Origin of the sequence: Bacillus sp. BB51/4 (assembly GCF_008368845.1) — a bacterium.
Lineage (GTDB): Bacteria > Bacillota > Bacilli > Bacillales > Bacillaceae_G > Bacillus_A > Bacillus_A wiedmannii.
In genome coordinates this window covers 2,992-60,662 of the sequence record NZ_QOSC01000032.1, presented here as the reverse complement: position 1 = coordinate 60,662, position 57,671 = coordinate 2,992, and the positions used below count along the sequence as shown (strand labels likewise).

Sequence of the window (57,671 nt, the reverse complement as noted above, 5' to 3'; positions counted from 1 at the left end):
CAAGAAGTTCTTTACCAACGAGAATTTCGCAAAGCAGATCGCGCAGCGGGTTATCGCTCGAAAAGTATTTAAAGTGAGAATGAATAATTAGAAGTTTTCCCCCCTAATTATTCATTCTCATTACATATTTTTTCTACGTGATAGAATAGACAAAAAGGTTCCTTATAAATAAGGAACCTTTTTTGTGTGGATAACGTTATCCACACAATTTATAGAATTGTGAATAAATTCAACAAATCCTTCACAATTTTATATGTTGTAACGCATAGTAAATGTTAGAATTGTGGATATTTTTCTAAAAATTGTGGACAATGTGGATATAGTTGTTAATATTTCGACTTTACTGTTTAATGAAAGCGTAAGCTTCATGTGGATAAGTTACTACTTTATCTTATAAAACAATAAAGAACCCTCTTTAAACATATAAAAGAGGGTTTCATATTAAGTAAATAATTGTGCAAGAGCAGGTGATTTAATAGGTATATGATTCGGTTCTACATGATTTTCTGTCAAAATTGTATCCACAATATGACCAGCTGGCTCCGGACGATAAATGCTTTTCATCGCTTCTTTCATTTGAAGAAGCTTCATATCATCTTGTAATAACGCCTCTGTCTTTGCAAAAACCTCACTATCATCACGAATGACAACTGCAGCTCCTTTTCTTTCAAAGTACATCGCATTTTCATTTTCTTGCCCTGGAACAGGTTTATATAAAATGACAGGTACTTGCAATGCTGCCGCTTCACTTAACGTAATACCGCCTGGCTTCGTAATCATACAAGAAGTAACACGGAATAATTCATCAATATTTTCAACATAACCAAATACTTTTAATGCATCAGGATTTTTTTCCTGTACTCCTAATAAATCCTGTTTTAACGCTTCATTCTTTCCACAAACGACAACTACTTGTAAATCAGGTAATGACATAAATGATTGGCATAGTTCTTTTACACTTCCTAATACCCCATGAGCACCTGCTACAATTAGTAAAATCTTTTTATTCTTACATAACTGATATTTATTATATATAATGTCTGGATTGATCTTCAGCTCAAAACTACTACGAATCGGAATTCCAGTTTCAACAATTTGCTCCGAGGGCACACCAATATCAACCATAATTTTTTTCACGTGATCCGTTGCTACAAAATAACGATCTACTTCCCGATGAATCCATATTTTGTGCACACAAAAATCCGTTAATACGTTATAAACAGGAATTGAAATACCTGTTTGCTTTTTTAACTCTGGTACAGCTATGATCGGAAAAGTATTAATAACAATATCCGGTTTCTCTGCTTGTAAAAGTAATTTCAAACGTTTTCTTCCAAAGTTCGCATACCAAGATGCTATTTTTTTATCATAAATTTTTTCTACGCCATAATAAAACAAACGGTATAATTCTTTTCCTATTGTATAACTTTTTAAATATAAATATTTTGTAATATCGGTTATAACTGGATGTGATTCTCCGAACAAATCGCATACAATTACATCTTTAATTCCTTTTTGGCGAAATGTTTGTTCTAATGTTTTCGCTACTTGCACATGACCATTACCGTAATGTGCAGTTAATATTAAAACCTTGGGGTTTTTTATCAAACAAATCCACTCCTAGCTTATTGTTTCTCCATATTGCATATACGACAATAGGAAAAACATTTTCCTTAAAAATTACATAAACAGATTCTAATACTTCTCTTTCAGCTATGTACCTGTCGTGGATATGCAAAGCATATAAGATTGACCCCTTAATCCTATCTGTGCTCATATCTTTACATTATACTTTCCTATAAGAGCTTTCGCAATAACTTACAAATGTTCTCTATTCCATGATACTCACTCTTTTACTTCTTAATTCTTTTTACTATTTTGATTTCCCTTTACAATTATGTAAATTTCTCCACTTAATCCTTACAAAAATATGGATATTCTATTTTTAGTATACTCTTTTCTATATACATACTCTAGGTTTTATTGTAAAGAAAGCAAAAAGCCTAATCCAATATTTGGATTAGACTACTTGTAAAATATGTCTTGCTTGCTCTACATTTTTTTCAGTAGGTGGTTCTACATTCGCGAGTGGATACTTATGCCCAAGTGCCTCCCATTTATATACACCAAGCTTATGATATGGTAGCACTTCAACCTTCTGAACATTAGACAGGCTTTGAATAAAGCTAGATAATTTTTGTAGATCCTCTTCATTATCCGTAACACCAGGAACTAATACGTGTCTTACCCAAATTGGTTTATTTTTATCCGATAAATAACGAGCAAATTGTAAAATATGTTCATTTGGTTTCCCTGTTAATTTACGGTGTTTCTTTGAATCAATATGTTTCAAATCCAATAAAACTAAATCTGTGTAATCCATTAAAATATCTAGCTTATTTTGGAATTCTGGTTCTTCAGAATAACAACCACCCGAAGAATCAATTGTTGTATGAATTCCAACTTCCTTACATTTCTTAAATAATTCAATTAAGAAATCTAGCTGTAATAATGGTTCACCACCACTAACTGTTATACCGCCTCCAGAAGCTTCAATAAAAGGAAGGTAACATGTCACATCCTGCATTACTTCTTCAACTGTTATTTCTTTTCCTTTACCGATCTCCCACGTATCAGCATTATGACAGTATTGACAACGCAATAAACACCCTTGTGTAAATATGACATAACGAATTCCTGGGCCATCAACAGTACCACAAGACTCTACAGAATGAATTCTTCCTTTTATCATGTTACTTCCTCCTTTATTGAAGCAGCCCCCCTCTGCTATTTATAAAAAGCAGAGGGACACTTTTTCACTTACATACTTTCATGCATTGTACGATTAATTACATCGATTTGTTGTTCACGAGTTAATTTAATAAAGTTTACAGCGTAACCAGATACGCGAATTGTTAATTGTGGATATTTCTCAGGATGTTCCATCGCATCCATTAATGTTTCACGATTAAATACGTTAATATTTAAGTGATGGCCTTCTTTTACTGCATAACCATCAAGCATTGATACTAAGTTACGTACTTGTACATCATCTTCTTTACCAAGTGCTTTTGGAATAATAGAGAATGTATTAGAAATACCATCTTGTGCATCTTCATATGGTAATTTAGCTACAGATAATAATGAAGCTAATGCACCTTTTGTATCACGACCATGCATTGGGTTCGCACCTGGTGCAAATGGTTCTCCAGTACGGCGACCATCTGGAGTGTTACCAGTTTTCTTACCGTATACAACGTTAGATGTGATTGTTAAGATCGACATTGTATGAACAGAATTTCTGTATGTTTTATGTTTACGAAGTTTATTCATAAATGTTTTTACAAGATTTACAGCAATTTCATCTACACGGTCATCATTGTTACCGTATTTAGGGAAATCTCCTTCGATTTCAAAGTCAACTGCAATTCCGTTTTCATCACGAATTGGTTTTACTTTTGCGTGTTTAATTGCACTTAAAGAGTCTGCTACTACAGATAGACCCGCGATACCTGTTGCCATTGTACGAAGAACATTTGTATCATGAAGTGCCATTTCAATACGTTCGTAGCTATATTTATCATGCATGTAATGAATAACATTTAATGTGTTTAAATATAGACCTGCTAACCATTCCATTGTCATATCAAACTTACGCATAACTTCTTCATAATCTAATACTTCAGAAGTAATCGGTGCGTACTCAGGACCAACTTGTGCTTTAGATTTTTCATCTTTACCACCGTTAATCGCATATAGTAATGCTTTTGCTAAGTTTGCACGTGCGCCGAAGAACTGCATTTGTTTACCAATTCTCATTGCAGATACACAACAAGCAATTCCGTAGTCATCGCCGTAGTCAGCACGCATAATGTCATCATTTTCATATTGAATTGCTGATGTTTTAATAGACATTTTCGCACAGTAGTTTTTAAAGTTCTGCGGTAATTGTTTAGACCAAAGAACTGTTAAGTTTGGTTCTGGAGCTGGTCCTAAATTATCTAATGTATGCAAGAAACGGAATGAGTTCTTTGTTACTAATGGACGACCATCTAATGCAATACCACCGATAGACTCAGTTACCCAAGTTGGGTCACCAGAGAATAATTCATTATAATCAGGTGTTCTTGCAAATTTCACAAGACGTAATTTCATAATGAAGTGATCCACAATTTCTTGTACTTCTTCTTCTGTTAAAGTACCATTTGCTAAATCTCTTTCAATATAAATATCTAAGAATGTAGAAGTACGTCCAAGACTCATTGCAGCTCCATTTTGCTCTTTAATCGCTGCTAGATATGCGAAGTATAACCATTGGAATGCTTCTTGTGTATTTGTTGCAGGCTTAGAAATATCAAAGCCATGAGAAGCAGCCATTTGTTTTAACTCTTGAAGTGCACGCATTTGCTCAGATAACTCTTCGCGTAAACGCATTGTATCTTCACTCATTACACCGCCAGTTAAATTCAAATCAGCTTTTTTCACTTCAATTAAATGATCAATACCATATAATGCTACGCGTCGGTAGTCACCGATAATACGTCCACGTCCGTATGCATCTGGAAGGCCAGTAATTACACCTGATTTACGAGCCGCTTTCATTTCTGGTGTGTATGCATCAAATACACCTTGATTATGCGTTTTTCTCCAGTCTCTGAAAATACGACTAAGTTCTTTATCCATTTCGTATCCATAAGATTCACAAGCTTGTTCCGCCATACGAATACCACCATATGGTTGTAAAGAACGTTTAAATGGTTTTTCAGTTTGGAAACCGACTACTTTTTCAATATCTTTATTTAAATATCCTGGTTCATGTGATGTAATAGAAGAAACAATTTTTGTATCCATATCAAGAACGCCACCGTTTTCACGTTCTTTCGTTGTTAAATCCATTACTTGATCCCAAAGTTGTTTCGTTGCTTCAGTTGCTCCTGCTAAGAAAGATTCGTCCCCTTCGAAAACGTTTACATTATTTAAAATGAAATCGCGAACATCAATCTCTGCTTTCCATTTTTCACCTTTAAAGTTTTCCCATGCGTTTTTAACATTTTCTAATACTTGAGTCATCCTAATCTCCTCCATTTTTGATTAGTACAGGACTAAGATTTTTTATATAACAGCTTACACACTTAGAATACTACTTTTTTGCTAAAGTGAACGAAATAGTTGTGACATGTTTGTGAAATGTTGAGCAAACTACTATATACATAGTGTTAACTTCACTTAAAACTCTTTATAATTAACCCTTTCCTTAATTGTATTTTTTTGGTATCCTTATATACGAGTCCTATTTTGTAATATAAGAACAATACCCATTGTAGAGCTGTAATACTCTTATCTCCTAATCTGTTATAGTTTTTATAACAGAACAAAAAAAGTGTACATATGTTGTACACTTTTTTTGTTACTACTCTAAAACATCTCTTTTTCTATTCCCATCATAGAATCCACCACGGCTACCTTCTAATACAATTAATTGCTCTAATCCTTCTATATGATCACCTATAATTCGCAAGACAGCTGGAGGATGACCTATTTTTGCAAAATGTTCACTGGGACGAATGCGGTTCATCTTATCGACCTCTACACGACTTACACACGCAATTTCGAATCCTGAAAGAATAGCTTTCACTTGCGCTACGCAAGGTGACAATAAAGACCTATACCCAATTGATTTCAAACACTTTTGGCTAAACGCATTAGGTACAGCGATAAGAGATCCTACTCCTAAATCTTTTCTATCACAAGCTAAATTTAATGCATATTTAAATGCAGTTACAAGATGAAGTGGTACTCTTAAATCTAAATAATGATTTAGATCATTTAATGCGACATCCATTCCATCTGCAATAGCTTTTGCAAATGGATATAGCTCACTAGCTGGAATAACAAAATCACCGTCTATAAATAATACAATTTCTCCTTTGGCGAAATAAGTTCCAAGTGAACGCCCCACATCGTTGCCAAGTGCTTCTTTATATACAATTGTTGTTGCTCTCTTGTCTTTTGCAATCGTTGCTGTTTTATCAGACGAACCATTTACAACAACGATAATTTCAAAAGGTTCAATTTTGCGAAGCTCTTCTATAACATTTCCAATTGTTTTCTCTTCATCTTGTACAGGAATAATGACCGATAATTGTTTTCCTTTATACAACTTAGATGTAACGCCCCATCCTTGATAAAAATCTTCGAAACTTAAAGTATGATAGACACACTCTCTTTTCCTATTTCCATCATAATACCCTCCGCGCTCATCACTGCCTACTATTCGCTCTGCTACAGCTTCTATATGATCACCTATCATCCGTTTTTCAGATTGAGAAAGACCCGTGCCATACGCAGCATGCTCGGCCGGCCGAAATTTATTCGGTGTAATAACGTCAATTGCACAATGACGACTAATTCTCCATTTGCTTTGTACTAGGCGTAAATGAGCGACAATAGGATTAACGAAACATTCATATCCAATGCTTTGAACTACTTCTTTCGTCAATGCATGCGGTACAGCTAATAAAGAATCAATCTTTAATTCTTCGCGCTCTAATATTGCATTTAATATTTGGCGCCATACTGTCACGGCGTGCGGTTTTTGTTTCTTTAAAAATAATGCGTCCAAATTATTTAAAACGATGTCGGCCTGATCATGTAAAATCGGATTAAGGAATAATTGTAATTTTGAAGTTTGAATAGCAAAATCTCCATCTATAAATAGTAATACGTCACCTATCGCGTGTTTTGCGCCAATCGCGCGGCCAACATCGTTCCCTAGTAGCTCTGTATGCTTGATTACTTTACACCCTAAACGATCAGCAACCTCTTCTGTACCATCGTTACAACCGTTTGCTACTACAATAATCTCTATTGGATTTAATCCTTTTGCCGATTGGATAACATCTAAAATCGTTTCAGCTTCATTACATACAGGTATAATGACCGATAGTGACTTAGCCATTATTTTCTTCACGGAACCACTTAATAGTTTCTTTCAATCCTTCTTCCCATGTTACTTCTGCTTGAAACTGAACAAGTTCTCTTAATTTCGCAACATCTGGTCTTCTATTTGGAATTTCTTCAAAACCATGTGGGTACACCTCTTCAAAAGGAACTTGGACAATCTTTGAAGAAGATTTCGTTAGCTTTTTAATTACTTCTGCTACTTCTTTTATACTCTTTTCATTGTCAGAACCTATATTAATAATTTCACCATTTACCTTCTCATCCATTGCTCGAATCGTTGCCTCTACCGCATCACTTACATACGTGAAGCAACGTGTCTGCTTTCCATCTCCATATACGAGAATGTCTTCTCCTTGCAAAGCTGCACGGATAAATCGTGGGATTACCCCTGCATACGGACCATCTTTCGCTCTTGGACCATAAATATTAAAATAACGAACAATCGTGACAGGTAAACCTTCTAATGCGTAGCCTAAACATAATGTTTCTTCTAATGTTTTACAAATTGCATAACTCCAACGTATTTTTGAAGTTGCCCCGTATAATCGATCCCCCTCTTCAGAGAAGGGTGGCTTTGCCTTACCATATACTTCTGAAGTAGAAGCAAAGACTACTTTCTTCTTTTCTTTTAGCGCTGCTTGTAAAATGTTTCTCGTTCCATCAAAATTCGTTTCAATAAGCTCTATACTCTTTTCCATTGTCGTTTTCACACCTAAAATTGCCGCTAAATGAAAAACTACATCATGTTGATTTACTAATTCATAAATAGAATTTTTATCTAAAACACTTATTGGAATAACCCGAATTTCTTTCATTAACTCATCATGATATTTATTTTTCCCTTTATAGAAGTTATCAACAATCGTAACCCCATAGCCTCTTTTCACCAGCTCTTCAGCTAAATGTGATCCAATAAATCCTGCTCCACCTGTAATTAAACATTTCTTACTCATACACTCACCTTCTTTATAATTCCACGCGTATCTATTACTCGCTTCATTCCTTTAAAAAGCTTCCAATCGATATTAGAGTGATCAGTTAAAATTAAAATACAACCCGCTTGTTTAACGACTTGTTCATCCAAAGAAACAGATTGGTACACCTTATCTCCAAATTTTGCAGAAGAAATATATGGATCGTGATATTCTATCTCATATCCTTCTTTTATTAACAATTCGATAATTGGCAACGCTGGTGATTCTCTTAAGTCATTTACATCTTTCTTATACGCAATTCCTACAATTAAAACTGATGCAGGCGATTGCACCATGCCTTTTACTTTCTTAACTATTTTCTCTGGCATTTCTTCATTAATCACATGTGCTGCTTCAATTAATTGACTAATTGTCCCATTCTTTTTTATCCTCCATTGGAAATATAAAGGATCTACTGGAATACAATGTCCTCCTATTCCTGGTCCTGGCCAATATGGGGTAAATCCAAACGGTTTTGTAGATGCAGCTTCAAGCGCCTCATAAAAATCAATTCCTAAACTTTCACATAGTGTGTTTAACTCATTTACTAAGGAAATATTGACTAGGCGCTGAATATTTTCAAATAACTTACACATTTCCGCTACTTTCGGAGAACTAACTGGAACAACTACATCAAATGTAGTGCTATACAACTCCTGAACTTTTTGTTTACACTTTTCTGTTTGTCCACTAATAACTTTTGGAATCGTTTGAACAGAATAGTGACTATTAGCCGGATCAATTCTCTCAGGGGAATATCCGATATAGAAATCTTCTCCTACCTTTTTACCTGTTTGAGAAATAATAGGAATGATAACTTCCTCGAGTGTACCTGGATATGTGGAGCTTTCAAAAATGAAGGTTTGTCCTTTTTGAAGATTTTGTTGTATATAATGTGAGGCTGAAATGAGGGCACTTAAGTCTGGTTCTCTTTGTTCATTAATCGGAGTCGGGACAGTAACAATAACATAATCACTATTTTGAAAATCAGCAATGCCTTGATCCGGTGTGTTCACTATTAATTTTTTTTTCACCAATAAACTTTGTAACTCTTTAGAAGAAACATCCGGAATATAGCTTTCTCCTTTTATAATTGATTCTATTTTTCTAATATCTTTATCTAACCCAAGTACTGTATGCCCTCTCTCTGCAAAATGGACTGCTAAAGGAAGGCCAACATACCCTAAGCCAATAATAGCTACTTTACTACTATTCATTTGTATTCTCTTCTTCCCTTCTCAATTGTTGAATGATATCTCTATCTCTATCTCCATCCGTAAAGCCACCGCGTTCGTCTGTACATTGTAATAAATACGCAATCGCCTCAATTTGATCACCGAAAATACGATCAAATGCTGAAATACGCCCATTTACAAATTCGTGTTGCTCTGGACGTACTCGATTTGTTTTTATAACATCTTCTAACTCTACTGCTGTAATAGAGAATCCTTCTAAAATAGCTTTCACCTGAGCTAATGGAGGAATCACAAGAGAATCATAACCAATTTTCTCTATTACCTTCTTATGAATGGCATGTGGTACTGCTGTTAGTGAGTTATTCCATAAATCTGGTCGTTTCGCTACCAAATTCAAAAAGTATTTTCCCATACTAATTGGATCTGCTGGATGAAATATATCTAATAAACACTGCAAATCATTTAATGCCACATCACTTCCACCTTCAATAGCACACAAAAATTGAACTAGTTTTTTTGCCGGAATAACAAAATCTCCATCAACGAATAAACAAATATCTGCTGTAGCATGCATGGCACCTATCGCTCGTGCTACATTGTGTCCAAGCGCCTTCGTAAATTCAACAACAATAACATTCTCTAGCTTTACTTGTTTAACAGTCTCAATATCTGCTCCATTCACAACAACAATAATTTCGTCTACCCCTGCTTTTTTTACTTCTTGTATAACAGATCTTATAGTCATTTTTTCTTCTGACACTGGTATAATCGCACTATATTTCGCTTTTTCCTTCTTTAATACAACTGGTTTATATTTCCCTATAAACTCTCTATCTCTGTTCCCCTCCGAAAAACTACCGCGTTTACCATATGTTTCGATTACGTATTGTAAAGCACGTAAATGATCGCCCATAATACGGCTAGTCGCTTTCGGATAAGGTGAACCCGGTGATGTGCCCGTATGAACAGGACGAACTTTATTTGTGTAAATGACATCAACTGAAGCCATATCAGAAATATTTACTCCTCTAGACATCGCCATTGCTTGAAATAATGCTGGATCTGCTAAATTCCACCACCCCAGTTTTTCAATCACTTCACGACTTATCGCATGTGGTATTGCAATTAAAGATCCTACAACAAACTCTTTCTTGTTCAAATAACGATTTAACATATATTTTCCAACCGTCGTATAATGCGGTCTCATCTTCAAATAAACGGACCATGTTAAATTATTTAAAACAATCTCATGTCCTTGCTGTATTCCTTTAATAAAATTGTATAATTCTTCACTTTTCATAACGATATCACCATCTAAAAATAAAACAATTTCACCTTTTGCTTCTCTAGCACCAATTGCCCGTCCCACATCATTACCAAGGGAATATCTATAATAAATCACACGGCAATTATGCTGTAATGCTATTTCTTTCGTACCATCTGTCGATCCATTATCTACTATGATAATTTCATATGGTTCCAACTTTCTCACTTCTACTAAAACTTTTGATAAAGTACTTGCTTCATTATGCACTGGAATAACAACTGACACTCTCATACTTGTATCACTCTTACCCTTCCAAGCGAACATAAGCAATAATAGGAATACGTACAACTACATCTTCTGGTGGTCCATAAGAAGGAGAAGTACGTACAATTACTGCCCCATCTGTCACAGATAAAAGAACTCCTGCAATGATTTCTACAGCTGTCACAACTTGCACTAGTTCACCAACATGGTTACGTAATTCATCAGTAAATAACATATATAACTCTCCTTTCTTACACTTCTTTAATTGATATAATACTTGTAAATGGTAATAAAACTTCTGTTCCTATTCCTTCTTGCAATGTTAAGAAATCATCACCAACTGCTACAATCACACCAGTTAACTGTCCAACTGTCACAGTAATTTCTACGTTTTTACCCAAATATTGCTCTGCAATTTCTTTAAAAGGTGATGTATTACATTCTTTTAAAATGTTACAAATAATAGATTGGAATCTACTTGATTCAATAACTTCTTCCGTAGCTTGCTTAGAGTTTCTTTGAATAAATCTCGCGAAGTTTTGTGAAAATAAAAGTCTCTCCACAGCAGGCAATAACTTATTATCTAAAAAATAATCTAATTGTCTATTAAACAATCTCGATAGCTTTTTCCAATATTTACCGAACAAACACATACACTTCTCCTCCTAGTATTTTTAAAGTATAAAAAATACATCTATACATCTTAATGTATACAAAGCAGACTTTTTTGTGATAGGTAAGACATACATTTTTCAAAGAAACAATCTTTTTTAATCACATAAAAAAGATAGATGGTATCCCATCTATCTTTATATATATTTTAATTTTTAATTGTAACAATGGCAGCTGCACTATAATAAACCGCTCGTGGTAATTCAGCCTGTTCACTTATAGAAGCTGTAACAAGTGAACCACCACTTGCCGAGAAATACTTAACAGCTTCTAAAGGAATACCATCTTCTTTTACATCAATATGCGTTCCATCTCGCCAATCTATTTTCTGCATTGTTGCTGAAAGGTCCCCAGTCACTTTACCAAATTCTTTACCATCCACCCCTAAAAAGATCCATTCCCACTTTGTTAAACTTAGTACTTGTTTCAACTTTCCAATTTTCTTTCCATCTATATTAGAAAAAGTATAGAAATTGCGTACTCCCTTCTCCTTTTGAACACGCAACAACCTTTCTCCCGAGTGATTATATAAATAAAATTGTTGCTTATGTAGTCCCTTAAAAAGAAAAGAAAGTACAGCTTGCCATACACGTTGAATAACCAAATCATACTCTTCTTTTAAAAATCCTACTGCACTGCCATCTAATCCAAAGTACGTTATTACTTGAAATACCCCTACCTCTTTGCGAACAACAAATTTTTTTTGCTCAAATAATTCAGAAGTCTCTATATGATTATTTTCCTGTTTAAGCATTTTTGACCTTCGTTTTTCCATAAAACTATATATTAATAATCCAAATGCTGGTAGTACAACACTTATTAATTTCAAATTTTCTTTCTCCGAAGTGAATAGCATCCCTTTTTTATATTCCATCACTAATACAATTGCGACGATAATCCATACAATGACAGATGCAAAAAATATGCGTTTTGCATTACGTGCGTGATGCTTATGTATACTCATATCCCTCCCCCTTTTCCATTTATCCCGCTATTCGCCGGGCAGTAAGATCCCCACTGATTAAAGTTTCACTTTATTTCATTATCCCATTGCCCCTACACTTCCTCAATAAAAAAAGACTATCCAATAGGATAGCCTCTTATACTTCAATATTTCGCAACATCGTATAAATGTCGTTATTCACTTTACCAAACGATTTAATATTATTTTGAATGTTAGATAATAAAACGACATACACACTTCCGTTTTTGCTAAATCCATTTAAACAATTCCATCCTGGCATTACACCGTGATTCGAATAACTTCCCGGGTCTACATACCAACCAAATCCGTAATCCTTTTTCACAGCCGTAAACATTTGATCATAACTCTCTTTTGAAATCAGCTTTCCAGAGAAGAGTGCTTCATTAAATAAATATAAATCATGTGCACTTGTATATATATCACCACAACCATATAGTTGTGACATACTTGGAATATTAGGTGTTGTCATATTGTTATTTACTATTTTATAACCTGTCGATGGAAACCTTGTTTGCTCTAGCCCTTTGCCGAAACCAGACTGCTTCATACCCGCAGTAGCAAAAATATGTTGTTTAATATATTCTTCTAACGGTTGTCCACTTACCTTCTCAGCGATGTAGGCGAGTATCGAATAGTTCGAATCGGAATATTTCCATTTCTCTCCTGGACCCCCAACACGCTTTTGCTTTCCTATTCTTTTTATCAATTCTTCATGAGAAATATCCTCTGTTCCCTGCTCATACTCTGGAATTCCTGAAGTATGTGTTAGTAAATGTTTTAACTGAATACCATTACCTTGAGGGAAATCAGGAATATACTTTGCAACCGTATCCTCTACGTTTAATTTATTTTGATCCTTTAATTGCATAATAGCAGTCGCTACAAATGCCTTTGAAATAGAACCAATATAAAAAGTTGTCTCTGAATTATTCGGTACTTGTTTCTCTTTGTTCGCCATACCGTATCCTTTATTCAAAAGAACTTTTCCGTTCTTCACAATAACAGCTGTCCCGCTAAATCCTGCGTTTTGTAAATATTGATCTAATTGAGCGTTTTCATTAATTTCTTGAGGTGGTCCCTCAGCAGGCTTTTCCACAGCTTGTACTTGCTTTACTTGTTCTTCCTGCTCTTTTTGTTTTTGTGCTTCTTGCTTCTTTTTTTCTTCTTCTTTCTTTTTTAGCTCTTCTTGTTTTTTCATTTCTGCTGCCGCTTTTAAAGTTTCCTCTTTCTTATTATGCGTAACAATTTTTGTATACATGAAATATACAAGCGAAAATAGTAGAACAAGAATGATTGTTCTTTTTATGTATACAATCGGCCGACGTGATTTCCCATTAACATTATTTTTTTCTTGATCCATGATTGCCCTTTTCCCCTTATTTACCGATAATTTACTTTAAATCTTTTCCCTATATTATGGATAATCTATTCTATAACATCACTACTTTATCACGCACTGCACATATTACCAACCTATATGTATAAAAAAGAAAAAGAAAATTTACAAAAGTAAGATTCCCGTTAAATTGTTAACATAAAAAGAGGATATCCTCTAAAAAAATTGATGTTATCAATCTTTTGGGATATCCTCTTATCTCATTATTTATACGTGTTTTTTCATATCATCGGCAACAGATTCAACATTTGTACCTACGATAACTTGGACACTCGTGTTACTTAATTTCATAACACCTTTTGCACCAGCACGTTTTAATGCTGCTTCGTTTACTTGACCAGCATCTTTCACTTGTAAGCGTAGACGTGTTGCACAGTTATCAATAACTGTTAAGTTTTCTTTTCCACCTAAAGCTGCTACGTAAGTTTCACCAATTGAACCTGCCACTGGAGCTTCTTCACCTTCAGCTAGTTCCTCTTCGTCTTCACGACCAGGAGTTTTTAGGTCGAACTTCTTAATTAAGAAGTAGAATACTACAAAGTAAATTGCTGCGTAAATTAAACCGATTCCTGCTAGTAACAATGGTTTTGTTGCAATACCGAAGTTTAAGAAGTAATCGATTGCTCCGGCACTAAATGAGAAACCATCGTGAATGCCGAGTGTTGTTGTAATGAATAGAGACAGACCTGTTAATACAGCATGAATTCCATATAATACTGGTGATAGGAACATGAATGAGAATTCAATTGGTTCTGTAATACCAGTTAAGAATGAAGTTAATGCTAGACCACCTAACATACCTGTAACCATTTTACGTTTTTCTGGTTTAGCAGCTGCAATCATTGCGAAACATGCTGCTGGTAAACCGAACATCATGATTGGGAAGAAACCAGTCATAAACATACCTGCTGATGGATCTTTTGCAAAGAAGCGTGCAATATCACCATGAACGATATCGCCAGCTGCATTTGTAAAGTCACCAAGTACGAACCAGAAGTATGTGTTCATTACGTGGTGTAAACCGATTGGAATTAATAAACGGTTTAATAATCCGAATAAACCAGCACCAATTGAACCTAAGTTCACGATGCCATGTGCTACTGAATCAATACCACTTTGAATCGTTGGCCAAATTTGACCGAATACTAATCCTAAAAGAAGCATTACGATTGAAGTAATGATTGGTACGAAACGTTTTCCTGCAAAGAATCCTAACCATTCTGGTAGTTTAATCTTATGGAATTTGTTGTATAGTAATCCCGCAACAACCCCTGCAATAATACCACCGAGTATGGCCATATTAATTTTCGGCGTTAACGCCGCTGCTTTTGAAACCTTTGTCATTGTATCTGCTAATTTAGTTGGATCTACTGAACCTACTAAATCTTGAACACTTTTTAATTTATCATTTAACTCTGCTGCTGAATATGTCTTACTTAGAGCATTCGTTGTATTTTGTAAAACAAGATATCCGATTGCTCCGGCAAGTCCAGCTGCTCCACTACCATCAATAGACAAACCGATTGCAACACCAATTGCAAAAATAAGTGCTAAATTATCAAAAATTGCTGCACCGGCCTGTGCCATAACAGGAATGTTAAATACGTCTTCTTGTCCTAAACGAAGCAATAATCCTGCTGCTGGTAGTACGGCGATTGGAAGCATTAATGCTTTACCAATACGTTGTAGAAACTGCAACATTTTAATTCCCCCTATCAAATTTATGAAATCGTTATCATTATAAGTACGCCTTAGAAAACGCTTTCTATTTACATAACCATAATAACATATAGTTGTATAGATGTGTAGTTTTTATTTTTGAATTTTTTATGGATAAACCTCCTATTTCCAAACTGTTATATAAAAGGAAAATTCTCCTTTTTCAATATAGAATTATCAAAATGAAAGACCCACTATAGAACATGTAACTTTCGTTTTATCATTCCACCTTTTCATGTTATTATTTATTTCCGAGCATATCGGGAAAAGTAAACGTAGTTAATTCGAAATAGGAGCGTTGGTACTATGCAGTGCATTGAAACAAACAACTTACAACAGTTGTTAGAACAAGTAAAACCATATACGAAAAAAGGAAAGCTTGCTACTTATATCCCCGAACTAGGAAATGCAAATCCAGACGATTTAGGGATTGCCATTTTCCATAAAGAAACAGAATATATCCATGCTGGCAACTCACAAACACTATTTACTCTTCAAAGTATTTCAAAAGTAATTACACTTGCACTTGCCCTTTTAGATCGTGGTGAAGAATATGTATTTTCTAAAGTTGGAATGGAACCAACTGGTGATCCATTCAACTCTATTATTAAGTTAGAAACAACAAGCCCATCCAAACCACTTAATCCAATGATTAATGCGGGGGCACTAGCTATTACAAGCATGTTAACAGGAAAAGATAATGAAAAAAAAATGGAGCGCATCCTTCATTTTGTACGTGAAATAACAGATAATCCTACCATTAATTATTCTTCTAAAGTTGCCAATTCAGAATTAGAGACAGCTTACTTAAACCGTTCACTTTGTTACTACATGAAACAAAACGGAATTATCGATTGTGACATCGAAGAACTTATGGATTTATACACTCGTCAATGTGCAGTTGAAGTAAACTGTATCGATTTAGCACGTATTGGCTTAATTTTTGCGATGGATGGCTATGATCCATATAAGAAAAAGCAAATTATCCCTAAACATATTACAAAAATCTGTAAAACATTCATGGTTACATGCGGTATGTATAACGAGTCTGGTGAATTTGCGATTCGTGTTGGTATTCCAGCCAAAAGTGGTGTAGCTGGTGGTATTTTCGGCTGCGTAAAAGGAGAAATGGGAATTGGCATTTTCGGACCGGCTTTAGATGCAAACGGAAATAGTATCGCTGGTTTTAAAATTCTTGAACTTCTTTCTGCTCAAGAAGGTTGGAGCATTTTTTAATTCAGAGTTATCCTGCTATACTAGCAGGATTTTTTCATTTCATAAAAACCTCAACTTTATCCGCTATCCATCCCCTTACAAAACAGTACTAAAAGTTTCTCTATATCATGCATATTTGCTCCCCCCTCCTGAATAATATAGTACAACCTAGCGCTATATGTGGAGGTGTGAAAGATGAAACTAATATTTCAAATGGAAAAACAGCCTGTTCTTGAAAAAACGATTCTTCTTTTTATATTGAGTATTGTAGAAAGCTTGAAGTTAAAAGTGGTTTCACTCGATGAAGCTCACCGATACATATTCAATTTAGAAGTACTTGAACTACTAATGGATCGGAACATCGATGATCAAGTACTTGAACTTATTCATTTCGGAATGGGACTTGAAGACATTCATCATGTGCTTCCTGAAGAACTTGAACATACTATCGAAGAATTAAAGTGGCTTTGCATTCAAGTGTTAAGTGAATACAGTATGCATGAAGAATCGGAACAACTAATTGAAGATATACGTTGAAAAAGCACCTATGTAGGTGCTTTTAATGTTTTTTCAAACTATTTTTATACGTTTCAATATTTACTGGTAGTTCTTCCTCTTCTAAAGTATGTTCATTTACATCTTTATGAATGAACGCACCTTTAGGCGGTTGATGGTCATGCCCTTTTTTCTTATGATCAAATGCTTTTCCGCGTCCCATACGGATCCCCCTTTCTTTAAAAGAAATCCGTATTAGTATGGGGAAAAGTACGTCGACATATGCAATCCTTTGCCGTATTTCCAAGGAAATACTCGAACATTGTTTTCTGTTCTCCTTACAACAACTGATCGATCCCAATAAGAATTAATAGCACGCCCGCAATAACAGTAGCCCATTTCCCTAAGTATTCTGCTAAAAATCGTTTTCCTACATAAGCAAAACCACTAATACAAATAAAACTAAACACCCCAGAAATAGTTGCTGTAAGCCACAGATTCAAGTTTGTTACCCCCGCGTCAAATCCACCTGCAATATTATTAATAGACAACGCAACCCCTAAAACAATTGCTTCTGAAAAACTAATTGTTTTAGAACCATCAAAATCTGCTTTTTCTGGATCACGTAAAATTCCCATAAGTACATTACCATCTTTAGAACCTACAGTATTTCTTTGCCCCAAGAAAGGCTGGCACAAAATAAACACACCGATTATACCTAAAACGATTGCTCCAATTAGGTTTGCAGTAAACTCTGAAATAAATAACGCTATCCAGTTCCCAAAAAAGCCAGCTAATAAAGTAAATAAAAAACCAAAAAATGCGATGATAAAATTGTTAAGCCACGAAATTCGAATTTTACGAATGCCATATGCAATCCCAACACCTGCATTATCTAAATTAGAAGCAATACCGATTAAAAAAATTGAAAATAGACCTGCCGTACTCATAAATAGCCACCCCTTTTTCTCACTTTTCAATGCATATTATGAAAATGTTGAGCAACTGTGCCTGTCTGTTTCATATACATGTAAGAAATGCTCAACATTTTTTCAACAATAAAAAAGGAGTGCCTTCACTATGCCTAAAGAAAACCCAAATGAGCGGCTTAGTACATTAATAAAAAAACTTTTAAAAGAACGTGCCTTATCCATGCGTCAATTAGGAATGCATACAAATATTGATCCCGCAACAATCTCAAGAATTATGAATGGTAAACAACCGCCAAAACAAAAACATCTACAAAAATTTGCAGAGTGTTTGCAAGTTCCACCCCAATTGTTATTTGATGAAATGTATCCTGATTCTCCTCACATTAATAAAGAAAAGACGGATATGTACACATCTCTTGATACAATTCAGCAAACGCTACAATCCTCTAACTTATTCGATTTCGACTATACAACAACTCGCGTAAAACAAGAACTTGAAAACTATGAACGCTATGCTCAGACAACAGAAGGTGAAAAACGTATTCATGAAAGTTTCGCGAGTAAATTAGAACAAATTGATAGCGCTGGTCCTTTTATTGAACAATTAACCGATATGTATCAACAATTTTGCAATGAAACTATCTCAAAAGAAGAGCGTGCAGTTCTTGGAGGCGCATTACTGTATTTCATTTTATCGACAGATATTATTCCCGACTATCTCTTTCCAATTGGCTATTTAGATGATGCAATTGCTGTTGAATTAGCGAAAGAAAAATTAATCGAACTAAAACGAAAAACATAGAAAAATAAAGAACTATTTCAGTTGTTTCTGTTCAACTCTGAAATAGTTCACTAAAAAGTCGTACAAGTATACATACCTGTACGATTTCAACACACTAATCTATTTTTTCGTGTGACACCATTCATATATAAATGCTGTTATTACTTTTGTAAATTCAATTAACTGTTCTACTTCAACTTTCTCATTTATTGAATGAGCTTCTTCTAATGTACCTGGTCCGTAAATAACAGCTGGAATATGAAATTCACTAAACCAACCACCATCCGTTACCGTTGCAGACATATCTAAAATTGCATTTTTAGATAGAATTGATTCGTGTACTGAGCTAAGAGTTTTTACTGCTGCATGTTCACTATCTACTTCTAAAGAAGGGAAAATTTCGCCACGATCCACAATCATTGATTCTCCGCCCCACTTAAATTGTGGTGGATTTTCACTTAACCATGGATCAGCAGCCGCTACTTTCTCAATATACTCTTCAATTTCTTTTATTATTTGTTCATGTGTTTCATTCGGATAGAAGTGCACCGTTATCCATAACCGGCACTCATCCGCAATAAACGCTGCATGCCGTCCGCCTTCAATAACAGCTGGGTTAATTGTTGTTGTTCCAGATGGATAACCTTCATATGTTTTCATAACTGCCCAATGACGCTCTAATTCTTGTAAACTTTGCACAATTTTCATCATTTTTTCAATCGCACTCGCTCCGAATAAACGTCCTCCAGCATGAATCATTTGCCTGCGTGTTGCATCATGAAACGTCTGGGGGCTTTTCACAGTAATCCATCCAGTAATTACGCCGCCCTGTCCTTGCATATGTAAATCACTTGTATCCACTACGACTGCAAAATCAGCATCATAACCTCTTTTGCAGCATTGAAGTGTACCTGCTTCTCCAACTTCTTCCCCAATTACTGATTGAAAGATTAAATCTCCAGGTAATTCAATGCCAGCTTCTTGTAAAAGTTGAATAGCAAATAGTGCTCCAGCCAGTCCTCCTTTCATATCCGCCGCACCACGTCCAACTAACCAACCATCTTTTATAAATGGCTCAAACGGATTGGTTTCCCACGCTTCATCTGCTGATACTTCAGCTACATCCACATGTCCATTAATAATAAGACTTTTATGTGTGTCACTTTCTAGCCCTTTTCTTACCCCAACAACGTTCGGGTCATTCGGATATACATCCCATTTATCAACACTAAAATTTCGTTTTCTTAGAAAACCTGCAACAAATTCTTGCGCCTCATTTGTGTTTCTCGCCGGCGGTGCTGGTGTTTCAAAACGAATTAAAGTCTTTGTAAGCTCTAGTAACTCATCTTTTCGTAAATCAATCTGTTCTAATAGCTGTGAAACTTCTTGATTCATCGCTAATTCCCCTTTGCATACATAGTATGTTTCCAGCTTTATTGTCACAAAAAAAGAGACTGTTTACAATTTTACAGTCTCTTTTTTTAGCATAAGTTTCTAATATATTTACAAACTTTCTGCCTCTGTTGTATTCGTTTTTTCAATATGTTCTACCTTACGTGCCTTATTTCTTGTCGCACGGTAAAACAGTAAACAAACAATCATAAATGGAATACCACAATATAATGCCATTCTTTGTTCTGGAATAAAAGCCATACCAACAATTACTGTTACATTTAATACTAACGCAAGCAGTGGTACGAATGGATACAGCGGTGTTTTAAATTTCAAGTCCTTTACATCCCCGCCCTGCTTAATGTATGACCTTCTAGCCAATAAGTTAGATAGAGCGATAGATGCCCAAACTAATATTGCCCCGAACCCGGCAATAGAAAGTAGCCATAAATAAACTGTATCTTCCGCATAAATACCTGATAGTAATGAAAGGCAACCTACAATTGTACTTACAATCAATGCATAAATAGGAACACCATTTTTAGATAACTTACCGAAAATTGGACTAATCATTCCTTGATTAGACATAGACCATAGCATACGAGAAGTTGCATATAATCCTGAATTCGCAACGGATAGAACCGCTGTAATAATAACGAAATTTATAATATCGGCTGCATAAGGAATACCAATTTTATCAAATACAACTACGAATGGACTTTCTATCACTCCTGCTTGCTGCCAAGGGAATAAGCCTGCAAGAATGAAAATAGATAATACAAAGAACACAAGTATACGCCAAACTGTATTATTAATTGCCTTCGGAATCGTTTTCTCTGGATTTTCACTCTCTCCAGCTGCAATACCAACTAGTTCCGTTCCTTGGAAGGAAAAATTAACTGCAATCATCGTAATTAAAATGGCTGATAATCCATTTGGAAACAACCCACCATAATCAGTAAAGCTAGAGAACATCGGTGCTGGTTCATTTCCTTTCATATCTAGAAAACCAAACATTGCTGCCCCGCCTAAAATAATAAATGCAATGATTGTAATTACTTTAATACTTGCAAACCAAAATTCAACTTCTGCAAAACTTCTTGAAGATAACGCATTGATAGCAAAGAGAAGCACCGCAAACGCTACACACCAAATCCATGACGGTACATCAGGAAACCATCGTTTCATTAAAATACTAACTGCAATCAGTTCAATACCTATCGTAGCAGACCAGTTTAGCCATGACATCCAGCCGACTACATAACCCGCTGCAGGGGAAATGTGCTTTGTAGCATAAGTTTGATAAGATCCTGCGTCAGGCATCGCAACAGCTAACTCTCCAAGACAGAGCATCGTTAAATACATAACAAATCCTCCAACAAGATACGCTACAATCGCTCCTCCAGGCCCAGCCTCATGGATTGTATACCCAGATCCTAAAAAAAGACCGGTACCAATAACTCCTCCAAGTGCAATCATAAATATGTGCCTGCTTTTCAATTCCCTTTTTAACCCTTGGTTTTGGTCCATCATATAATTCCCCCTCTTCCCTTTGGAAACCCATTTCATGTAAGCGTTTTTAAAATTGTCCATAATAAGAATAATTATTGAAAAGAGCAAAATACATAGTATTAATCACTACCTGTTATTAAAAGATCATCCCTCACTGTTATTAATAACTTTTGATCAGCGATGGCTTGTCCTTCTACTACTTCTAATGATTCGATATACCCACTGATCCCTACCTTAATTTCTACTTTCTGTTTATCTATCGTTTCAATTAACGCTAATTTCTCCCACTCGTATACGTAAGAACTTTCCGCAACAAATAACTTCTCTACTTTCCCGTAACAAGGACTATACACGCCTTCTATAACCGTCTTCACTTTATAAACTCCTCCTTCTTATTAATTGGTACCGAAACGTTGCATATCCCTCCTTTAAAGATTTCAATTATTATTTATGCAAAAAGCATACCAATCTCCAATTCCTATTTAAAATGAGGATTCCTCACGAAAAAATCTTCATAACCGCAAAATTTTTCTATCATTCAAGAAGTTTTAAAGGGAAAATAGCAAAAAAATTTTGCGATTTTATAAGAATTTTAATAAAATTATAAAAAGTCAGTCTTCATAGGGTGAAATGAGGAGAAGATAATCTATGCGTACAGAAGACATTAATTTTAAACAGATCATTGAAATGAACATGCTATATGAAACTTTACTCAATGAACTCGATATCGGGATTCATATTATTAATGAGGAAAGTAAAACGATTATCTATAACCGCAAAATGATGGAAATTGAATCAATGGAGCGCTCAGATGTGCTATATAAAAGTCCTTTAGAAGTATTCGCATTTGAAGAAAATAAAAATAGTACTCTTATAGAAGCATTAAAATTAGGAAAAACAAACAAAAATATAAAACAAACGTATTTTAACAATAAAGGGCAAGAAATTACGACGATTAACGATACTTTCCCTATAATAGAAAATGGAAAAATTAAAGGCGCTATTGAAATTTCAAAAGAGATGAATCACTTAAAGCAAACAATAAAAATGGACTCTTCTCGAAAACAAAACACTAAATTTACCTTTGATCACATAATTGGTGATTCTGAAGCCATTCAATCAACCATTGGGGAAGGAAAAAGGGTAATTCGTACATCCTCCTCCATACTTCTCGTAGGAGAAACAGGAACTGGAAAAGAACTATTTGCACAAAGTATCCATAATGAAAGTCAACGTTCAACAAAACCGTTCATTTCACAAAACTGTGCTGCTATACCTGATACGCTAATGGAAAGCTTATTATTTGGTACGAACCGAGGTGCATTTACAGGAGCTATCGATAAAGCTGGTTTATTTGAAGAAGCAAACGGAGGAACTTTGTTATTAGATGAGATCAACTCATTAAGTCCAGCACTTCAAGCGAAGTTACTGCGAGCTATACAAGAAAAAACAATACGAAGAATCGGGGGCACACAAGAAAAAGAAATTGATGTTCGTATTATAGCAACTATTAATGAAGATCCTCTTGAAGCTATTACACATAATCGATTACGGGAAGACTTATATTACCGATTAAGCGTCGTTACTTTATGTCTCCCGCCTTTACGTGAACGAAAAGAAGATATTCCTGATCTTGTGCAGCACTTTATCGAAAAGTACAACATTCAATTTGGACTTGGCGTAACGGATCTAGATGTACATGTAAGAGAATTCTTGTATGCATATGATTGGCCTGGAAACGTACGAGAATTGGAACATATCATTGAAGGTTCAATGAATTTAGTTGAAGATGAAAATATCATTACAGCGTTTCATCTTCCCACTCGCTTTCGTGAACAAATAAAAAAAGAATTCAATATGCAACCTTCCCTAACTAATAACGAGGATGATGCACCTAAAACGTTAAAGCACACAATAGAGACAATGGAGAAGAACTACATCAATCAAATTCTGACAGAGTATCACGGTAATATCTCACAGGCTGCAAAGTTTTTAGGATTAAGTAGGCAAAACTTACAATATCGAATTAAAAAATTGCATTTACACATATGAAATGAAACTTTAATCAAATGTAGGATGAAGCCGCTTCCAAGTGTAAATAAAAATTGGGAAAATATGCTACAATAAACATATAACATACTAGAAAGGAACGATATATATGAGTAATGATAACAAATTAAAGTTATTACAATACTTAGCCTTCTTCCCTACCCTTGTATGTATGATGTTACTAGTTGATATGAATGCTTATCCTTATGCAAAACTATTAGCAACAATTAGCGGCTCCTTTGCAGCTATTATGCTTGCTGCTTTTTGGAATTTGAAGATACGTATGAAGAAAGAAAAATCTTCTTAATGCCAAAACAATAAAAAATCGAGCTTACACAGCTCGATTTTTTTATTGTTTATTAAAACTCAACATTCTCCAAATACAAACCACTCGCCTCAGCAAGACAATTAATTTGATTACGTTGTTTTTCCTCTAAAATATTTGGGATTGCGTCCGCATCTAATTGTCCTAATCCAACTTCAATTAATGCTCCAACAATTTTTCGTACCATGTTATGAAGGAATCCGTTACCACTTACTCTAATTTGTACAAATCCTGCTTCTTCCATCACTTCAAGTGTATATACTTCTCGAACCATAGACTTTTTCTTTGATTTCGCATTTGAAAAAGCAGTAAAGTCATGTGAACCAACTAAATGTTTCGCAGCTTCTTTCATGCTTTTCACATTTAATTTTTTATTCACATGCATGCTGTATTTACGCATAAATGGATTTGTATGCTCTTCATTCCAAATTTTATAAAGATATGTTTTTGCTTTAGAATTGTAACGAGCATGGAAGCGTTCTTGTACTTCTTCTACATTCGTAATGCTAATATCGTTGGGTAAATATTGATTTAAATATTTTTTCACTTTATGTTCCACTAACTTCTCATCACTTTGAAAGTTAGCAACTTGATTCAAAGCATGTACACCCGCATCTGTTCTACTACAACCGATAATTTCAATTTCTTTTCCGATCATTTCAGATATGACACTCTCGATTTTTCCTTGAATTGTATTATCGTTATTACCGAGACGTTGCCATCCTTTAAAACGTGCACCATCGTACTGAATCGTTAATTTATAATTATTCATTTTACTCTCCTTCATAGAAAATATTCCCTCATATCGTGAGGGAATATGAATAAACTTTACTTTCTAACAAGCTTCACTACATTTTCTACATGGGCTGTATGTGGGAACATATCAACTGGTTGTACATATTCCACTTCATAACTCTTCATTAATGCTTGTACATCACGTGCTAATGAAGAAGGATTACACGATACGTAAACAACTTGTTTTGGTTTCACTTTTAAAATTGTTTCCAGTAATTTATCATCGCAACCTGTACGAGGTGGATCGACAACAATTACATCTGGACGCCATCCTTCTTTTACCCATTTCGGTAACCATTGTTCAGCTTTACCTGCTTCATATTTCGTATTTGTAAATCCGTGACGCTTCGCATTTTTTCTTGCATCTTCAATCGCTTCTGGAATTACATCCATACCACGTACTTCCGCTGCATCATTTGCAAGCCAAAGACCGATTGTACCAACACCACAATAAGCATCTACAATTTTCTCATCGCCTGTTAAAGCAGCTGCTTTTTTCGCTTCATCGTATAAAACAACTGTTTGTTCTGGATTTAACTGGAAGAATGCACGTGCTGATAATTCAAATGATAAATCACCTAGTGTTTCTTGAATTACTTCTTTTCCAGCTAATTTAAATGTTTTATCACCGAAAATAACAGATGTTTTACGCCAGTTTACGTTTTGCATAATTGATTTAACAGCTGGCATCTGTTTTTGTACTTCTGCGATAAATTGATCTTTATTTGGTAATTCTTCTTTTGTTGTAATAAGTGTAACTTGTACTTCCCCTGTTTGAACTGCAGTACGTGTCACAATTGTGCGTACTAAACCTTTTTGTTTTTTCTCATTGTAAATAGAAACATTTAATTTTTCTAATATACGTCTTACAACTTTTGTCGCTTCATTCGTTGCTTTATGTTGAATCATACAGTGAGCAATATCAATTAACTGATGTGAATTTTGCTTATACAGCCCTGTAATAACCTTTTCGTCTTTACGTCCCACTTGTAATTGACTCTTATTACGATAATGCCATGGGTTTTCCATACCAAGCGTTGGACGAATTTTTTCTTCCAAACTGTTGTTCATATACTTCTCGAATGCTTGTACGACGATATCACGCTTTTGATTTAATTGTTCTTTATAATCTAAATGTTGCAGCTGACAACCGCCACACTCTTCATATACCGGACATGGTGCTTTCACACGATGTGGTGAAGCTTTACGAACTTTTTTCACTTTCGCTTCAGCGAAGCCACGCTGAATTTTCGTTGTTTCAGCAACAACTTCTTCTCCTGGTAATGCCCCTGGAATGAAAACAACTTGTCTCTTAAAATAACCAACGCCTTCTCCGTTAATCCCAAGACGTTTAATTGTCACAGGAAACGTTTGACCAACTTCCAACTTACTCTCATGTTGCTTTTGTATCATTATTACACCTCTACTCTATACTTTTCCATAAATATAACGCTGCATAACTGCAGTATGGTTCACACTCTTGTTTCACTTTTTCTAAAAATGCATCATCAGGTTTATCATCTAATTGAAACACACCTTGCACTGCACGCTGAATCCCAATGTCCGCTTTCGGAAACATATTTTTCCGTCCAAGCCCGAACATTAAAAAATTTTGCACTGTCCATGTACCAATCCCCCTAATTGGTAACAATTGTGCGGAAACCTCTTCATCCGCCCTGGTTTCTATACTCGCTAAATTTAATGTACCGCTGACAATACTTCGACCTAACCCTACTATATATTCAGCCTTTCGCTGACTAAACTTCTGCTCCCTCAATTCTTCTATTGAAATATTTGCTACTATTTCTGGAGTGGGGAAAAAGAATACACCGTTCTTCTCTGTTCCATATCGTTTCACAAACTGTTCTGTTAACACAGTAGCAAATTTCAAATTTATTTGTTGATGAATGATACAGCGAAGAAGACAAGCAAAATAATCAAACTCTAAAATAATTGGAGTATAAGCATATGTTTCAAATAGTGGACGTAATGATGTGTTTAAAAAATGATTTTGTATATCTTGAAACGGTTCATTCCAATGAAAAATGGCCCTCATTCGTTTCATGACTTTCTCTTGATCTCCTGCCTGACTAGAGATCCAAAACTGTGGATTTTGAACAGTACCAATCCCTTGTAAGCGAACAACAATCTGTTCCTCGTCTATACAAAGCGGGACATAAATGACTTTCTCATCTAATTGAATGACGTTAAGAGGATCAAAAGATAAACGTTTCAATACCTCTTCAAAATGATACGGATACTCTAACGTAACATGTTCGCTCCACATACGTTTCCCCATCCTTTTTACACATCATTATAGCATGAGAAAACCGCAAGCATACATGCTTACGGTTGATTGCTTTTTACTAAGTCATCTAGACTTTTAAAATGATACCCTTTCTCGCGCAAATCATCAATGATTTTCGCAAGTGCTTCTGCATTATCTTTTGATATTGCATGAAGTAATAAAACAGATCCTGGATGAATCATCGTCATTACATTATTATGTGCATATTGCCATCCTCTTTGCTCGTCCACTTTCCAATCCAAAAATGCAAGTGACCAAAATACATTATAATAGCCCATTTCTTTCGTAAGAGCCAACGTTCTTTCACTAAATACGCCGCGCGGCGGACGTACATATTTTACTTCTTTTTGCCCAGTTACTTTTTTAATCTCTTCCGTTACACTCGTTAATTCTTCACGAAGTTTCGCATCATTTACCGTTGTAAAATCAGGATGACTCCACGAATGATTTCCAATAATATGTCCTTCATTCTTCATTCTTAATAACAAATCTTTTTGTGTTTTAATATAATGACCCGTTACAAAGAAAGTTGCCGGTACTTTTTTCTCTTTTAATACATCTAAGATTTTCCCTGTGTATCCATTCTCGTACCCATTATCGAATGTTAAATAAATATCTTTTTTCTTTGTATCCCCTAAATAAAACCCACCATTTTTTTGTAGTAAATCTGTGTATAACTTTCCTGCATCTGGTACTGTTTCATTTTTAGGACGCGGGATTCCCCAGTTATGTGGAGTATTTGTATAAGCTAATGCTGAAACTGGAACAAGTGCCATCATAATTGAAAAAATGAGACCGATATATAACCATTTATATTTCATAAATAGTCTCCTTTCCATATATAATCATACTTGTAGTTTCTGTTGCCGTGCATTCTTTCATGCTGAACATGTTTTTCTATATATACCAAAAAAATGCATCTCGAATCATTCGAGATGCATTTTTGTTTACTTAAATACTGGCTCTTTAAAGCTAGCTAATTTTTCAAGTGATGTTTTATCAACATCTGCATGTAAGCTATTACCATGAGAATCCATCGTTACAACTGCTTTAAATCCTTCGATACGTAAATGCCACATTGCCTCTGGAATACCAAATTGTAAGAAATCAACATCTTTTACTTCTTTAATACATTCGGCATAATATTGCGCTGCACCGCCAATTGCATTTAAATATACACCACCATGCTCTTCTAAAGCCGCTAATGTTTTTGCACCCATACCACCTTTTCCAATGACAGCGCGAATACCGAATTTCTTCATAATATCGCCTTGGTACGGTTCTTCACGAATACTTGTCGTTGGACCTGCCGCTTTAATTTGCCAGTTTTCATTTTCATCTTTCACGACAACTGGACCACAGTGATAAATAACTTGTCCTTTTAAATCTACTGGACAATCGTTATCCATTAAATGCTTATGGATTGCGTCACGACCTGTATACATCATGCCATTAATTGTTACAACATCACCAACGCGAAGTTCACGAATTTGCTCTTCTGTAATTGGTGCTTGTAATACAATCTCACGTTGCTCTGTTTTTTCTTGCGCTTCTTGCTGAAGTGTATCCTCACCTTCTTGATATAGCCAATCCATAATTTCACCTGTTACAGGATGGATTGTTGCGCCAAGGCGGCGATATGCCCAGCAATTATACGCAACAGATACGTAGAAACTAGCTGGCAGACGATTATACACGCCAATTTTACAACCAAGTAAAGTTGTTTCTCCGCCAAATCCCATCGTACCAATGCCAAGCTTATTCGCATTTTCTAATACGTACTCTTCAAGTTTTTGTAACTCTGGTACTGGATTGACATCATCTAATGTACGGAATAATTGATTTTTTGCTAATTCGTAACCTGATGTGCGGTCTCCCCCGATACCAACACCAATTACACCTGCACTACAGCCTTGACCTTGCGCTTGGTATACAGCATGAAGAAGGCATTTACGAATCCCTTCTAAATCACGGCCAGCGCGTCCAAGTCCTTCTAATTCACACGGTAAGCTATACTGAATATTTTTATTCTCACAGCCACCACCCTTTAGGATTAAGCGTGCATCAATATAATCTTTTTCCCATTGTTCGAACTTAATAACCGGTGTACCTGGTCCTAAATTATTTCCACTATTATCTCCAAAAAGAGAATCAACAGAATTGGGACGAAGTTTACCATCTTTTGTCGCCCGCTCAAGCGCATTATAGATAGCTTCCTTCAAATGTAATTGATTCACACCAACTGGTGTATAAATTTTAAACGTTGGCATCCCTGTATCTTGGCAAATTGGCGAGATGTTATCATCAGCCATTTTAATATTATTCGTAATTGTGCCAAGTGCCATCGCAGAACGAGTCCCTGCATTTTCTCGTTCTTTCGCTTGTTGAATCGCACGACGAACATCTTTCGGTAAGTTCGTTGACGTTTCAACAATTAGTTGATACATGCTTTCTTGAAGCTTTTCCATTGTTACTTCCCCCTCAATTGTGAACGCTACCAAAACGTTATGAGCTGAAAATTCCATCGTTATGCTCTTCAGCTTTTTATTTGTTTCACGCTATTAAAGCATAAATGAAATTTTTCACAACTTGATTATACCTTTTTTTCTACCGTCCTTCTATTATCCATACAGAAAAAGGCTGCCAATTTTGCATTGGCAGCCTTTTTAATATATTATTCGTCTTTTTTAAATTGCTCACATTTTAATTCTAATTCATCTAACATCGCAAGAAGACGATCTACATCTTCTAACTCTACTTCTTCAGGTTCAATTGTATCAATTACTTCAATGAACATATTTAAACGTTCTTTTAAATATACTAGTTGTGAATCTTTATCTTCAATTGCTTTTCCCATGAAGGCACTCTCCTTTTAATTCGAGATGCTTTTATTATACCGCAAAAATGATTGCTATGGGCATGAAATTTCATCAATTTTGTCGCAGCCATTCATTCAAATGTAAGCCCTCTCTCTTTTTTCACAAAAAAGTTTCACTTTATAAAAAGTACATATTCTTCTATTATAGAGAATGGACAAATTGTTATTTCAATAGTCAAAGGAGTATTTCATATGACGATATCACAAAAAATGAAGCCGATTACTCCTTCTTACGATCCATGGGAAGCGTATATGGACCTTGAAGAGTACGGCAAACTACTATTAACAAACGTTGAGTTTACAACGACAACGTTATGCAATATGCGTTGCGAGCATTGTGCTGTTGGTTACACATTACAGCCGAAAGATCCAAATCCGCTTCCTATGGAACTTTTATTAAAACGATTAGATGAGATTCCTCATTTACGTTCTTTAAGTATTACTGGCGGAGAACCAATGCTTTCAAAGAAATCCGTCGACAACTATGTAACACCACTCTTAAAATACGCTCATGAACGAGGCGTTCGCACTCAAATCAACTCAAACTTAACTATAGATTTAGCACGTTACGAACAAATTATTCCTTATTTAGACGTATTGCATATATCTCATAACTGGGGAACAATTGATGACTTCGTTGAAGGTGGATTTGCAATGATGGAACGTAAACCTACTTATGAACAACGTGCAAAATTATTTGAACGAATGATTACAAATAGTAAAGCTCTATCAGATGCAGGTGTACTCGTATCAGCCGAAACGATGTTAAACAAAAGGACTCTACCGCATATTGAACATATTCATCGTCAAATTGTCGAAGAGATGGGCTGTAAACGTCATGAAGTTCATCCAATGTATCCAAGTGACTTCGCGAGTAATCTAGAGATCTTAACAAAAGCTGAAATTCGAGATGCAATTGAGCATTTACTAGAAATTCGCGATGAAAATGTATGGATGTTATTTGGAACTTTACCTTTCTACGCTTGTAGCGATGACGAGCGAGACATCGCCACATTTAAGAAATTACAAGAAAGCAAAAATGTAACAGTTCGTAACGATCCAGATGGTCGTTCTCGTTTAAACGTCAACATTTTCGATGGAAATATTATTGTAACTGATTTCGGTGACGTTCCTCTTCTAGGTAACGTACAAACAAACACACTACAAGAAGCGTATGACAAATGGAGCGCTTCAAAAACAGCACAATCATTAAGCTGTCACTGTCCTGCAGTAAAATGCCTTGGACCAAATGTTCTTGTAAAAAATAGCTACTATCCGACAGAAGACTTCTTATCAAAAACAGCAAACATAACATTTTAAAGTTCAACTTTAATCAGTGGGGGTTTTGTTCATTCCCCACTGATTATTAGTTGAACCAATTGCCCACAAATAGCGGGATAAATAAAAACGTCAGCTTATAAGCTGACGTTTTTTCATATTATTGCGAGTGAGAAGAAGAAATGAATTTAAAATACAAATGATCGTGAATTGGAATAGCAGCTCCGATTCCTTGTGAGGTAATATTTTTTACTACAAGCCTCTTTTGATTTCCTTTTAACACAAGGTACACTTCTCCAAATGTTACTTTTCCTTTTTCATTTACTGCTGGTGTATAAGCGTATAAATATCCAAGTTGACTCGGACTAATATTATACACACGCTCATGTCCAGTACCATAACCAATGGTCGTTTTAAATGAAAGTGGCAATTGTACTTTTTCAAGTGCTTTGAGAAGCATCATTTTTTTCACATCCGCAGTATTTTTCATATCTGCTGTTAAATCACCTTCAACCGTCTTTTGCGTTTCTTGCTTATAGCGTAGCGGATATAAGCGATCTCCTCCGCGATTATCGTACACATTGCGATTTACTTGTTTATATCCCCAATTAATCGATGTATCAACCGATTCATAATTTAAAGCCCATTGACCTAAATAAATCTTCGCTCGGTACCCTACCGCAAGCGGCGCATTCGAAATTGTCGTTTCATTAAACATTCGAATTAAGTCCGGATTTTCAATTTTAATATTTGCTGTTTTCAATAGTTCTTGAGCAAACTTACTCGGTTGTAAGCGCGGCAAATCTTGCGCATCATTTGGAAACGTATTGTCTTTAGAAATATTTAAAACAGATGAAGGCATTTTTGTTTCTACCGTTGTCTTTGCAAAACTCATGTTAGGAAATAATAGAATAAACGAGACCATAGTTGAAAGACATATGCTGTATACTCGTTTCACCTGTCTGGCTCCTTCCTACGTAAAGGTATATATACTACTTTGTTTATTGTTTTCTCTCAATACAATTGTTATGCCTATTTTTCATAATAAATAAAAACCAATTCCCATAATGACATACGCCGCTAATAAAGTACCGCCTTCAAACCAATTTGTATCTCCATCATTTGAAATCGCAATCGTTAAGAAAACAGCTGTAATCATAGAAACAAGTTCTGGTATTGTAAATACTAAAGGCATCCTTTGTGCAAAGAACATAGAAAGCAGTACTAATACAGGAGCAACAAACATGGCAATTTGCAACGTAGAACCGACTGCAATTTCAACTGCAATATTTACTTTATTTTTATACGCCATAATAATTGCAGATGCATGTTCCGCTGCATTCCCAACAATTGCAACGATAATAACCCCTATAAATAACTCTGACCAACCAAATGACTTTGCAACTGTCTCAAATGTATGCACAAGCGCCTCTGACACATAAGCTACCGCAATTGTCGCTATTGCTAAAATGAGTAGCGCTTTACCTTTCGACCACTCTGGTTCTTCCTCATGAGCTACTTCATCCGTTTTATGTTGATATACACCACGATGCGTAACGAGCTTAAATAGCAGTGCAGCAAGGTACATAATAATCATAATGATAGAAACACCGATACTTAATTGATACGTCTTTCCAGCATCCATCTTCATTGAAAAAATCTCTGGAATAACAAAAGCTACTACTACCGCAAAGATTAATAAAGCTGAATTATGCCTTGCATCATATACATTAAAACTTTGTCTTTTGTATTTAAGCCCTCCTATAAAGAAGGATAGCCCTCCTACTAATAATAAATTCCCAAGTACAGAACCTGTTAAAGAGGCTAATACAACCTCAATTAATCCCGCCTGAAGTGCAAAAATCGAAATAATTAGTTCAACAGCATTACCAAAAGTAGCATTTAATAATCCGCCTATTCTAGGTCCAGAGACAATTGCCAAACTTTCTGTCGCTCTCCCCATAAAACCCGCTAAGGCGATAATAGTAATGCAATACACAGCGAACATAATTGTTTGAGGCCAATGAAGCATTTTTCCAAGTACAGAAAGTGGTACCCCGATTAGCGCTACTATAAGAAATATTTTATTAAACATGCTTTTCATCCTTCCATCGTATGTATTTCTCCTCGATATTATTATTATTCTTCTCCTAACTTGTCCGATTTCATCACAATTACGTTTAAAAAATCGGATTGAAGAAAACAGTATAAAAGATATTTAAATTATCTTGTTTAAACGGAGAAAACAATAAATTATGAACAGGGGTTAAAAGCATGCATTTAAAAGAAAAAATTGAAACTATTATTTGCGGTCAACGAACTGGTGTATTATCTACTGTACGTGAAAATAAACCTCATAGTACCTTTATGATGTTTTTCCACGAAGATTTTGTGTTATATGTTGCAACAGATCGGAAATCAAAAAAGATAACAGATATCGAAAACAATCCAAATGTACATGTACTACTTGGACGTGAAGGAAAAAAATTAGATGAAGATTATATTGAAGTTGAAGGCTTAGCCTCCATCGAGGAAGACTCCACATTAAAAAACAAGTTTTGGAATAATAGCTTAAAACGCTGGTTACTTGGTCCTGAAGACCCTAATTACGTATTAATAAAAATCAATCCCGACACAATTTATTACATCGATGGTGCTGGTACGACGGAGCCCGAGTTTTTACGACTATAAAATAAAACAAGCCCCCTTTAGGTGGGCTTGTTTTGTCGAAAAGTTCTTCTGAAAAAAACAATAAAATAGGTGGAACTTTCTAAAGATTCTGTTATATAATAGCAGTAACTTAAATAAACTGTATTAAAACAGATTGAGAGGAGAAATAAAATTGATGAAAAGAGAAGAACGCAAAAACATGATTGAGTTTATTGAAAAGAAAAAAGGGATTGAGCGTGATGAATTATTGTTTATGACAGACGATGAAGTAGAACATATTTATAATGTAACGTACTTTTTGTATGAGGAAATTGCAGAGTAGTATAATAATCCCCACCTTATTAGCAATATAAGGTGGGGATTATTTCGTTATTTATTTCGCTATTTGCGGGGCGGTAAAATCCCACTGATTAAAGTTTCACTTTATACATGAGAATGGTTTTCATGTATAATGATGTAAGATTGGAGGAATTTTACTATGAGTTCATGGCTCTTATTCGCACTATTATCAGCAATCGCTGCTGCCCTTGTATCTATTTTCGGAAAGATTGGTTTAGATGGAATCGATGCCAATGTTGCAACAACGGTTCGTTCTATTATTATGGCATTATTTATGGTGGGCGTTATTATTATCCAAGGTAAATTTCAAAATATCGGCGACGTACTGCTAAATAAAAAAGCACTGCTCTTTATCACATTAAGTGGGGTTGCAGGTGCTTCGTCATGGCTATTTTATTTTCTTGCCCTCAAAACAGGGAAAGTCTCACAAGTGGCTCCTGTCGATAAATTAAGCGTCGTATTTTCTATCATCCTCGCGATGATTATACTCGGTGAAAAGTTAAACTTTATGACTGGCGTTGGTGTAGTCTTTATTACAGCTGGTGTATTATTTATTGCTTTCAGCTAAAAAAACCGCTATTAGCGGTTTTTCTTTTTCTTTATATAAAACCATACAATACATGTAACAACTACTGAAATGAATAAAATCCATACTCCGTAATGATGTAGGCTATACTCAACGAAACGCCACTTCTCTCCTAACTTCCAGCCAAGTCCAATAAAAACACTTATCCAAATAAGCGCACCACCGTAAGCGTACAAACAAAAACGCCAAAGTGTTAAATTCGACATCCCAGCAAAATATGCTGTTAAATGACGTACTCCCGGGATAAAGTAACCAATTATTAAAAGAAATGGTCCATATTTTTCAAATAAAATATGTGTTTTTTCAATGTGATGTTCTTTAATTCTAATCTTCGGCCCATATTTTTTTAAAACAGGGAGCCCAAGTTTTAAACCTAATATGTAGCTTAATGTAATACCTAACATCGCACCAGCCATCCCGCTTAAAAAAGCAGCAGTTCCTGACATAACTCCTTTAGAAACGTTATAACCAACGAAGGTCAATAAAAACTCGTCTGGTATCGGTAATCCAACAATTCCACCGGCCAACGCTATAATAATTCCAAAATACCCATAATGCGCGATTAACTCGCCAATATGTTGTTCCATTCGGAAAACACATCCTATGCACGATCGTTATTCCACATTGTGCCCTTTCTATCTTTCAGACAAACATGGTATACATATTCACTATACATTGTTTTTATAATGAACTCTACTTCTATCCATTCCTTTAGCAGGAAGAAAGTGAACCATTAATCAGTGGTGATTTGTTCATCCTCACTAATTTTTAGCACACACCAATTGCGTGCACGACTCCCTCCTACTTCCCTTGTATTCACCGCTTTTTGAAGTGCTAGTCTTACTACACGCAAATAGCGGGATTAAAAAATAAAAATTCATATGCTTGTTTTTTTGTTACAATAAAGGAAAGTTACTTTTCGCAACGGTTTAACTCTCAGGAAAAATGATATATCTAGCAAAAACATAGTTTGGTCGATATAATGCAACTTCTACCTATTAAAAGAACATACACCCTTTACATACAACATCATTTTTCTAAATTATACAGGGGGAACGAACATGACCATTGAAAATCAATTTATCCAAAAGGTTTACTATAAAACATTTTTAACAGAAGAAACTTCTACTCCAGTATCAGAAGTACTCGGTGAAGCATATATAAATGAATCTACAAATGAATTCTCCAACATTTCTAATATCCGCTTTGCTCAAGGTGAATTTTATTACCAAAATAAAGACTTTGAAGCAGCGATATTTAAATGGGAGAAAGTAAATAACGAACTTGCACTTTGGGCAACCAAAAATATTGCAGATTCTTATTTTGAACTAGGATTCTTGCCAAAAGCAGAAGAGATTTATCAATCTATTCAAACGGAAGATACAACTCTTACAATGGAAGTTTCCTTACAACTTCTTTCTCTTTACATCGAACAAGAACGTTTAGGTCTAGCATTTAAGACAATTAGTGAGGCTGTTGCATTTCAACCTGACTATCCTAATATCACTGCAATTGCTCGCTCATTCTATGAAAAACAAGAAGATTGGAATAACGCCATAGAACTCGCCGTTCAAGAAGGAATTCGAACAAAATCATTACACTGGTTCGATACTTTAATCAATTATGTGAATCAAGGATTCACGAAACAAATCAAACCAGAATATTTCTATGAATCTTTAAAAGCTTTATATGCAATTGATCAAGTCCAATTTAAAGAACTTGTTATTGCGCTTTGGAACAGCTATCAAAATGAAAACTTGTATCTACCTTGGATTCAAACAATAAATCATTTATTCTTACATATTGAAACAGACAACAATGACGATTGGCATGAAATTGTTGAACGCTATCAAGATACGTACTTTGAGTTAATTACTGGTGAGCATTTCATGCATGAAATGCAGGGACTTGTACCAGATTTATTAACAAATTGGTTTAGTTTAACAAAAGCAAAAGATGCCCTATTTGTCTCTGCAGCAGTGTTAGCATGGAATGAAGTTTCACCTACAACTTTAGAGTCATTACTCGTAAAAAGTGCTGGAGCCCTACTTTCTAATTCAACAGCTGAAACAAATGTAAATATGGAAACAGTTTCTCATTTATTCGAAATAATTGCTGTATGGGCTGAAAAAAACGATGTGGATTTAAGTCATCAATTTACGTTACTCGTTCACGAACTGTGTGATTTAAATGTTACACAATTACTAATAGCGGGAACTAGTGACCAGGATAAATCATCATTCATCAATTCAATACTAGGAGAGAACATCTTAACTGAGACTGTAACAACTCCTATTCTATTTAAAGATGATAGCCAAACTGAAATAACAGAATTCACAGCGTTAGATGTACACAATATACCTAGCTTTGATGAATTCCATCAAAGAATGGCTACACCTTCCGAATCAGAACTTGAGAAAAAATGTATAGAAATTAAGTTACCAAGTAGATTTTTAAGAAAAAATAAATTTGCATTTCTTGTTACGCCACCTGTTCAAGGGCAAGTGGATAAAAACAGCTCATATTTTGAATACTTACAAGCAGCAGATAGCCTTATTTACGTATTAAATTCTGCTTCACCATTACATGGTGAAGAACTTGATACATTACTTTATTTACGTGAACAAGTGCCGAATTTACAAATTCATTTCGTATTACACACAAATAATACGACCAATAATGAAAAACTAATGAGTAAGATTAAAGTCCATTTCCCAAATGCACAGTTCTTCCCATACTCTCCTTCACAAGAGAGTAGCCAGCAACTTGGAGACGTGACAGAGTCTATTCTTTCTAATCTAGCAGAACGTAACATGGAACAAGAACGTATAGAAAAACTAATATGGTTTACTCAAAAGACAATCGCATACCTTGTAAATGAACGTGTGGAGTTAGAAAATACATTAGTGAAATCCGTACGCTGGAATAAACATATCTCAGTTAAATTAAATGGATTTATTAACAACCTTACTGCTCTTGAAAAAGATAAAATTCGTTCTATTACAGAATCTTATCTTTTAACGAAAGAAGAAATCACACGAGATATCCATTCTCAAATTCCTGAATTATTACAGAGTTGTTCTGACCTTGTTCAAGAAGATAGCGACTTCAAATTAGTTCATGAAGAATTAAATGCTGCGATGAACGAACGAGTTCAAAAACATGTACAACAAGTGCTTCTTCCTAAATTTACTGGTTCTATTCAAGAGTGGATTGAAACAGCTCATAATGAATTTATTCAAGCTCAATCTTATTTAGATGAAATGAGTGAAACGTTTAATAAATTATATAAAGAAGAACGCATGAAACTTCCTTGTGATTTCAAATTACTAGATGATTGGCATCGAGATGTTGTACGCATGACAAATAGAATTACAGTAACGAACATCAATATTTTATTACGCTTTACACCGACACAATTTTTCTTAAAAAGTGCGGGAAAACTATTTGGTAACATGCAAAAAAATCAGTCTATGCTCGCAAACAAATATAAACAATACATTGAAACGGAAGACTATACGGAAATTGCTCAAACAATCTCAAAACAATTCTTCCTTCAATTTGAAGTATTTGAAGGCGCATTAGAACGAGATATCATGATGTTCTTTAAAGATCCACTTAGCATATTGAAACAAAATGTAGAAGCAGCTCAACTTGAAATACAGGAAGACGAGCAAACATTAGCAACATTAAGAAGCAACCCAGAAACTTATCACGATCCGTTAGCATTCTTTAAACTGCAACTATTGCAACACAAATTCGTTTTAAGTACAAACAAAAACAATGAAGACGTCTATGAATTTAATGAGTCTCCTACGATTTAACATAAAAAACCAAGCAAATTTCAGTTTGCTTGGTTTTTTACTTTAATTCATTATTTTCATATGTTCAATTGGATAATAAATTGCCGCTAATTCTCCTAATACATCTTCTCTATCAATAAGTCCCAAACCATTTCTACTATCTCTGCTTATTAGGCGATTATCTCCCATAACAAAAATCTTATTTTTAGGAACTGTAATTGGTCCAAAGTCCTCTGTTAAATTCATAAGTTTTTTTTCAGCTTGTTTTTTATTACTATACAAATACGCTTCCTGTGTCACTTCATGATTCACATATAATTGATCATTTCTCACCTCGATTACATCGCCAGGCAAACCAATAACCCTTTTCACATAAAAATTATCCGTCTTCACAACAATAATATCTTCTCTCCCATAACTTTCAAACTGCTTTGCTAACTTATTAACAATCAGCTTATCCCCATCTTGTAACGTCGGCTTCATGGACGCTCCTTTTACAGTCGTAGGAAAAAACACAAAAATTTTCGCTAAAAACACTAACAAACATGCAATTGCAATTGTTCCAAAGAATTCACGCAAACGTTTTTTCTTTTGCATCATTCCACCATCTCATCATCTTTTTACTTTTATTATAAGGAATTCAACAGCTAAATTTCCACAAAATTCTGAATTGCAAAATTGTAATATTACAAAATTTTAAATAATAATATTCAAAAATGTATTATTTTGATATACTATATCTTGCATTTATTATTTTATATTTTTATTTACTTAGGAGGACTTTTTCTATGAAAGTTATGCTTAAAAATGAAAATACCGGCCAAATTAAACAAGCAAAAATTGGTTTTAGTTGGACTGTATTTTTCTTTGGTTTCTTCCCTGCTATATTCCGTGGAGATTGGAAATGGTTTTTAATTATTTTAATCGCTAGCATGTTTACGTTCGGATTCTCTAACCTAGTCTTCTGTTTTATTTACAACAAGCTTTACATCAATGATTTATTAGCTCAAGGTTATAAAGCAGCTGATGAATATAGCCTTTCTGCTCTACAACAAAAAAACATCGTAGCATAGTAACAAAAAAGATACTCTCAAAAATAGTGGATAGACTATTTTGAGAGTATCTTTTTATATTCCCACATATACAATACACATTTGAGCCGCTACATATGTAAACCAAATCCAAAGTGGTTCATACTTTAATTTGCGCCCTCCAATATCTGTCACGCCTATAATAAAATCAGAAATCACAAATAGTAAACCACCAAAAGCCGGTATCCACCATATTCCTGTATTCTCATAGTATAGGGCGAATGCAAAGCAAGCCATTCCTCCAACCCACAATCCGTAAATTAGAGCTCCTATCGTAAACAATTTATCTTGTTTATCATTTCGTATAAAAAAGAACCATCCTATAATTAGAAAGAGTCCGTATACGAGTAAACCAATCCAAAAACCATTCCATGAGATGCCTGTTTGCAAAAATGCTTTTACATAAAAACAATGAGCAAGCGCGAAAGTAATCATTCCTCCAATTAATCGATGACCAATTGGAATCAAACCTGCCATAAATAAATCTCCTACAGTTGATAACGTCATACCTAGTGCAACCCACGTACTATACGCTACTGATGGATCTTGTAACCATATCCAAATTGCACTCCCTGTTAAAGAAAAACTAAGAATAAGACGCACCGCTAAAGGTAACGGCATCTTATTTCTTGTTTTTTTTGTCTGTCCTATTGCGTACATTGCACCAATAAAAAAAAGAATGATTTGTCCAATTAACACCATGTAAAGTAGATTCATAACATGTTCTCCTCAATAAATGCTTTTTGTATCTTTTTTCGTTACACCTAGTCTATTATCCTTTTTCTATATAAAAAAAAGAAGAACAGTACTGTTCTTCCATTGTAATCGTTTTCCTATTATCTATGCTACTTGTTTTTCGTTCGCCCTTTTCTGCTTAGCTGTCGTCCGATTCACCACGATAATTCCCGCGGCTACACATGCCAAACCGAATAATACAAATGAATGAATTGCTTCTCCTAAAATCATGCTCGATAACAACACACCAAATACGGGTATAAAGAACATGTACATTGATACTTTTCCAACCTTGTTGTACTTCATAATTGTATTCCAAATGCAAAATCCTGCTGCTGATAAGAAAGATAAATAGATAAGCATAAGTATTGCATGTACACTAAATGTAAATGGCATAACTCCAACTTGCAGAGCTCCTATACATAATAGCCCGATAGAACCAAAAATCATTTGGTATGCCGTCATATAGCCAATATCTAATGTTTTACTACCTTCTTTCGCCAATATGTTTCCATATGAATACAACATTGCTGCACTAAGAAGTAATAAGCTGCCGATTCCGAAATGGAATGACAAACTACCATCACTCGGTACATTTACTAAAATGACACCACAAAAGCCGATAGAGACCCCTATTATTTTTCTCATATTGAGCGCATCATCTTTATATAAAAAGTGCGCAAGTAAAATTTGAAAGAAAGATGATGTTCCTGAAATGATAGCTCCTTCAATGCCAGAACTATAACTCATTCCAATATAAAAACATATATATTGAAGAAATGTTTGAAATAAACCAATTTGTACTAACTGTTTCCCCGTTCCTTTTTTGAAGCTCATATCTTTTCCTAACACTTTAAAGAAGAATAAGAGCATAACTCCAGATAAAAAGAAACGATAACCAGCAAATAATATTTGCTCCCCAACTTCTTGTGGCTGAATTCCAAGTTCAGCATAACTTAATTTAATAAACGGGAATGCGCTCCCCCATAAAAAAGTCGCTACTATTGCAGCAATTAGTACGCCAATCGGATGGGTAAAAAATTTCTCTGTCTTCACTTGTTGTCTTCCTTTCCGATCTTTTTATGAACAATATTCATATATACCAAAGGAAGTGTGAAAACACAAGTTTTCAGTTTATACGCAAACAAAACATATCATCTAACGAAAACATATGCTATACTATAGAATAATTACAACATAATAACTATTAAAATCAGATTCAACAGAAATGCTGCTATCCATTATGGATGGCAGCTTTCGTCGTTTTATAGGGCTTTCGATTTTGATTCTTTTTCTCAATAAGAATTTGGAAGGAGCGAGTAGTAATGAACTCAGAAGTAAAAACATTACAAGTACAAAAGTCTATTTCTCATCCCTCTTTATGGGATACATTAAAGAAACATTATGAACTTATATTTGCAATCGCATCTGGTATTTTTATTTTAGCTGGTTGGTTATTCACAAAGAACGATGCAATGAATGTAGGCATTACTTGCTATATCCTTGCTTATATAGTTGGTGGATATGCAAAAGCGAAAGAAGGTATTGAAGATACCATTGAAGAGAAAGAGCTAAATGTCGAAATGCTCATGCTCTTTGCTGCTATCGGTGCTGCAATCATTGGCTACTGGGCAGAAGGTGCAATTTTAATCTTTATCTTCGCACTAAGCGGTGCGATGGAATCTTATACATTAAGTAAAAGTCAAAAAGAAATTTCAGCGCTTCTTGAGTTACAACCTGAAGAAGCATTACGTATTTCAAATGGAACGGAAGAACGTGTTCCTGTTGGACGATTACAAATTAACGACATTATTTTAATTAAGCCAGGTGAGCGCGTTCCTGCTGACGGTACGATTCATAACGGTGAAACAAATATCGATGAAGCAGCAATTACTGGAGAACCTATTCCAAATGAAAAAAAACATGGCGATGAAGTATTTGCCGGTACTGTAAATTTACGCGGTGCTATCGAAGTTAAAATTACGAAGCCGAGCGATCAAACATTATTCCAAAAGATTATCCGTCTCGTCCAAAGTGCACAAAGTGAAAAATCACCATCACAACTATTCATCGAAAAATTTGAAGGAACATATGTAAAAGGGGTACTACTCGTTGTTGCGCTTATGATGTTCGTCCCTCATTTCTTACTTGACTGGAGCTGGAATGAAACATTTTATCGCGCTATGATCTTACTTGTAGTCGCATCTCCTTGTGCACTCGTTGCTGCTATTACACCAGCAACGTTATCTGCAATTTCTAACGGAGCAAGAAATGGAATTCTCTTTAAAGGTGGCATACATTTAGAACGCCTAGCTTCAGTAAAAGCGATCGCCTTTGATAAAACCGGAACATTAACACAAGGTAAACCTACCGTAACAGATGTATATGTTCGAGAAAATATAACAGAAAAAGAAGTACTTTCTATTACAGCAGCAATTGAAAGTCACTCTACACATCCTTTAGCTGAATCTATCGTTAAATATGCACAACATGCGTATGACATTACATTAAAAAAACCAGAAAATGTTGAAGATGTAACTGGTTTTGGGCTAAAAGGAATATTCGAAAACAAAGCTTATAAAATAGGTAAAGCTGATTTTATTGGTGAAGAAACAAAGACATTTCATAATGGTATTTCTGTCTCACTTGAAAAAGAAGGTAAAACTGTCGTTTATATTAGTGATGAGAGAGGCATTCTTGGACTTATCGCTTTAAAAGATACGCTTCGCCAAGAAACAATAGCTGCTATTCGCGAATTACAAAGCATCGGTGTCGAAGCAATTATGATTACTGGAGATAATGAAGAAACAGCAAAAGCAATTGCCTCCGAAAGTAATATAAAGGAATATTACGCATCATGCTTACCAGAAACAAAAGTTGAAACAATTAAAAAGCTAAAAGAAAAATACGGGACGGTAGCAATGGTCGGCGATGGCATAAATGATGCTCCTGCACTCGCTACTGCTAGCATTGGTGTGGCAATGGGTGAAGGAACAGACGTTGCTTTAGAAACTGCAGACGTTGTACTTATGAAGAACGAATTATCTCGACTTTCCCAAGCAATCCGTTTATCAAAACGAATGAACCGTATTGTAAAGCAAAATGTAATCTTTTCACTAGCTGTAATTGCAATGCTGATTTGTTCCAATTTCATGCAATCTTTAGCTCTTCCATTCGGTGTTATTGGACATGAAGGAAGTACGATTCTTGTCATTTTGAATGGCTTACGATTATTAAAAGGAAACAAATAAAAACGGGTCCCTCATAGAGGACCCGTTTTTTTCTAGTGGTAGCTATTATGCCCGTTCGCACTACTACTCGTTTTATGCTTTGGATGCGAACTACTCTTTTGTTTATTGTTGTTTTTATTGTTGTGATTCTTTTTATTATTACTCATGAAATATCCCCCCTGTTCCCTTTTATTATGGAACAAGAGCTCACTTTTCATTACGGGAATTATTGTCACCCGTTCTATAATGATGGAGTAAACCATTAATTTCACCGCCAAGTAAAATTACCCATCCAGTTAAGTAAAACCATAGCATTAGAATAATAATACCACCGAGACCACCATATGTATTGGCGTAATTCGCAAACTTATCTACATAATAAGCAAATGAGTACGATACCACAATCCATCCTACAGTAGCAAATATTGCTCCTGAAATGACTTCTCTTCTTTTTAACTTTCGATCTGGTGCAAATGTATATAAAAAACTAAACAATGCAAATAGGACGAAGAAACTCGCTACTAAACGCGTAATACTCCACACGTAAGAAAAACTATCTGATAAACCAATTGCTTTAAATACCGCTGCCCCAATGACTTGTCCAAACACTGGAACAATTAGCGCAAACACAATCATAAAAATAATCGCTAATGTAAACACAATTGATAAAGCTCTCGTTTTAATAAAAGAACGTGTTTCTGTTACATCATACGCACGGTTAAAAGCATTCATAACCGCATTTACCCCGTTTGAAGCAAACCATAGCATTGATAATAAACCAAATGATAATAAACCACCATTTTGCTCATTTACAACTTTATCAACGTTTACTTCAATTAAAGACATTGCATCTTCTGGTACGTACGGTTCTAATAAATTGAGCACACTTTCTGTTTGAAGGTCAATGAATCCAAGAAGCGTAATTAAGAAAACAAGCCCAGGAAAAATCGCAAGCAAGAAGAAATAAGCGAGCTGTGCTGCCAAGCCCGCTACATCATCGCGCATCGTCCGGTCATACAAATCTTTACCAAACGAATAAGTACGATTTCTTCTCACCTTTTCTAAAATTTTTCTCATATATGTTTAAACGCTTTTCTTCTCTTCTTTATCTTGCTTCAATTCAATGTACGCTTCAGTTTTTTTTTCCTCTACATTAGAGTCTTTCATAAATAGTTCCCGCGCTTCTTTCATACCGCCATCTTCAGCAACTACTGGCTCTTCTTCTGCTTTCATCTCATCTACTTTTGAAGACACAGCTTGAATTTCAATCGTTTCTGGCTTCTCTGCTGACTCAACTTTTTTCTTACTAAAAATTTCTTTCGTTTCTTTTAATGTCTCTACAACAGACGGCGTCAACTTTTTAATTTCTGCTACTTTCGCTTTTACTACATTGAAGTCAGCGAGTTCACGTCCTTTATCTGTAACAGTTTGCACTTTTTCTTTGATTTTCGCATTTTCACCGATTTCAATCATCTTTGTTTTTGCTTTTTCCGCAGTATTTTTTACTTTTTCACGGTTTTCTTTCTTCAACATAGATACAGCTACACCTGCAGCTACACCAATCGCAATGTTTCGAGCAATATTATTTTTCTTTGCCATATTCCTTCACCCTTTCATTTCTTATGTTAGAAAGTATTTCTTTCTAAGCTTCCTCATATTCCTTGTTCATTTCGAATGAAAGCTAATAGCTTTGCACACCCTTCTGTTACAAGGTCATATACTTCTTGGAAATTCCCTGTATAGTAAGGGTCGGGAACGTCTGTCCAGCCACCGTCTGGAACAAAATCGGACAGCCTACCAATATAGCCTCCAGTTTTACCTAAACTTTTTAAATCTGCTATATTCTTGTTGTCCATGGCAATAATATAATCAAACTTTGTTAAGTCTTCTTTTTCTACTTGCCTTGCTTTAATTCCTTCAAAAGTGACTGCATTTTCTGTTAAAATTTTTTGTGTTCCTTTATGTGGCGGATGGCCAACATGCCAATCTCCAGTTCCTGCAGAATCAATGACAATTTTCTCTTCGAGTCCCTCTTTTACGACAAGATCTCGAAAAATCGCTTCTGCCATCGGCGAACGGCAAATGTTCCCAAGACAAACAAACAATACTTGAACCATATTTTTGTTTCTTCCTTTCTTGGTGCATTTCTTAATATATACTTATAGTATAAACAACCAATTATTAAATATAAAGGAAATCCCTACTAATTTAATAGGATTGAAAAGATTCATTAACGAAAATGATAAAAAATGTTAAGATATCCTTATGTTATTTTAAAGGGGGACACTTCGGTGGATTTATCCGTAAAGTCAGAAGAAAACGTTGAATATATGGTCGAAGCTATTAAAGAAAAATTACGTATGGTTAATGCTGGAGCGATGAGAGCTGCTAGCTTTAATGAAGAAATGTACGAAGACTTACGTGACATTTATGAGCATGTTATGAAACGTGAAACATTCAGCATTAGTGAAATGCAAGCTATTACAGAAGAATTAGGTACATTAATTAAAAAGTAAAAAGCCTCGCTTATGAGGCTCTTTTTTATTTCCAACAAATTCATGACAACTCTTCTCTTTCTCTCAACCAACTGTAAAATATTGTACAATGGAAGTAGAACCTCACCTTAGATTTTTTCTCCATACATACTACTCACAAATAATAGCAACACTACCATTGCTAATTGTTTTTACTGGAGGTGCTTACTTATGAGCAATTGGTACAGTAAGACGAAAGATCAAACATTAATCGACCTAGAAACAAACGAACAACACGGTTTAACAGATGAAATTGTAAATGAGCGTTTAAAGCAATACGGTTTTAATGAATTAGCTACAAAACAAAAACGCTCTTTATGGCAGCGTATTTTCGCCCAAATTAATGACGTCCTCGTATATGTCCTTATTATTGCTGCCCTTATTTCAGCCTTTGTAGGTGAATGGGCTGATGCAAGTATTATCGCGCTCGTTGTAGTTTTAAACGCTGTTATTGGCGTCGTCCAAGAATCGAAAGCAGAACAAGCTTTAGAGGCATTGAAAAAGATGGCGACACCTAAAGCTATCGTCAAGCGAAATGGTGAACTAAAAGAAATTCCATCTGAGCACGTCGTTCCAGGTGATATCGTTATGCTTGATGCCGGACGGTATATACCATGCGATTTACGACTTATCGAAACCGCCAATTTGAAAGTTGAAGAATCTGCTCTAACTGGTGAGTCTGTCCCTGTTGATAAAGATGCAATCTACCACCCTTCTATGCAAAGTGATGAGCAAGTACCATTAGGCGATCAAAAAAACATGGCCTTTATGTCTACTCTTGTAACATATGGCCGAGGCGTCGGTGTTGCTGTTGAAACTGGAATGAACTCACAAATTGGTAAGATTGCTACCCTTTTACATGAAGCAGACGATGATATGACGCCACTTCAAAAGAGCTTAGCACAAGTCGGAAAGTATTTAGGCTTTGTCGCTGTAGCTATTTGTATCGTTATGTTCCTCATCGGCTTTTTACAAGGACGAGATACACTAGAAATGTTTATGACTGCTATTAGTTTAGCCGTTGCAGCTATTCCAGAAGGCTTGCCAGCTATCGTTTCCATCGTTCTTGCAATTGGTGTGCAACGTATGATTAAACAGAATGTTATCATTCGGAAACTACCAGCTGTTGAAGCTCTTGGTTCTGTCACAATTATTTGTTCAGATAAAACAGGTACGTTAACACAAAATAAAATGACCGTTACTCACTTTTATAGTGATAACAAATACGATCACTTAGAAAATTTAAATGTAAATAATGATACGCAACGTCTATTGTTAGAAAATATGGTGCTATGTAATGATGCGTCTTACAATAACGAATCACAAACCGGAGACCCGACTGAAATTGCGCTTCTCGTTGCCGGAAGCACTTTTAACATGCAAAAGGATCATTTAGAAAAGATACATGAGCGCGTTAACGAGATGCCTTTCGATTCAGATCGTAAAATGATGTCAACCGTTCATACATACGATGAAAACTACTATAGCATGACGAAAGGTGCTATCGATAAACTCTTACCTCGATGTACCCACATATTTAAAAACGGTAAAATCGAGGTTCTAACAGATGCTGATAAAAATCAAATATTAGAAGCTGCCGGGGCAATGTCTCAAGAGGCTTTAAGAGTACTTTCATTCGCATTTAAACAATACAATTCAAACAATGTGGATATAGATCGTCTTGAAGAAAACCTCATCTTTATTGGTCTTGTCGGTATGATTGATCCACCGCGAACTGAAGTAAAAGATTCCATTACAGAATGTAAAAAAGCTGGTATTCGCACCGTTATGATTACTGGTGATCATAAAGATACCGCCTTTGCAATTGCCAAAGAACTTGGCATTGCTGAAGAAAAGTCTGAAATTATGATTGGAACTGAATTAGATAACATTTCAGATACAGAATTAGCAAATAAAATTAATCATTTAAATGTTTTTGCTAGAGTCTCTCCAGAACATAAAGTGAAGATTGTAAAAGCATTACGTGCAAAAGGAAATATCGTTTCTATGACTGGTGATGGTGTCAATGATGCTCCATCTTTAAAGCAAGCTGATGTTGGCGTAGCGATGGGCATTACAGGAACAGACGTTGCAAAAGGGGCAGCAGATGTCGTGTTAACAGATGATAATTTCTCATCTATCGTGAAAGCTGTTGAGGAAGGTAGAAATATTTATCGTAACATAAAAAAATCAATTCTCTTCTTACTCTCTTGTAACTTTGGAGAAATTATCGCTTTATTTTTAGCGATTTTACTCGGCTGGGCAACACCACTACGCCCTATTCACATTTTGTGGGTCAATTTGATTACAGATACACTACCTGCATTATCACTTGGGGTTGATCCTGAAGATCCAGATGTGATGAAAGAAAAACCACGACATGCGAAAGAAAGCTTGTTTAGTGGTAGCGTTCCTTTTCTTATTTTCAATGGGGCTGTCATTGGACTTTTAACGTTAGCAGCCTTTATCACCGGGGCAAAATTCTATACCGGAGATACAAATTTATTTCCTCTCTTCCCAGAGAAAATTGATGAAGATGCTCTATTACACGCTCAAACGATGGCATTTGTCGTTCTTAGTTTTTCTCAGCTCGTTCATTCATTTAACTTGCGTTCAAGAACGAAATCCATTTTTTCAATTGGGATTTTTACAAATAAATATTTAGTCTTCTCCCTTCTTATCGGTGTTCTTATGCAAGTGTGTATTATCTCCATCCCACCTCTTGCAAATATATTCGGTGTACATGCATTAACGATGCGAGATTGGGGATTTGTTCTCTTATTAAGTATCATTCCACTTGTTGTGAATGAAATCATTAAATTAGTAAAGAGAAACTAAAAGGCAATGAGGATTATTCCTCATTGCCTTTTCATTTATTTCACTATTTGTGGGAGATGTCCCCGCCGATTAAAGTTTCACTTTATCCTTGTAATTCTTTTTTTATGTTCTCTGTTAACGTAGCCATACGCTTGCGGCTTTCTTCGCGCTCACGTTTATTTTGCTCTTCAATTTGTTGTGTTTCTTGCATACCTCTTGAAATAATGTTCCAAGTTTCCTCAAGTGTTTCCATCTTAATACTAGAAGAACCTGATAATCTCGCTACTTCCACACTTTGCGTTGCAATATTTTGTGCATTTTTCTTAAGTAATTCATTTGTGCGGCGATCAAGTTCAGCCATAGAATCTGCAACAAGCTTTTGACGTTTCGCATTTACCGCTTGAATAATACCATTTTTAAAGATAGGAATCGTTGTAATAAATGCTGTATTGATTTTACCAATTAATTTATTATTACCACGTTGAACCATACGAATTTGTGGTGCTGTAAGTAGCGCAACCATACGTGCTTTTTCTAAATCATCAATGCGCTGCTCTAAAATTTCAACAGAGTTTTTCAGTGATTCTAATTCAATACCTGCTAATTGGTCATTGTTACGCACACGCTCTTCGTACATTGGAACCAACTCTGTATTTAAACGCTCTAATAACATTTCCCCTGCTACCACATACTTTTCTAAGTCTAAATAATATTTTAAATTTTGCTCATATAAACCATCTAACGTACCGATTGATTTTTTCATTTCATCTTGATACTTTGTAATTTCTACGTATACTTTATCCATTTCGCGACCCATTGTTTGGTACTTACTAAAGATCTGTTCAATCATTTTATCAGCTTTTTTGAACATACGTGAGAAGAAACCGCTTTTCTCTTCCGCAAAGTCTTTGCTATCGAATCTGTCCATAATTTTACCAAGTTGTTTTAATAATTCTCCAGAGTCTTCTATTTTTGATAAAGACATTGTATGTAAAATTTGATCAGCGAAACGTGAAATTTCCATAGATGGTTCTTTTCCAAGCTCGATTAATTCTAACTGATCTTTAATATCTACTGCATTATAAATACGTTGTACTTCTGCATCTTGTCTAAGTTGTAAACGAACATCTTGTGCCGTTTGCTCATTTAATTCTGTTTTCGAATCTAGTATGACTGGGTTATTCATATGGCATTCTCCCTTTCCTTATAAAAATGGACGAAATAGTCCTTTTATTGTTTGTGATAAATTTTTATAGGCTGATGAGCCATGAAACTCAAGATCGAAATTAACTTCTTCAAGCCAATGGGAATCAAATGCTCCTGCTTCAATATACGGTTCAATATCATTTCTCCCCGTTGGATTAAAGTGGAATACATCTACCCCAATTTGATTTAAAAATAATAATAAAACAGCATCCGAACGGCTTAATTCTCCGCTCTTCTCATTATTAAATATAACAATTTTCGGTACTTCTTGCGAGTAATCAAATTTCTCAAGTTGCTCTAAAATGTTCGGCGGTATTTGAGAAAGCTGTGCGAAAACATACAGTGCTACATCTTGTTTCGTCTCTTTCGCAATGGGTTTACACATTTCACTCTCGCACGTATGGATGATTGCCTCTGCAATACCATGTTGCAATCCTTCTGGCAAACGTTTATGTGGCCACCAATGACTGTTCATAATTAAATCAGGGTGTAATTTCCCCCCGCGGTCTAACGCATCTCGGTAATGATATTGGAAATTCGCTTTTTGTTCTTTCGTAAACGGAAATGTATTAATTAATAAACTGTTATCAAATGATGTAATAGCCTTTAATCGCTGAAAATATTCTTTATCATTTTTTGAGACACCTGATATTTTCGCAAATAAAGAAGGGATATAAATGTGTTTATTTTCAACAAAGAATGTTGGACGCACAAATGCCTTTTCTTTCGTAATTAAAAAGAGTTCATCATACGTTGTTTTGAGCGTACGAGCTACAGGCGTATAGGAACGAAATTGCCATGGCTTGTACAGCAGTGAGTTATCATGGTGAAGTACTTGTTCAATTTCTTTTGAAGCCTGATACGCTACTGTCGCAACTCGCTCACGGCGGCGATCTGGAAATGGCTCAAGAGAAATCCGACCTGGATGAGACACAACAAAACTTCTTCCTTCCTCATCAACATTCTCAAATCCATCTTTTCCTTCTGGGTGATAATAAAGTACATCGCAACCGAGCATAATAAGAAAGTATAAGAAATATATACGGCTTTCCTGTGCATCACCGTACCAAATAATGCGCGGCATTTGTTTCTTATAATTAATCGTAGAGAACCACTTCGCTGCGTAATTGTCACTTAACTTAATCATATCGATTAAGAAACGACGGAATCCTTCTGTTTTTAATGATTGGTTATGTTGTTTTTCATACAATTTTAATACAGAAATAAACGTCGTATGTATATAATGCTGTAAGTCAGGATTGTCTACTTGTGGTAATAGTTGTTTTCCAGACAGATGGGCGACAAGCCTATTTACTGTAAGGCCATTCGGTGCTTCTTGATGTAATGTAAAAACCTCTTGAATATGGCGCAGTTTTTCGGGATCAATCACCTTATTTAAATTTTGTTCATGCAAAACCACGACCCCTTTCACTTCGCTATAATCAAATAGCTCATTGAAATATTCATCTACATCATTAGGAACACCAAGAATACGTGTTGCTATATAACTAAACTTCATCTCATTCTCTGTCAGTTCATATTGTGGGCGTTTTTCTAAAAGCGCTTCAAATTGCTTTAAATCTGATTCGTCTTTTAATGCACATGGTTGAAGTGTAAAACGTGAAAACACAACAGTTCACCTCCAAAAACATTTACTTTTTTTATAAAGTCTCTCTTCTATTATAAACTATTTTTAGTTATAAAAAATGGGCGCTCGCATAACGAGCAAACCCATTTCAATTATTTATGATTATTTTTAGTAGCTGCAACTTCTTCTTTAGCTTGTCCAGAATTCTTCATGTAGTGAAGTATAAACGTTGCTCCAAATGCTACAACTAAAATAATAAAGAATAGCTTATGGCTTACTTCAATATGAATAACAGACAATAACATTTTTGCTGCAATAATTAAGATTAAAATATATGCTGTCGTTTCAAGTTCTGGAATACGCTCTAACAATTTTAAGAATACGCCAGCGATACCACGCATCATTAAAATACCGAGCATTCCACCTAATAATAGAATCCAAACTTGATTTGATACACCAAATGCAGCAAGTACGCTATCTACAGAGAACGCGATATCCATTAATTCAACCATCGCAACTGTTCCCCAGAAGACACCAAACATTCTGAAGAGAATACTGTTTTGGTTCATACCATGAGCTTCTTCTTCTTCTGCATTACCTTTTCTTTTATCAATGAAGTATTTAACTGAAAGCCAAGCTAAGTAAAGTGCACCTAACACTTTTACCCACGCCAATTTAATTAAGAACATTCCAATTCCAATCGCAATAAAACGGAATACATAAGCTCCAATAAGTCCATAGAATAATGCTTTTTTACGCTTTTCTTCCGGAAGGTGTTTTACCATTACCGCTAATACAAGTGCGTTATCAGCAGATAACAACCCTTCAAGCACAACAAGTGTACCTATTAATCCCCAAGATACTGGATCTTGCAACACTTTAATCCACATGTCCAAGTCGAAAAACTGAGCATACGTATCAAGGATCCCTTGCAAAATACTCATCTTACCTTTATCCCCTATTCTTTGCTAGATTTATAGAAAGGTCAAAAAAAGGAAACGAATATCGTTTCCCTTCTTATGCATCCAAGCCATACGCTCTTACAAGCGCACCTAAGCCACCTTGGAAACCACTTCCTACTGCATTAAACTTCCACTGTCCATTATGACGGTATAATTCACAAAAGACAACTGCTGTTTCAATGGAGAAATCTTCCCCTAAATCAAAACGAAGAACTTCTTCACTCGTTTCTTCATTCGCTAAACGAACGAATGCGTTTCCAACTTGTCCAAAGTTTTGATTACGGCCTTCTCCATCATAAATTGTAACTGTAATAGCAATTTTGTGCACATCTGCCGGAACTTTCTTCAAGTCTACAACAAGTTGCTCATCGTCGCCTTCACCTTCACCTGTACGGTTATCCCCTGTATGTAGAACAGATCCACAAGGAGACTGTAAATTGTTATAAAATATAAAGTCAGTTTCCTTCGTGCATTTTCCATTCGCATCTAATAGGAATGCTGATGCATCTAAATCGAAATCTGATCCACCGTCATAAGATTTAATATCCCATCCAAGACCAATTACTGCTTTTGTTAAGCCAGGGCTTGTCTTACCTAAATCAATCTTCTGTCCTTTTTGCAATTGAATAACCATTTATATTCACCTCTATATTTTATATCTTAAAAAATATATCCATCAGTAAACACCTGTTTCACCGATAGATATATAAAATCTATTACTCTACATCTAAACCGAAATTATTACATAGAGACGCTAATCCGCCCTGGAATCCACTTCCGATTGCATTGAACTTCCAGTCACCTGCATGACGGTATAATTCCCCTACTACAACAGCTGTTTCAATAGAGAAATCTTCTCCTAAATCGTAACGAATTAACTCTGCATTCTTTTCTTCATCTAAAATACGTACGAAAGAGTTAGAAACTTGTCCGAAGTTTTGGCTACGACCTTCTCCATCGTAAATTGTGATTGAGAAACAAATACGTTCGATATGTGCAGGTACATTTTTTAAATCTACTTTAATCGATTCGTCATCGCCTTCACCTTCGCCAGTTCGGTTATCTCCTAAATGCTCGACAGCACCATTCGCACCCTTTGGGTTATTATAGAAGACGAAATCCTCTGCCCCTGAAACTTTACCGTTAGCACCTACTAAGAAAATACTAACATCTAAATCGAAATCGTTTTGTCCGTCATAACGATTCGTATCCCAACCAAGTCCTACAAGAACTTTTGAAAGACCTGGATTTGTTTTTGTTAAGTCTACCTTTTGTCCTTTTTTCAATGAAATTGATGCCATATTCAATTCCTCCTCGGTTTATTTTATTGATAACGTGATACAATCTCACTTAAGTTTTTATCTTGTGTGCCTTCTCCAACAGCTGAAAACTTCCATTCACTTCCGTGGCGATACATTTCACCTGCAATTAGAGTCGTTTTGCCAGCATAATTATCCGATAAATTATAGCGTGCTAATTCTTCACCAGTTTGCGGGTTTTGAATCCGAATATATGCATTACGAATCATCCCGAAATCTTGACGACGATTTACACAGTCATAAATATTTACAACGAATACTAAACGATTAATACGGCTCGGAACTTTATGTAATTCTACGAAAATTGTTTCGTCATCACCAGCGCCTTCACCTGTTAAATTATCTCCTGAATGAATAATACTACCACAAGTAGAAAGCTTGTTTCCGAAGTAAACTAAATCGTTTTTGTTTAAAAAGCGATCCCCTTCTAACATAACAACAGATGCATCACAATCTACATTCGGTTTACTTCCAAATAATGAAGACAGAAACCCACCTGATTGCCCAATTGGATCCCAGCCTAAGCCAACCTGTAGTTTTGCTACTCTCGGTTGTCCTTTCGTTAAATCGATCTTTTGTCCTTTTTCTAAAATAATAGGCATGAAGTTTCTTCCTTTCTACAAAGCATTTTCCTAATCGGAAAATATTGTATTCTTCTCTTATATTGTAGCATTATTTATCTATTGAGAAAAAGAATAAATTCTCAATTATATGAAAACACCTATATCATTTATTTATATTGATGTAAGAAGTGGTAAATCGAACCAATCATTCCTGCGTGATTACGATTTTGTGCGATTTTAATCTCGCAATTACTATAAATCTCAGGATTTAAATATTTTCGTACCTCTTCCTTTACTTCTTCTAAAAATCGATTACCTCTATTAGTAATCCCTCCACCAATAATAATTACTTTTGGATTGAAGATATAAGCAAGATTACTAATTCCAATGGCTAAATGTTTAAAGAATATTCGAACGGCATGTATAACTTCTTTATCCTTCTGATCATATAATTCAAAAATTTTTTCACCGTTCCAATTCCCGCTACCTTTATACTTCCGCACAAGAGAAATTAACCCTGAAATCGAGGCAACCTCTTCAAATTTTTTCCCTTCGATCAACATATTGCCCCATTCACCAGCACTAAATGAATGACCTCTGTACAGTTTTTTATTAATAACAATAGCTCCCCCTATTCCCGTTCCAAGGGTAAGCATAATGCAATTATTTTCATCTCTTCCAACACCTTGCCACATCTCTCCAAACAAAGCACAATTGACATCATTTTCAATGGATATAGGAACTTTTAATACAGCTTGTAATCTATCAATAATAGGAATACCAGCATAGCGTGGAATATGATCCACGCCGCCAGTTATGATTCCTCTATGAATATCTACAATTCCGGCTGTACTAATACCGATTCCAGAAACAACATGTTCATTCATTAATTGCACCGCCAAGCTAATAATCTTTTGAACGATTTGTTCCCCACCTAAATGGGCCTCTGTTAATGTAGTTTCGTGATTTAGTAATATCCCAGATTTTGAAATAATCCCATATTTAATCTGTGTGCCACCAATATCAAATGCGATATATTTTTTCACACTGTCACTTCCTCTAACATTATGAACTTCACTTTTCTGCATTGAAATGATGATGTTTTCCTTTAATAAGAGTTCACAAGATTTACAGATCCAGCTTTTACGTAGACACTGTTGTATTCTTTATTATCCGAGACAATTTCATAATACGATCCTTGTGGTGTATTAACTGTTTTCTTAATGGCTACCATAATGTTGCGAGATGTCATTCCAGTCTGACCTTCAGCCATACTTTTGAATATCGGAGAACCTGCCGTTAACGTTCCAAGTCGATATTTATTTAAATCTTTACTTCCATTCATTGCATCAATTCTATACATAAGCGAGGCAATTTGCTGTCCCCAATTTTCATCACTTGCATACATGACGTTCATTCCTTGTGCCTTATCTCCTAAGTTTCCACCATTATATGTATTTCCACTTGGATTTAAGTAATGCTTATCTATATATGCCGCACAAAAATCAATACCTTCTTCCCATGTTTTGAATCCAGTTGCACCATTGTATGGATCGGAATCTACCGCTCTAAAGCCAAATAAATTTTTCTTATCTTGCGCGATACGACTTGTTCCCCATCCTGATTCTAAAATTGCATGTGACACTAAGTAACCGGCATTCATCTTATATTTCTCTGCTGCACTTACAAAATATTTTCCTAATCCAATAAGTGGACTCTTTGCATTCGATTTACGTAAGAAATTATCAATTTCATCTCCTGTATAAGTAGATGTTGCACGAAGTGGCATATACTCAAAGTATTGATAACTATCTTGTCCTCCAATTTGCTTCTTATCAAAAGCCTCGTAACGCTCTCCTTCTTTTAAATGTTTCGGAGCATTACCAATTTGATACGTTGCATGTTTACCATTTTCCGGATTGTATACATAATGATATAACTTGCCATTTTTAGTTGCATAATACGACGTTTTCTCACCAGTCATTGTCGGATGTAATGTAACATCATTTATATTCACATAACCTGTCATACCATCAATTTGGACATGAATACGATCATCAACAGCTTTTACAAATTTCAGGTCAGCTCCACCCTTTACATATGTGAGCTTTTTACCCGTCGTAATATCATAAATATTAATAACACCATTTGCACGAACGAAACCTTGCTTCATATTTACAACTTTACCGTCACTTTTAATGTAAGCATCTTCTTTCATATTCTGCATAATTTGTGTTGCTTCCGCTTCATTTGGTTTTTGAACCTTTTGTGATGAGGTAACAATTTCATAAGAAGACGAACCTTGTTTAACTTTTAAGAACTGTAACGAAACATAACCCTCTCCGCCATTAAAACGGATTTTTGCCCAGCCATTGTCTTTTCCTATGATCGTAACAGTCTCTCCATTTTTCAAATGACCGACAGCTGCCGCACCTGTTGATGGACCTTTACGTACATTTAATAAAGACGCATTTACAACGGCTCGTTCTTCTATTACCTGTCCAGGGTTTGTTGGGTTTGTTGGGTTTGTTGGGTTTGTTGGATCTATGGAATCTTTACCAATCGTTATAAACTCTAACGACACATACCCTTCTTTTCCTTGATAGCTGATTTTCGCCCAGCCGTTTGCTTTTCCTAGTACTGTTACTTTTTCTCCATTTTTTAGGGTTCCTAAAATGGTGCTGCTCGTATTTGCCGCACTTCTTACTCGTAAGCTTGTCGCGTTAATCGTTCCTACTTCTTGCGTTCCATTCGTAATGTCTTCCGCTGGCTTTTCTTCTTGTTTTCCTGCTTCCAGCTTCACAAATTCTAACGACACATACCCTTCTTTTC

55 protein-coding genes and 1 pseudogene (1 of these 56 running past the window's edge) are annotated in these 57,671 nt (G+C 35.3%); 15 read left to right on the top strand and 41 right to left on the bottom strand.

The window, feature by feature from the left end:
* A protein-coding gene (locus tag DN392_RS29050; protein ID WP_000358487.1) for a YfhE family protein crosses the window boundary here: on the top strand, positions 1-72 show its 3' portion. It extends 48 nt beyond the left edge of the window; the window shows 72 of its 120 coding nt (coding positions 49-120); its start codon lies beyond the left edge, outside the window; its stop codon occupies positions 70-72.
* 369 nt (positions 73-441) lie between these two features.
* On the opposite strand, the gene DN392_RS29045 is transcribed toward DN392_RS29050, so the two are convergent.
* From DN392_RS29045 to DN392_RS31340, 13 genes and pseudogenes are all read right to left on the bottom strand, one after another.
* On the bottom strand, positions 442-1,608 hold the full coding sequence (locus DN392_RS29045) for a diglucosyl diacylglycerol synthase (protein WP_000594705.1): 1,167 nt from the start codon (positions 1,606-1,608) through the stop codon (positions 442-444).
* A 412-nt stretch (positions 1,609-2,020) separates the two neighbouring features.
* The gene (gene pflA / locus DN392_RS29040) at positions 2,021-2,752 is read right to left on the bottom strand and encodes a pyruvate formate-lyase-activating protein (protein ID WP_000589743.1); all 732 of its coding nucleotides are present in this window, start codon (positions 2,750-2,752) and stop codon (positions 2,021-2,023) included.
* Between the two features lie 68 nt (positions 2,753-2,820).
* Positions 2,821-5,070: a formate C-acetyltransferase gene (gene pflB / locus DN392_RS29035; RefSeq protein WP_000195475.1), complete on the bottom strand. Its 2,250-nt coding sequence runs from the start codon at positions 5,068-5,070 to the stop codon at positions 2,821-2,823.
* A 340-nt stretch (positions 5,071-5,410) separates the two neighbouring features.
* Positions 5,411-6,958, bottom strand: coding sequence for a glycosyltransferase family 2 protein (locus tag DN392_RS29030; protein WP_142292456.1), 1,548 nt, complete (start codon positions 6,956-6,958; stop codon positions 5,411-5,413).
* Positions 6,951-7,916 carry an NAD-dependent epimerase/dehydratase family protein gene (locus tag DN392_RS29025; RefSeq protein WP_000037043.1) on the bottom strand — a complete coding sequence of 322 codons (966 nt, stop codon included), beginning with the start codon at positions 7,914-7,916 and terminating at the stop codon, positions 6,951-6,953. Before DN392_RS29025 ends, DN392_RS29030 begins: the two co-directional genes overlap by 8 nt.
* Positions 7,913-9,154, bottom strand: a complete 1,242-nt coding sequence (locus DN392_RS29020; RefSeq protein WP_048567305.1) for a nucleotide sugar dehydrogenase — start codon at positions 9,152-9,154, stop codon at positions 7,913-7,915. Before DN392_RS29020 ends, DN392_RS29025 begins: the two co-directional genes overlap by 4 nt.
* Positions 9,147-10,691: a glycosyltransferase family 2 protein gene (locus DN392_RS29015; RefSeq protein ID WP_048567304.1), complete on the bottom strand. Its 1,545-nt coding sequence runs from the start codon at positions 10,689-10,691 to the stop codon at positions 9,147-9,149. Before DN392_RS29015 ends, DN392_RS29020 begins: the two co-directional genes overlap by 8 nt.
* Before the next feature lie 13 nt (positions 10,692-10,704).
* Complete coding sequence (locus tag DN392_RS29010; RefSeq protein WP_000899469.1) at positions 10,705-10,899, bottom strand: LSm family protein; 195 nt, start codon at positions 10,897-10,899, stop codon at positions 10,705-10,707.
* A 16-nt stretch (positions 10,900-10,915) separates the two neighbouring features.
* A complete protein-coding gene (locus tag DN392_RS29005) occupies positions 10,916-11,317 on the bottom strand; it encodes an LSm family protein (RefSeq protein WP_000335522.1) in 402 nt (133 codons plus the stop codon).
* Positions 11,318-11,484: 167 nt separating this feature from the next.
* Positions 11,485-12,300, bottom strand: coding sequence for a sugar ABC transporter ATP-binding protein (locus DN392_RS29000; RefSeq protein WP_088091156.1), 816 nt, complete (start codon positions 12,298-12,300; stop codon positions 11,485-11,487).
* A 136-nt stretch (positions 12,301-12,436) separates the two neighbouring features.
* Positions 12,437-13,681 carry a serine hydrolase domain-containing protein gene (locus DN392_RS28990; RefSeq protein ID WP_000371848.1) on the bottom strand — a complete coding sequence of 415 codons (1,245 nt, stop codon included), beginning with the start codon at positions 13,679-13,681 and terminating at the stop codon, positions 12,437-12,439.
* 243 nt (positions 13,682-13,924) lie between these two features.
* Positions 13,925-15,418, bottom strand: coding sequence for an N-acetylglucosamine-specific PTS transporter subunit IIBC (gene nagE / locus DN392_RS28985; protein WP_000938876.1), 1,494 nt, complete (start codon positions 15,416-15,418; stop codon positions 13,925-13,927).
* 141 nt (positions 15,419-15,559) lie between these two features.
* A pseudogene (locus tag DN392_RS31340) lies at positions 15,560-15,673 on the bottom strand (transcriptional regulator).
* 69 nt (positions 15,674-15,742) lie between these two features.
* Here DN392_RS31340 and glsA point away from each other — a divergent pair.
* Together glsA and DN392_RS28975 are read left to right on the top strand one after the other, a co-directional pair.
* On the top strand, positions 15,743-16,672 hold the full coding sequence (glsA, locus tag DN392_RS28980; RefSeq protein ID WP_001149862.1) for a glutaminase A: 930 nt from the start codon (positions 15,743-15,745) through the stop codon (positions 16,670-16,672).
* A 174-nt stretch (positions 16,673-16,846) separates the two neighbouring features.
* Positions 16,847-17,188, top strand: a complete 342-nt coding sequence (locus DN392_RS28975; protein ID WP_000766602.1) for a DUF3969 family protein — start codon at positions 16,847-16,849, stop codon at positions 17,186-17,188.
* A gap of 22 nt (positions 17,189-17,210) precedes the next feature.
* Here the strand turns inward: DN392_RS28975 and DN392_RS30600 are convergent, their stop codons facing one another.
* Both DN392_RS30600 and DN392_RS28970 read right to left on the bottom strand, forming a co-directional pair.
* Complete coding sequence (locus tag DN392_RS30600; RefSeq protein WP_000532411.1) at positions 17,211-17,369, bottom strand: hypothetical protein; 159 nt, start codon at positions 17,367-17,369, stop codon at positions 17,211-17,213.
* A gap of 115 nt (positions 17,370-17,484) precedes the next feature.
* Positions 17,485-18,096, bottom strand: a complete 612-nt coding sequence (locus DN392_RS28970) for a manganese efflux pump (RefSeq protein ID WP_000100745.1) — start codon at positions 18,094-18,096, stop codon at positions 17,485-17,487.
* A gap of 130 nt (positions 18,097-18,226) precedes the next feature.
* Here DN392_RS28970 and DN392_RS28965 point away from each other — a divergent pair, with 130 nt between their 5' ends.
* A complete protein-coding gene (locus tag DN392_RS28965; protein WP_001123723.1) occupies positions 18,227-18,880 on the top strand; it encodes a DUF1232 domain-containing protein in 654 nt (217 codons plus the stop codon).
* 99 nt (positions 18,881-18,979) lie between these two features.
* Here the strand turns inward: DN392_RS28965 and DN392_RS28960 are convergent, their stop codons facing one another.
* The 3 genes from DN392_RS28960 to DN392_RS28950 all read right to left on the bottom strand — a co-directional run bounded on the left by DN392_RS28960 (position 18,980) and on the right by DN392_RS28950 (position 22,137).
* Complete coding sequence (locus tag DN392_RS28960) at positions 18,980-20,254, bottom strand: acetylornithine deacetylase (RefSeq protein ID WP_001071204.1); 1,275 nt, start codon at positions 20,252-20,254, stop codon at positions 18,980-18,982.
* A 108-nt stretch (positions 20,255-20,362) separates the two neighbouring features.
* A complete protein-coding gene (locus DN392_RS28955; RefSeq protein ID WP_000969239.1) occupies positions 20,363-21,784 on the bottom strand; it encodes an amino acid permease in 1,422 nt (473 codons plus the stop codon).
* Between the two features lie 98 nt (positions 21,785-21,882).
* Positions 21,883-22,137 carry a biotin/lipoyl attachment domain-containing protein gene (locus DN392_RS28950; protein WP_000859484.1) on the bottom strand — a complete coding sequence of 85 codons (255 nt, stop codon included), beginning with the start codon at positions 22,135-22,137 and terminating at the stop codon, positions 21,883-21,885.
* A 274-nt stretch (positions 22,138-22,411) separates the two neighbouring features.
* Here DN392_RS28950 and DN392_RS28945 point away from each other — a divergent pair, with 274 nt between their 5' ends.
* The gene (locus DN392_RS28945; protein ID WP_061672579.1) at positions 22,412-23,815 is read left to right on the top strand and encodes a sigma-54 interaction domain-containing protein; all 1,404 of its coding nucleotides are present in this window, start codon (positions 22,412-22,414) and stop codon (positions 23,813-23,815) included.
* 106 nt (positions 23,816-23,921) lie between these two features.
* On the top strand, positions 23,922-24,119 hold the full coding sequence (locus DN392_RS28940) for a hypothetical protein (protein WP_000063921.1): 198 nt from the start codon (positions 23,922-23,924) through the stop codon (positions 24,117-24,119).
* 52 nt (positions 24,120-24,171) lie between these two features.
* On the opposite strand, the gene truA is transcribed toward DN392_RS28940, so the two are convergent.
* From truA to DN392_RS28910, 6 genes are all read right to left on the bottom strand, one after another.
* A complete protein-coding gene (gene truA / locus DN392_RS28935) occupies positions 24,172-24,909 on the bottom strand; it encodes a tRNA pseudouridine(38-40) synthase TruA (protein ID WP_061672578.1) in 738 nt (245 codons plus the stop codon).
* A gap of 56 nt (positions 24,910-24,965) precedes the next feature.
* Positions 24,966-26,345, bottom strand: coding sequence for a 23S rRNA (uracil(1939)-C(5))-methyltransferase RlmD (gene rlmD / locus DN392_RS28930; protein WP_000615214.1), 1,380 nt, complete (start codon positions 26,343-26,345; stop codon positions 24,966-24,968).
* 10 nt (positions 26,346-26,355) lie between these two features.
* Entirely contained in the window at positions 26,356-27,219 is an 864-nt protein-coding gene (locus DN392_RS28925; RefSeq protein WP_000269433.1) for a DNA-3-methyladenine glycosylase family protein, read from the bottom strand.
* A 59-nt stretch (positions 27,220-27,278) separates the two neighbouring features.
* The gene (gene pdaA, locus DN392_RS28920) at positions 27,279-28,061 is read right to left on the bottom strand and encodes a delta-lactam-biosynthetic de-N-acetylase (protein WP_000875960.1); all 783 of its coding nucleotides are present in this window, start codon (positions 28,059-28,061) and stop codon (positions 27,279-27,281) included.
* 126 nt (positions 28,062-28,187) lie between these two features.
* Positions 28,188-29,708, bottom strand: a complete 1,521-nt coding sequence (fumA, locus tag DN392_RS28915; protein ID WP_080483108.1) for a class I fumarate hydratase — start codon at positions 29,706-29,708, stop codon at positions 28,188-28,190.
* 206 nt (positions 29,709-29,914) lie between these two features.
* Positions 29,915-30,097, bottom strand: coding sequence for an SE1561 family protein (locus DN392_RS28910; protein WP_000513547.1), 183 nt, complete (start codon positions 30,095-30,097; stop codon positions 29,915-29,917).
* Between the two features lie 213 nt (positions 30,098-30,310).
* On the opposite strand from DN392_RS28910, the gene yfkAB reads away from it, so the two are divergent.
* Entirely contained in the window at positions 30,311-31,438 is a 1,128-nt protein-coding gene (yfkAB, locus tag DN392_RS28905) for a radical SAM/CxCxxxxC motif protein YfkAB (protein ID WP_000156029.1), read from the top strand.
* 118 nt (positions 31,439-31,556) lie between these two features.
* Here yfkAB and DN392_RS28900 read toward each other — a convergent pair whose 3' ends face one another.
* Positions 31,557-32,354, bottom strand: a complete 798-nt coding sequence (locus DN392_RS28900; protein WP_002108840.1) for a YfkD famly protein — start codon at positions 32,352-32,354, stop codon at positions 31,557-31,559.
* A gap of 81 nt (positions 32,355-32,435) precedes the next feature.
* A complete protein-coding gene (gene cax, locus DN392_RS28895; RefSeq protein WP_000482128.1) occupies positions 32,436-33,491 on the bottom strand; it encodes a calcium/proton exchanger in 1,056 nt (351 codons plus the stop codon).
* A 179-nt stretch (positions 33,492-33,670) separates the two neighbouring features.
* On the opposite strand from cax, the gene DN392_RS28890 reads away from it, so the two are divergent.
* From DN392_RS28890 to DN392_RS28880, 3 genes are all read left to right on the top strand, one after another.
* Positions 33,671-34,087 carry a pyridoxamine 5'-phosphate oxidase family protein gene (locus DN392_RS28890; RefSeq protein ID WP_000550224.1) on the top strand — a complete coding sequence of 139 codons (417 nt, stop codon included), beginning with the start codon at positions 33,671-33,673 and terminating at the stop codon, positions 34,085-34,087.
* A gap of 154 nt (positions 34,088-34,241) precedes the next feature.
* The gene (locus DN392_RS28885; protein ID WP_000817786.1) at positions 34,242-34,388 is read left to right on the top strand and encodes a BH0509 family protein; all 147 of its coding nucleotides are present in this window, start codon (positions 34,242-34,244) and stop codon (positions 34,386-34,388) included.
* A gap of 156 nt (positions 34,389-34,544) precedes the next feature.
* A complete protein-coding gene (locus tag DN392_RS28880; protein WP_000100307.1) occupies positions 34,545-34,973 on the top strand; it encodes an EamA family transporter in 429 nt (142 codons plus the stop codon).
* An 11-nt stretch (positions 34,974-34,984) separates the two neighbouring features.
* Here the strand turns inward: DN392_RS28880 and DN392_RS28875 are convergent, their stop codons facing one another.
* A complete protein-coding gene (locus DN392_RS28875) occupies positions 34,985-35,578 on the bottom strand; it encodes a DedA family protein (RefSeq protein WP_000434853.1) in 594 nt (197 codons plus the stop codon).
* A gap of 474 nt (positions 35,579-36,052) precedes the next feature.
* Between DN392_RS28875 and DN392_RS28870 the strand changes: the two genes are divergently transcribed.
* Positions 36,053-38,815: a tetratricopeptide repeat protein gene (locus DN392_RS28870; RefSeq protein ID WP_000151445.1), complete on the top strand. Its 2,763-nt coding sequence runs from the start codon at positions 36,053-36,055 to the stop codon at positions 38,813-38,815.
* 42 nt (positions 38,816-38,857) lie between these two features.
* Here the strand turns inward: DN392_RS28870 and lepB are convergent, their stop codons facing one another.
* A complete protein-coding gene (gene lepB / locus DN392_RS28865; RefSeq protein WP_000983292.1) occupies positions 38,858-39,394 on the bottom strand; it encodes a signal peptidase I in 537 nt (178 codons plus the stop codon).
* Between the two features lie 188 nt (positions 39,395-39,582).
* Here lepB and DN392_RS28860 point away from each other — a divergent pair, with 188 nt between their 5' ends.
* On the top strand, positions 39,583-39,867 hold the full coding sequence (locus tag DN392_RS28860; RefSeq protein WP_000867040.1) for a hypothetical protein: 285 nt from the start codon (positions 39,583-39,585) through the stop codon (positions 39,865-39,867).
* Positions 39,868-39,921: 54 nt separating this feature from the next.
* Here DN392_RS28860 and DN392_RS28855 read toward each other — a convergent pair whose 3' ends face one another.
* Both DN392_RS28855 and DN392_RS28850 read right to left on the bottom strand, forming a co-directional pair.
* On the bottom strand, positions 39,922-40,602 hold the full coding sequence (locus DN392_RS28855; protein WP_001051055.1) for a lysoplasmalogenase: 681 nt from the start codon (positions 40,600-40,602) through the stop codon (positions 39,922-39,924).
* Between the two features lie 123 nt (positions 40,603-40,725).
* On the bottom strand, positions 40,726-41,676 hold the full coding sequence (locus DN392_RS28850) for a DMT family transporter (RefSeq protein WP_061672576.1): 951 nt from the start codon (positions 41,674-41,676) through the stop codon (positions 40,726-40,728).
* A 269-nt stretch (positions 41,677-41,945) separates the two neighbouring features.
* Between DN392_RS28850 and DN392_RS28845 the strand changes: the two genes are divergently transcribed.
* Positions 41,946-43,871 carry a heavy metal translocating P-type ATPase gene (locus DN392_RS28845; protein ID WP_001083776.1) on the top strand — a complete coding sequence of 642 codons (1,926 nt, stop codon included), beginning with the start codon at positions 41,946-41,948 and terminating at the stop codon, positions 43,869-43,871.
* Between the two features lie 186 nt (positions 43,872-44,057).
* Here the strand turns inward: DN392_RS28845 and DN392_RS28840 are convergent, their stop codons facing one another.
* Genes DN392_RS28840 through DN392_RS28830 form a run of 3 tightly spaced genes read right to left on the bottom strand, consistent with a single transcriptional unit; the run spans position 44,058 to position 45,967 of the window.
* Complete coding sequence (locus DN392_RS28840; RefSeq protein ID WP_001226528.1) at positions 44,058-44,927, bottom strand: YihY/virulence factor BrkB family protein; 870 nt, start codon at positions 44,925-44,927, stop codon at positions 44,058-44,060.
* 6 nt (positions 44,928-44,933) lie between these two features.
* Positions 44,934-45,449, bottom strand: a complete 516-nt coding sequence (locus DN392_RS28835) for a DUF4075 domain-containing protein (protein ID WP_001085390.1) — start codon at positions 45,447-45,449, stop codon at positions 44,934-44,936.
* A gap of 53 nt (positions 45,450-45,502) precedes the next feature.
* A complete protein-coding gene (locus tag DN392_RS28830) occupies positions 45,503-45,967 on the bottom strand; it encodes a low molecular weight protein-tyrosine-phosphatase (RefSeq protein WP_000250911.1) in 465 nt (154 codons plus the stop codon).
* Between the two features lie 174 nt (positions 45,968-46,141).
* Here DN392_RS28830 and DN392_RS28825 point away from each other — a divergent pair, with 174 nt between their 5' ends.
* Positions 46,142-46,366, top strand: a complete 225-nt coding sequence (locus DN392_RS28825) for a DUF1128 domain-containing protein (RefSeq protein ID WP_000366197.1) — start codon at positions 46,142-46,144, stop codon at positions 46,364-46,366.
* Positions 46,367-46,555: 189 nt separating this feature from the next.
* On the top strand, positions 46,556-49,222 hold the full coding sequence (locus tag DN392_RS28820; protein WP_048567296.1) for a cation-translocating P-type ATPase: 2,667 nt from the start codon (positions 46,556-46,558) through the stop codon (positions 49,220-49,222).
* Between the two features lie 82 nt (positions 49,223-49,304).
* On the opposite strand, the gene DN392_RS28815 is transcribed toward DN392_RS28820, so the two are convergent.
* From DN392_RS28815 to DN392_RS28780, 8 genes are all read right to left on the bottom strand, one after another.
* Positions 49,305-50,387 (bottom strand): toxic anion resistance protein, encoded by a 1,083-nt coding sequence (locus DN392_RS28815; protein WP_001064402.1) that lies wholly within the window; start codon positions 50,385-50,387, stop codon positions 49,305-49,307.
* An 18-nt stretch (positions 50,388-50,405) separates the two neighbouring features.
* Positions 50,406-52,037, bottom strand: a complete 1,632-nt coding sequence (locus DN392_RS28810) for a YceG family protein (protein WP_000492831.1) — start codon at positions 52,035-52,037, stop codon at positions 50,406-50,408.
* Between the two features lie 110 nt (positions 52,038-52,147).
* Positions 52,148-52,939, bottom strand: coding sequence for a TerC family protein (locus tag DN392_RS28805; RefSeq protein WP_000025697.1), 792 nt, complete (start codon positions 52,937-52,939; stop codon positions 52,148-52,150).
* A gap of 73 nt (positions 52,940-53,012) precedes the next feature.
* Positions 53,013-53,591 carry a TerD family protein gene (locus DN392_RS28800; protein WP_000236650.1) on the bottom strand — a complete coding sequence of 193 codons (579 nt, stop codon included), beginning with the start codon at positions 53,589-53,591 and terminating at the stop codon, positions 53,013-53,015.
* 82 nt (positions 53,592-53,673) lie between these two features.
* Entirely contained in the window at positions 53,674-54,258 is a 585-nt protein-coding gene (locus DN392_RS28795) for a TerD family protein (RefSeq protein ID WP_000146727.1), read from the bottom strand.
* Between the two features lie 23 nt (positions 54,259-54,281).
* Positions 54,282-54,878, bottom strand: coding sequence for a TerD family protein (locus tag DN392_RS28790; RefSeq protein WP_001121597.1), 597 nt, complete (start codon positions 54,876-54,878; stop codon positions 54,282-54,284).
* 128 nt (positions 54,879-55,006) lie between these two features.
* Positions 55,007-55,885 carry an ROK family protein gene (locus DN392_RS28785; RefSeq protein WP_000759855.1) on the bottom strand — a complete coding sequence of 293 codons (879 nt, stop codon included), beginning with the start codon at positions 55,883-55,885 and terminating at the stop codon, positions 55,007-55,009.
* A 62-nt stretch (positions 55,886-55,947) separates the two neighbouring features.
* Positions 55,948-57,671: SH3 domain-containing protein (locus DN392_RS28780; RefSeq protein WP_179955933.1), on the bottom strand; the 1,724-nt coding region annotated here is incomplete at its 5' end.

What these genes read in the sequence shown, in the direction of transcription:
- DN392_RS28875 (WP_000434853.1), bottom strand. Translation starts at nt 35,578, where the DNA reads ATGGAACAACATATTGGCGAGTTAATCGCGCATTATGGGTATTTTGGA.
- glsA (WP_001149862.1), top strand. Translation starts at nt 15,743, where the DNA reads ATGCAGTGCATTGAAACAAACAACTTACAACAGTTGTTAGAACAAGTA.
- DN392_RS28830 (WP_000250911.1), bottom strand. Translation starts at nt 45,967, where the DNA reads ATGGTTCAAGTATTGTTTGTTTGTCTTGGGAACATTTGCCGTTCGCCG.
- DN392_RS28955 (WP_000969239.1), bottom strand. Translation starts at nt 21,784, where the DNA reads ATGATGGACCAAAACCAAGGGTTAAAAAGGGAATTGAAAAGCAGGCAC.
- DN392_RS28910 (WP_000513547.1), bottom strand. Translation starts at nt 30,097, where the DNA reads ATGGGAAAAGCAATTGAAGATAAAGATTCACAACTAGTATATTTAAAA.
- pdaA (WP_000875960.1), bottom strand. Translation starts at nt 28,061, where the DNA reads ATGAAATATAAATGGTTATATATCGGTCTCATTTTTTCAATTATGATG.
- DN392_RS29000 (WP_088091156.1), bottom strand. Translation starts at nt 12,300, where the DNA reads ATGAGTATACATAAGCATCACGCACGTAATGCAAAACGCATATTTTTT.
- rlmD (WP_000615214.1), bottom strand. Translation starts at nt 26,345, where the DNA reads ATGATACAAAAGCAACATGAGAGTAAGTTGGAAGTTGGTCAAACGTTT.
- lepB (WP_000983292.1), bottom strand. Translation starts at nt 39,394, where the DNA reads ATGATGCAAAAGAAAAAACGTTTGCGTGAATTCTTTGGAACAATTGCA.
- DN392_RS30600 (WP_000532411.1), bottom strand. Translation starts at nt 17,369, where the DNA reads ATGGGACGCGGAAAAGCATTTGATCATAAGAAAAAAGGGCATGACCAT.
- yfkAB (WP_000156029.1), top strand. Translation starts at nt 30,311, where the DNA reads ATGACGATATCACAAAAAATGAAGCCGATTACTCCTTCTTACGATCCA.
- pflB (WP_000195475.1), bottom strand. Translation starts at nt 5,070, where the DNA reads ATGACTCAAGTATTAGAAAATGTTAAAAACGCATGGGAAAACTTTAAA.
- DN392_RS28820 (WP_048567296.1), top strand. Translation starts at nt 46,556, where the DNA reads ATGAGCAATTGGTACAGTAAGACGAAAGATCAAACATTAATCGACCTA.
- DN392_RS28845 (WP_001083776.1), top strand. Translation starts at nt 41,946, where the DNA reads ATGAACTCAGAAGTAAAAACATTACAAGTACAAAAGTCTATTTCTCAT.
- DN392_RS29030 (WP_142292456.1), bottom strand. Translation starts at nt 6,958, where the DNA reads ATGGCTAAGTCACTATCGGTCATTATACCTGTATGTAATGAAGCTGAA.
- DN392_RS28840 (WP_001226528.1), bottom strand. Translation starts at nt 44,927, where the DNA reads ATGAGAAAAATTTTAGAAAAGGTGAGAAGAAATCGTACTTATTCGTTT.
- truA (WP_061672578.1), bottom strand. Translation starts at nt 24,909, where the DNA reads ATGAATAATTATAAATTAACGATTCAGTACGATGGTGCACGTTTTAAA.
- DN392_RS28975 (WP_000766602.1), top strand. Translation starts at nt 16,847, where the DNA reads ATGAAACTAATATTTCAAATGGAAAAACAGCCTGTTCTTGAAAAAACG.
- DN392_RS28965 (WP_001123723.1), top strand. Translation starts at nt 18,227, where the DNA reads ATGCCTAAAGAAAACCCAAATGAGCGGCTTAGTACATTAATAAAAAAA.
- DN392_RS28885 (WP_000817786.1), top strand. Translation starts at nt 34,242, where the DNA reads ATGAAAAGAGAAGAACGCAAAAACATGATTGAGTTTATTGAAAAGAAA.
- fumA (WP_080483108.1), bottom strand. Translation starts at nt 29,708, where the DNA reads ATGGAAAAGCTTCAAGAAAGCATGTATCAACTAATTGTTGAAACGTCA.
- DN392_RS28970 (WP_000100745.1), bottom strand. Translation starts at nt 18,096, where the DNA reads ATGAGTACGGCAGGTCTATTTTCAATTTTTTTAATCGGTATTGCTTCT.
- DN392_RS29025 (WP_000037043.1), bottom strand. Translation starts at nt 7,916, where the DNA reads ATGAGTAAGAAATGTTTAATTACAGGTGGAGCAGGATTTATTGGATCA.
- DN392_RS28790 (WP_001121597.1), bottom strand. Translation starts at nt 54,878, where the DNA reads ATGCCTATTATTTTAGAAAAAGGACAAAAGATCGATTTAACGAAAGGA.
- DN392_RS28815 (WP_001064402.1), bottom strand. Translation starts at nt 50,387, where the DNA reads ATGAATAACCCAGTCATACTAGATTCGAAAACAGAATTAAATGAGCAA.
- DN392_RS29010 (WP_000899469.1), bottom strand. Translation starts at nt 10,899, where the DNA reads ATGTTATTTACTGATGAATTACGTAACCATGTTGGTGAACTAGTGCAA.
- DN392_RS28945 (WP_061672579.1), top strand. Translation starts at nt 22,412, where the DNA reads ATGCGTACAGAAGACATTAATTTTAAACAGATCATTGAAATGAACATG.
- pflA (WP_000589743.1), bottom strand. Translation starts at nt 2,752, where the DNA reads ATGATAAAAGGAAGAATTCATTCTGTAGAGTCTTGTGGTACTGTTGAT.
- nagE (WP_000938876.1), bottom strand. Translation starts at nt 15,418, where the DNA reads ATGTTGCAGTTTCTACAACGTATTGGTAAAGCATTAATGCTTCCAATC.
- DN392_RS28990 (WP_000371848.1), bottom strand. Translation starts at nt 13,681, where the DNA reads ATGGATCAAGAAAAAAATAATGTTAATGGGAAATCACGTCGGCCGATT.
- DN392_RS29005 (WP_000335522.1), bottom strand. Translation starts at nt 11,317, where the DNA reads ATGTGTTTGTTCGGTAAATATTGGAAAAAGCTATCGAGATTGTTTAAT.
- DN392_RS28960 (WP_001071204.1), bottom strand. Translation starts at nt 20,254, where the DNA reads ATGAATCAAGAAGTTTCACAGCTATTAGAACAGATTGATTTACGAAAA.
- DN392_RS28890 (WP_000550224.1), top strand. Translation starts at nt 33,671, where the DNA reads ATGCATTTAAAAGAAAAAATTGAAACTATTATTTGCGGTCAACGAACT.
- DN392_RS28795 (WP_000146727.1), bottom strand. Translation starts at nt 54,258, where the DNA reads ATGGCATCAATTTCATTGAAAAAAGGACAAAAGGTAGACTTAACAAAA.
- DN392_RS28925 (WP_000269433.1), bottom strand. Translation starts at nt 27,219, where the DNA reads ATGTGGAGCGAACATGTTACGTTAGAGTATCCGTATCATTTTGAAGAG.
- DN392_RS28800 (WP_000236650.1), bottom strand. Translation starts at nt 53,591, where the DNA reads ATGGTTATTCAATTGCAAAAAGGACAGAAGATTGATTTAGGTAAGACA.
- DN392_RS28855 (WP_001051055.1), bottom strand. Translation starts at nt 40,602, where the DNA reads ATGAATCTACTTTACATGGTGTTAATTGGACAAATCATTCTTTTTTTT.
- DN392_RS28835 (WP_001085390.1), bottom strand. Translation starts at nt 45,449, where the DNA reads ATGGCAAAGAAAAATAATATTGCTCGAAACATTGCGATTGGTGTAGCT.
- DN392_RS28870 (WP_000151445.1), top strand. Translation starts at nt 36,053, where the DNA reads ATGACCATTGAAAATCAATTTATCCAAAAGGTTTACTATAAAACATTT.
- DN392_RS29015 (WP_048567304.1), bottom strand. Translation starts at nt 10,691, where the DNA reads ATGAGAGTGTCAGTTGTTATTCCAGTGCATAATGAAGCAAGTACTTTA.
- DN392_RS28805 (WP_000025697.1), bottom strand. Translation starts at nt 52,939, where the DNA reads ATGAGTATTTTGCAAGGGATCCTTGATACGTATGCTCAGTTTTTCGAC.
- DN392_RS29020 (WP_048567305.1), bottom strand. Translation starts at nt 9,154, where the DNA reads ATGAATAGTAGTAAAGTAGCTATTATTGGCTTAGGGTATGTTGGCCTT.
- DN392_RS28860 (WP_000867040.1), top strand. Translation starts at nt 39,583, where the DNA reads ATGAAAGTTATGCTTAAAAATGAAAATACCGGCCAAATTAAACAAGCA.
- cax (WP_000482128.1), bottom strand. Translation starts at nt 33,491, where the DNA reads ATGTTTAATAAAATATTTCTTATAGTAGCGCTAATCGGGGTACCACTT.
- DN392_RS28940 (WP_000063921.1), top strand. Translation starts at nt 23,922, where the DNA reads ATGAGTAATGATAACAAATTAAAGTTATTACAATACTTAGCCTTCTTC.
- DN392_RS28880 (WP_000100307.1), top strand. Translation starts at nt 34,545, where the DNA reads ATGAGTTCATGGCTCTTATTCGCACTATTATCAGCAATCGCTGCTGCC.